Source organism: Xanthomonas sp. NCPPB 4037, assembly GCF_041475695.2.
Taxonomy (GTDB): Bacteria; Pseudomonadota; Gammaproteobacteria; order Xanthomonadales; family Xanthomonadaceae; genus Xanthomonas; species Xanthomonas campestris.
The window spans coordinates 4063741-4121411 of record NZ_CM191261.1; the positions used below are offsets into that span (position 1 = coordinate 4063741).

Sequence of the window (57671 nt, forward strand, 5' to 3'; positions counted from 1 at the left end):
CGTGGTCTGCGTGGGTCTGTTCGCGCGCCGCCCGGCCGACGTGGTGATCGTCGGCGGCGAGCCACCGCGCGTGCTGTAAGCACGCCCGCATACGGCTGCAGCCTGGGCACACCGCAGGCTGCAGCCACAGCCGCGCGATGGCCGGACCGGCTTGACGCACGCTGGCGCTTGGCAGAAGGTGCGCGCTCCCCCTCCAGCGGTGCATCGCCCATGCGTCTTTTCCATCTGTTTGGCCTGGCCCTGTTGTTGGCGCTCAGCGGTTGCGCCAGTGCCGGCAGTTCCTGGGTGGAGCTGGCCGGCACCCGCTACAGCGTGGAGCTGGCGCAAAACGATGCCGACCGCGCGCAAGGGCTGATGTTTCGCGATGCCATGCCGGAAGACCACGGCATGCTGTTCATCCACGACAGCCAGACGCCGCAGGCGTACTGGATGAAGAACACCAAGATCGCGCTGGACATCCTGTATTTCGACAACCAGCGCCGGCTGGTGTCGCAACAGCGCGACGTGCCGCCGTGCTCGGCTGGCGATGCCTGCCCGCCCTACCCCAGCAAGCAACCGGCGCGCTACGTGCTCGAGCTCAACGCCGGCCAAGCCGCCAAGCTCGACCTGCGTGACGGGGCCGAGCTTGTTTTCAGCCCGGATATTCCCAAGCTGAAGTGATTCACAGCGATGTGGTGTCTCCTGTCAGGAAGTGCCGGACTTGAACCCCGCGCCGCTTGCCGACACTCTTGTCGTCATGGTCGACATGCTCCCACTTCCCCATTGGACCGCGCTCGCCAGCCTGGACGACGACGCGGTGCCGTTGATGTCCACCGCGCTGCTGATCGCGCGCGACGAGTATCCGCAGCTGGATGCCGAGCTGTACGACACGCTGGTGCAAAGCCACGTCGAGCACCTGCGCCGCGAGGTAGAGGCGATCGATCTGTGGCCGCTGAAGATGGCCGCGGTGAATCGCTATCTGTTCGACGAGCTAGGGTACTCGGGCAATCACGACGAGTATTACGACCCGCGCAACAGCTACCTCAATCAGGTCTTCGAACGCCGCTTGGGCAACCCGATCTCGCTGGCGATGGTGCAGATCGAAGTCGCGCGCCGGCTGGGCATTCCGTTGGCGGGCGTGTCGTTTCCCGGCCATTTTCTGGTGCGTTTGCCGGTGGACGATGGCGTGCTGGTGATGGACCCGTTCAACGGCGGCCGCCCGCTCGGTGTAGACGAATTACGCGAGCGTGCGCGTCCGCATCTGGGTGGCGAGGTTCCCGACGATCGCGCCCTGGCGCAGATTCTCGACCCGGCGCCGCACCGCGCGATCCTGATCCGCATCCTGCGCAATCTGCACGGCGTGTATGCCGATGCCGAGCACTGGGACCGCGCCGCCCGTAGTGCCGACCGCATTCTCAAGCTGGTGCCGGACCAGCCCGAAGCGCTGCGCGATCGCGGCATGGCGTATCTGCACCTCGGGCACCGCAGCGGCGCCCGCCACGACTTGGCGCGTTACCTGCAGCTGCACCCCAGCGCGCAGGACGCCGCAAGCCTGCATGAGCACCTGGTTGAATTGAACAGCCAGCGCTCACGCGCGCATTAGGTACGCACTGCGCGCTGCTCAGCGCTGCAGGGCACCGCAGACAGCATCAGGCCGGTTGCGCAGACGCCTTGCGGCGCTGCGCATGCAGGCTCAGTCGATCTCCACCATTTCGAAGTCGTCCTTGGTGACGCCGCAGTCCGGGCAGGTCCAGCTGTCGGGCACGTCTTCCCAGCGGGTGCCCGGTGCGATGCCTTCTTCGGGAATGCCGTCGGCCTCGTGGTAGAGAAACCCGCAGACGACGCACATCCAGGTGCGGTAGGTGGTCGTGGATGTCTCGCTCATCGGATAATCGCGGTCACGCAACGGTGGGGCTGCATTGTCCCATCCCACCCACCGCTTTCGGAAGCGCTGCCATGCCGATCCTCCAAAACGCCCGCGGCGTCTACCTGATCACCCCCGACACCCGCGACACCGCGCAGTTGCTTGCGCGCACGTTGCCGCTGCTGCCGCACATCACCTGGTTGCAATACCGCAACAAGCAGGCCGATGCAGCACTGCGTCTGGCCCAGGCCACCGCACTGCGCGCGGCATGCACCGCGCAGGGCGTGCCATTGATCATCAACGACGACGCGGCGCTTGCGCAGCAGGTGGGCGCGGACGGTGTGCACCTGGGTGAAGACGATGGCGAGGTGGTGGCAGCGCGCGCGTTGCTGGGCGCCTCGGCCATCATCGGGGTGTCGTGCTACGACGAGATCGAACGCGCGCGCGCAGCGGCGGCGGCCGGTGCGAACTATGTGGCGTTTGGGGCGTTCTTCCCCACCACCACCAAGGTGACCACGCGCCGTGCCACGCCTGCGTTGCTGCACGAGGCCGCTGTGTTGGGATTGCCACGTGTGGCGATCGGCGGCATCACGCCGTCGCAGGTGCCTGAGCTGATCACCGCGGGCGCCGACTTAATTGCAGTGGTCAGCGGCGTGTATGCGGCGGCGGACCCGGTCGCCGCAGTACAGGCGTATCGCGCAGGGTTTGCGCAGTAGCGCAACGAGTGTGAAGCGCTGAGATTTTTATCTCAGCGGTGTCATCTGTTTCAAGACAGCAGATTTCTTTCGCCGCAGTGCTTGGCTTGAAACGCCAGATGCGTCGCGTGCGCGGTGCCCTCGCCGCTCGCGGGACACACGCCGTGAATCCGTCCATCGAGGCTCCGTAGCGGCATCCATGCCGGCACACAGTCCCGCAATCGGCGAGGACACCGCACCAGGACGTTGGTCGTTAGCCGGATCAAAAAACTGGCTGCCTCGCAAGTTGCGTAGGCTTCGCAGAACACGCTAGCTGACGAACTGAAAGCGCGTCATGCCCTGCTTGCAACCATGCATACCGACCATCTCGACTGGTCCTTGCCCGCCTACCGTCGCGGGACCTTACGCGGCATGGATGCCGCGTAAGAGGCTACATGGACGTACTTGCGCCGTGTCCCGCGATGGTGGGCGGGCAAGGGCCCTGCAGCCAAACCGCAGATCAACCGCTCTGCAAGCGATCTATCCGCATCATCCACCCCACTCGACACAAGCGAATGATCGAGTCGCCGCGTCGGATAGCTGCAAGCAACAGCTCAGTGGGCCGAGGACGCGCTGCCCTCGCCGACCCAGAACGTTGGTCGACCCGGTAAAAAAGTCGCGCAGGTCGCGTGTCTTATTCAGACGATTGAAGCTGGTCAGAGCCCCATAACCCGAAAAAAACAGCGACGCGTGCCATTACGCGTCGCTGCTGGTTTTGCCTCCGTCGCCTAACGCAATTAGAAGTCGTAGCTCAGCGTCACCCGGCCCGAGCGCGGCGCCTGGTAGGCGACGACCTGGTCCCAGAGGGGATTGGTGGTGTTGTCGGGCAACTGCGAGAACGGGTAGATGTTGGTTGCGGTCTGCTCGTTGGTGATGTTGAACACATCAAAGCGCAGCGCCAGCTTGCCGTCGGCGAAGGCCGGCTTGTAGGTCACGCCCATGTCGAGCTGGGCGATCCAGCCCAGGCGGCCCTGCGAGCCCGGAGGCGATGCACTGCCGGTGCCTGTTTCCGGGTTGTAGCAGTAGTGGTACGGGCCGCCGGTAATGGCACTGCCACCGTAACCGGCCGGATCGCGACCGCTGTACTCGGTGCCGTAGTAATTGCCCAGGCAGTTGTGCGGTGCGCCCGAGATCAGGCTGAAGTTGGCCGACGCGCCCCATTGCGGAGTGAACTGATAGAAGCCGAACAGCTTCAACTGGTGGCGGTGATCGTTGGATTGATCGCCGTTGAAGTGCTCCATCAGCGCCGCGTGGTCCCAGCTCTGCGTGGTCGAGACTGAGGCCTGGCCCTGGTAGCTGCCCAACGCGCCGCCGGTACGCCACAGGTCCGAACGCACCTGGCCTTCGGTGGTGCCGTAGCTATGCGACCACACGTAGTTGACCTTGGCGTACCACTTGCCGTCGAACGGGCGCTCCAGGTTGAACTCCACTGCCGAATAGTTGCGCTTGAACTTCGGGAACCCGGCTGCTTCGCGGCTGACCGAGATTTCATGGAACTGGCCATCGGTGCCGATCACGCCCCACTTGTTGGTCTGGCCCGGGTTGATCAGCGAGGCGCCAGCCACCTGCGAGAAGTCGATGGTCACACCCTGTGCGGCGGCGGCATCGATCAGCGCGGTGTTGGAGACGTCGTAGTTCTGGTCGTCGATCCCGGCATTGAGGCGGCGGTGCGTGCCGCGCACGCCGAACACCCAGCCACTGTCGAGCTGCTTGGTCAGGCCCAGGATGAGTTCGTCCTGGTTCTCGCCCTCGATGTCCTTGACCACGGCGGTGCGCACATCGGCGATGCGGCCGAAACGCGAATTGGCCGAGACCGCCGACCCCAGCTGCTGCGCCAGCACCGGCGTGCCATCGGCGTTGATGCCGCTGTAGGTGTAGTAGGTGTCGGTGGTGGTGGCTGGCGTGAACAGGCTTACCGCCGACAACGGCAGACCCAGGTAGTAGCGGCCGATGTTGCCGAACACCTTCAGGCTGGAATCGCCGTTGACGTCCCAGCTGAAACCCAGCCGCGGCGCCCAGGCGTTGTCGACTTCGATATAGGGGTCGCCGAACGGGGTGTAGTTGGTGAACTCGTCCTTGCGCAGGCCCAGGCTCAGCAACAGGTTGTCGGTGACCTGCCACTTGTCTTCGATGTAGTAGGCGCGCTGCTTGGCCTCGTACGAATACAGGCTGGTGTTGATGTTGCGTACCACGTAATAGCCGCTGGAACCGTTGACCGGATCCACCAGGCCGGGGCTGGGCGCGCCGATGCCGCCGGCCTCGTTGGCCGACTGGCTGACCAGGCCGCCAGTCGCCAGGCCGTTCGGATCGTTGGTCTGGCCGTAGGTCCACGCGTAGCCGGGGCCGGACAGCACCGAGCCGACGTCGATGCCTTCGGATTTCTGGTTGTCGATACCGAAGTTGAGCGTGTGGTGGCCAACGCGCCATTCCAGATTCAGGCGCTGGTTGTCTTTTTTGTACTCGCGGTCGGGCGAGCTGACCGAGGTCACCAGCTGGTTGCCGATGCGCGGCGTGCCGCCGGTGTAGGCCGGATTCTGCAGCGCGGCGCTATTGATCACCGGGCCGCCGGCCGGGTCGTAGTTGAAGGCGGTCAGCTCATCGGGCGTGCGCATCTTGCCGTACAGCGCGGTCACGGTGAGGTTGTCGCCGATGTAGCCGGTGTACTTGCCGGTGAACAGCGTCGGGCCGGTTTTCCAGGTGGATTCGTTGGTGAAGTAGCTGCCGCGTTCGCGCGCCAGATAGTCGTACCGGTAGATGGCGCCGTTGGTTTCGGCTTCGTCGCTGGCACCGGTCACCTCGATCAGGTGGTTGTCGGTGATGTTCCAGTCCACCTTGGCGTACCAGCGCTTCTGCTTGTAGTCGTAGTCGGTCAGGCCGCCGGTGCGGCCGTTGTCCGAGTCGCGGTTGGTCGCGGTGCGGGTGCCGTCGGAATCCACCTGCTCGGCGGCCAGGAAAAAGAACAGCTTGTCCTGGATGATCGGGCCACCGACATAGGCGCTGTAGGTGGTCTGGTTGGCTTCGGCTTCGCTGGAGGGCTGGTACAGGCCGTTGGCCGCGCGCGCATAGCGGTATGCGGCATTGTTGACGGTGCTGGCCTGTGCATCCGGGCGCCAATAGATGTCGCGCTGGTTGGTGCGCAGGCCGTTGGGTTCCCAGATCACCGCGGCGCCAAACTTCCACTCGTTGGTGCCGCGCTTGCCGATCTGGTTGATCACGCCGCCGTTGGAACGGCCGAACTGCGCGCCGTAGCCGCCGGTGAAGATTTCCTGCTGGTCGATGGCGCCGTAAGGCAGGGTCAGGCCGCCCAGGTTGTTGCTGATGGCGGTGGTGTTGAAGCCGTTGAGGTAATAGGCGTTCTCGCTGGCGGCCGAGCCACCGAAGCTGGGCAGCGAGCCGCCGAGCGGGCCGTTGTCGAAGCCGCCGCTGTTGACCACCACACCCGGCGCCAGCAGCGCGATGGCTTCGGCGGTGCGCCCCAGCGGCAGCTGCGCCAGCTGTTCGGAGGTGACCACGGTGCGGGTGTCCACGCTGCTGACATCGATGGTGGCCAGGCTGGCGGCGTTGACGGTGACGCTATCCAGCGTCTGCACGCCGCTCCCCGCGGCAGCAAACGACACATCGGTATTGGCGCCCACCGTGATGCCCACGTTCTCGCGCGTTTCCACCACCGCGCCATCGCGCTTGACGGTGACCTTGTAGGTGCCCAGCGGCAGGTTGCCGGCGGCGTAGCGGCCGCGCGCGTCTACCGGCACTTCGCGGCTGAAGCCGCTGTTGTTTTCGACCAGTACGGTGGTGCCGACACCTTCGCCGACACTGCCGACGATGCTGCCGGTGGTGGACTGCGCTTGCGCGGCGCCGAGTGCAACGAGCAGTGCCACTGCCAAGGCACGTCTCTGGATACTACGGTTCATGCTCTCTCCCCGGGGTCTGAAACGGTCGCAAGGCGACCAACGTGGCAACGCCGGACGCGGCGTTGCCAGAAACACTGTGTGAAGACGTGGACCGCTCGCCAATGACCTGCCGCCATCAGCTCATGCCCAAACGTCGCGGCCGCTGTCGCATTCGATAATAGGCAGCGCACCTTCCCGGAAATTTGGCCGCAACGGGTAGGGATGGCCTTGGTGGGTAGGCGGCGGGCGGCCGAAGCCTGACAATGGCCGGCGCGTCGCCCCGCTCCGGGTGCCGACGCCCCCACCGGCACCACTCAAGGATCTGCGCTCATGAACCACTCCCGCTCCCACGCCCTGTTTTCCCAGGCGCAGAACCTGATGCCCGGGGGCGTCAACTCGCCGGTGCGTGCGTTCAAGTCGGTGGGCGGCGAGCCGTTCTTCGTCGCGCGTGCCGACGGTGCGTACCTGTTTGACGTGGATGGCAACCGCTATATCGACTATGTGGGCTCGTGGGGGCCGATGATTGCCGGCCACAACCACCCGGCCGTGCGCGAAGCGGTGGAACGCGCCATCCGCGATGGCCTGTCGTTCGGCGCCCCCTGCGAGGCCGAGGTGACCATGGCCGAAACCATCACCCGGCTGGTGCCGTCCTGCGAAATGGTGCGGATGGTCAATTCCGGCACCGAAGCCACGCTGTCGGCGATCCGCCTGGCGCGCGGCGCCACCGGGCGCAACCGCATCGTCAAGTTCGAGGGCTGCTACCACGGCCACGGCGACTCGTTCCTGGTCAAGGCCGGCAGCGGCATGCTGACCCTGGGTGTGCCCACCTCGCCGGGCGTGCCGGCAGGCCTGAGCGAGCTCACCGCCACGCTCAGCTTCAATGATTTCGAAGGCGCCACCGCGTTGTTCGACGAGATCGGCGCCGAAGTGGCGGCGGTGATCATCGAGCCGGTGGTCGGCAATGCCAACTGCATTCCGCCGCAGGCCGGCTACCTGCAGCACCTGCGCACGCTGTGCACCCGCCACGGCGCGCTGCTGATCTTCGACGAAGTGATGACCGGCTTCCGTGTGGCGCTGGGCGGCGCACAGGCGCACTACGGCGTGACCCCGGACCTGACCACCTTCGGCAAGATCATCGGCGGCGGCATGCCGGTGGGCGCCTACGGCGGCCGCCGCGACCTGATGGAGCAGATCTCCCCGGCCGGCCCGATCTACCAGGCGGGCACCTTGTCAGGCAACCCGGTGGCAATGGCCGCAGGCCTGGCGATGCTGCAACTGGTGCAGGAACCGGGCTTCCACGCCCGCCTCAGCGAGACCACCAGCCTGTTGTGCGAAGGCCTGGAAGACGCCGCCCGCGCCGCCGGGGTAGCGGTGACCACCAACCAGGTGGGCGGCATGTTCGGGCTGTTCTTCACCGACCAGATCGTGGAGAACTACGCCCAGGCCACCGCCTGCGACGTAACCACCTTCAACCGCTTCTTCCACGCGATGCTGCAGCAGGGCGTGTATCTGGCTCCATCGGCCTACGAGGCGGGCTTCGTGTCCAGCGCCCACGACGAGGCTGTCATCGAGGCGACCCTGGCCGCCGCACGCGAGGCCTTTGCCGACGTCATGCGCTGAGCCCATGCGCGCGGCTGTGACCTGGTCCCACCTTTGCTTTTGTCTTGTGGCTGTCATACCTTGCTGACAGGTGCCAAGGGATGGGCATGGGTGGGGACCCACGAAGCAGCGCAGTGCAGCCGATCTCACCGTTCGCGGTGATCCCGGCGCCGGCGCCGCTGCTTCATCGTGTTGCGCGGCGTGTCGGTTGGCACGCGGCCAACGCTTTGCCACGGCCGCCCTCGCCTCATGCTCAAGCCTGTTGCGTTGCTCACCCCGCGCCCGTCACCGTCGCGCGACCTCACCCTTCCCGATTGGCTGCTCGCCAGCAAGCTGGAGCCGCCGTTGCCGCGTGCCGGCGCGGTTGTGCGTGGCGGCCTGCTGGCCGTGCTGGATCAGGCGCAGGCGCGGCCGCTGACCCTGCTGCTGGCACCGCCCGGCTTCGGCAAGAGCACGCTGCTGACGCAGTGGCACGCGCAGCTGCTGGCGCGCGAGCCGGCCGCCGTGGCATGGCTGTCGCTGGATGAAGAAGACGCCGAGCCCGCGCGCTTTCTCGGCCACCTTGCGCTTGCCCTGCAAGGGGCCGGTGCGGACCCTGCCCTGTGTGCGCCAGCCCTGCACGGCCGCGACCATGATCCGCGCGACGCACTCAACTCACTGATCCGCGCCCTGCGCGCGGCACCGCGCCGCATCAGCGTGATCCTGGACGACTACGACCGCCCCGGCGGCAGCGCGATCGACGAGCTGGTGTTGCGGCTGATCGAACACGCCGGTGGCCGCCTGCACCTGCTGTTGTCCACCCGCCGCGTTCCCGGCCTGCCACTGGCGCGGCTGGAATTGCAGGCCCAGCTCACGCGCGTCGGCAGCAGCGAACTGGCGCTGGACGAGGACGAAGCACAGGCGCTTCTGGGTGCGCAGGTGGCGGCCCCGGTGGTGGACGAACTACGCCGCTATACCGAAGGCTGGCCGGTCGCCCTGCATCTGGCCCGGCTGTGGCTGGAAGGCGGCGCGCAACGCCAGCAGGAAGTGGCCACGCGGTTTTCCGGGCGCAATGCGCAGATTGCGGCATATCTGGCCGAACAGGTGGTCAACGACCTGGATGCGGACACGCGCGACCTGCTGCTGCGCACCAGCCCACTGGAGCGCGTCAACGCAGCACTGGCCGATGCGGTGCGCCAGCGCGACGACAGTGGCCGGCTGCTGGCTGGGCTGGAACATTTCCATGGCTTGCTGATCCCGCTGGATGGCGAGCGCGAATGGTTCCGCTACCACCCGTTGTTCGCCGATTTCCTGCAGCAGTTGCTCGATCGCGAACATCCCGCCGGCGCGCTGCAGATTCATCAGCGTGCGGCGCGCTGGTTCGGCGAACACCAGTACCTGTCCGACGCGGTCCGCCACGCCTCGCGCGGCGAATGCGGCGACCTGGCCGCCAGCTACGTGGCACGCGCCGGCACCTGGCAGTTGCTGCTCACCCATGGCACCCATCAGGTGCGTGCGCTGCTGCGCCACTTCGACCACCGCACCATCCGCGACACGCCTGCGCTGAATCTCACCCAGGCGCATCTGCACATGAAGCTGGGCGAGTTCAGTCATGCCCGGCTGCTGCTGGAGCGCTTCCGCGATTTTCCCGCCGCGCTGCGCGAGCCGTTGCAACGCGACTACACCGTGGTGGTGGCAGCACTGCGCGAGCGGCTGGATGAAATCTGCGGCAACCCGCATGGCCTGACCCAGATCGCGGGCCAGGCGGCCGCGCTGGACGAAGACGACCATCTTGGCCGCGGCATGCTGCTGTGCATCTGCGCCACCACCGCACTCGCGCAAGGTGGCTTCGCGCTGGCCGAGCGCTATGCGCATGGCGCGCGCGAGGCCATGGGACGCGGCGGCAGCGAGCTCGGCACCGGTCATGCACTGCTGGTGCTGGGGCAGAGTTTTTTCTATCGCGGCCGGCTGGGCGATGCCGAGGCGTGTTATCAGCAGGCACTGAACGGCTGCCTGCGTGCGCCGCAGCCAGACCGCGTCCTGCAGGCCACCGCACACTGCCTGCTGGCGCAACTGCATTACGAACGCGGGCACCACGACGATGCCGCCGACCTGCTGCATCCGGCGCTGGACATTCTGGAGCAGCACGACGGCAGCACCGACGTGCTGGCCGCCGGCTACGACACCGCGCTGGGGCTGGAGCGCCTGCGCGATCACAGTGGCCGCAGCGCGGCCGCTTTGCTGGAACACGTGGAGCAGATCGCCCACGGGCGCAAGCTCGCACGCCTGTCCGAACTGGCCGCCGCCTGGCGCTTGATGGTGATGCTGGAGCACCCGGGCAACGCCGCCATCGATGTGCTGATTGCACGCACCGGCGGCGAATCCGGGCTGGCGCATACCCTGCGCTCGCCGCACCGCTGGCGCGACCGTGCAGCGATGGGATTCGCGCTCGCGCGCTGGCATCGTTTGGCCGGCCGCAGCAGCGCGGCGCTGACCATCCTCGGCCAGATCGAACAGGCCTGCCTTGCCAGCGACAACCTCTGCCACCTGGCACGCACCCGCGCACGCATCGCCCTGGTGCTGCAACAGCGCGGCGAACTGGCCGCGGCATTGCCGTATCTGTACAGCGCGCTGGATCACGTTGCGCTGACCCGCAGCTGGCAAGCCATTGCAGAGCTGGGGCTGCCGGCAAAAGCGATGCTGCGCTCGCTACGCCAGCACGACCCGCAGACCGTGGGCGGCACCACCCGCGCGCTCACCATCCAGGCCTTGCTGGACAGGCTCAGTGGCGACGACGATCCGGCCAACGATCTGTTTAGCGAACGCGAACTGGAAGTGCTTGCGCAACTGGCGCGCGGCTATTCCAACAAGCAGATCGCACGCTGCCTGCACCTGTCGGAAAACACCGTCAAATTTCACTTGAAGAACGTGTACCGCAAGCTCGATGCACGCAGCCGCGAAGGTGCACTGGCGCAGGCCTTGCAGCGCGGCTTGTTGCGCGAGATGGACCCACCAACAGGGCCAACCACCCCCTGAGTTCAGCCGCGCATCACAGCCGTGGCTGGATGCGCGACAGGCGTAGAGCGATGCAGCGCGTGCACTGCATCACCCGAAGCGCAGCGTGCCCTTCATCATGGCCCAGTGGCCGGGGAACGAGCAGAAAAACGTATACGCGCCGCCCTTGCTCAGCTTGCTGGTCGGGAAGGTCACCGTGGCGGTTTCCCCAGCGCCGATCACCTTGGTGTGCGCGATCACGCGCGCATCGGCCTTGGGCAGGTAGCTGTCGGCGATGGTGGAGCGCACGCCGGCGTTGGCCACGGCCTGGAAGTCATCGCTCTTGGTCAACACCCAGTTGTGCCCCATCACCGTGGCGGCAAGTTTGCCGGAGTGCTTGAGCGTCACGGCGACTTCGGTGCAATCGGGAGCGATCGTGATCGTGCTCTGGTCGAATTTCATCTGGTCGGTTCCGGTGATGGTCACCGCACAGGTCTTCGCCCACGCTGATGGTGCCAATGACACCAGCGCAAGCACGGCAATGGTCGAAAGCAGCTTCAAGGACACACTCCTGCAAAAAGGGTTGCGCGCTGCCCGGCCACGTAGATGCCGGTGCCGGATGCCTGACGCGGCGCGCATGCGTCGGCGCCGTCAGAGTACCGCGAGCAGGCAGGCGGCAGACAACCCCTGCCCGATGTTTTTGTCGCACGCGGCGCCCTGCGCTAGGCGTAGCGGAAGAAGGCGTCCATCGGCGTCTGTACGCTTGCGGTGGCGTCGGGCAGCGGCAACGGGCCACGTTTGCCGGCCATGACCTGCACGAAGGCCTGCTTGAAGCGCGCCATCTCCTCGGGCGTGCCCACCGTGATCCGCGACCAGGTGGGCCACACTGGCCAGCTGCGGCCGATGAATACACCGAAGGTGGCCATGGCGTCCTTGAAGCCGGCCGCGGGCTGTTTTACATCGACCATGAAGCAGTTGCTTTCCGAGGCGGTGCAGGCATAGCCCTGCTTGGTGAGGAAGTCGATGACATCGGTGCGGGTGGCCGCGGTGCGTGCGCGCCGTTGCGGCACCACCGTGGCATCGCGCAGGCTGGCCAGGCCCGCTGCGGCCGCGGTCACAGGCAGGCTGTTGACGCTGTAGAACATCAGCTTGGCCAGCAGGTCCGGGCGTGCTGCCGCATAGCCCAGGCGGATGCCGGCCATGCCGTAGAGCTTGGAGAAGGTGCGCAGTACCACCACGTCTTCTCCGGCGGCCACCATGTCCACTACGCTGCGGGTGCTCTGCGCGAAATGGATGTAGGCCTCGTCCACCACCAAAATGCTGCCCTTGGGCTTGTGCGCCAGCGCGTAGTCCAGATCCTTGCGTGCGGTCACCGAGCCGGTGGGATTGTTGGGGTTGCAGATGTAGATCACGCCAGCGTTGGCATCGGCTGCGCACATCGCCTGCACGTCGTGCGAAAAGTCCTTGCGCAACGGCACCTTGACCAGCTTGGCGCCGTTGCGGGACGCAGCGCGCCAGCCGGATTCGTAGGTGGGGTCGGCGGTGACCAGCGCGGCACTGGGCGAGGTGAAGGCCAGCATCGTGTAGTCCAGCGGTTCGGTAGAACCGGCGTAGGCCATCAGGTGGTTCACCGGCAGCTTGAGCTCAGCGGCCAGGGTGGTCATCAGCTCCATCTGCAGCTCACGCAGATACCGCCCACCCTGCGGCGCAATCTGGGTGATTGCCTTGATCGCCGCGGCACACGGGCCATCGGGAAACTCGTTGGAGCCGATCATCACCGGCGCCAAGGCGCCCGCTGTGGCAGGCGCAATGGCAGCCGAGCGTTCGGCGGCGCCGGCCAGCAGCGGCAGGGCGCTCCCGGCGGCACCGGCGAACAGGGCGGAATCACGCAGAAACCTGCGGCGCGACAGAGCGGTATGCATGGTGAACCTCCAGCAAGGCGACAAAGACGAACTCAAGGACGCACGGCAACCACTTCGATCTCTACCCGGTACAACGGGTTGCCCAGCGCGGCGATCTGAAACGCCGAGCGCGCCGGCAGATTGGGCTGCTCCTTGGTGCCGAAATACTGCCGGTAGCCCTCCATGAATCCGTTGAAATCCATCTTGCCGTCCATGGCCGGATCGCCGACCAGAAACACCTGCATCTTCACCACATCGCCCATCCCCAGGCCCAGCGATTCCAGCTGCTGCTTGATCTGCGCAAGCACGCTGATGGTCTGCGCCTTGGTATCGCCGTAGGCGGCGGCCGAGCCCTTCGGCGCTGTGGTGTCCACCACCGCCGGCACCTTGCCGCTGACATACACGGTGGCCTTGCCGGCCGGTACCTCCACGGCCGCGGCAATCGGGAAATCGCTATTGGGAATCTTGTGGCGGATCACCTCGGCGGCCTGTGCGGCGGCCTGTGCGGCGGCAACACTTCCACACAACAGCACGGCGGCAGTGGCGGCAGTGGCGGCAATAATGGCGGGACGGAACATGGCAACTCCTTGCATGAGGAAACGGTCAGTGGCGCAGCAGTTTGACGTCGTCGACAGTAACCACTTCGGCGTGGTCATTACCGAAATGAGTGCGCACATAGCTCACCACTTCGGCCACCTGGCGGTCGGTGAGCATGTCACCGAAACCCGGCATGCCGGCGTGGCCGTCGAGCACCATCATGGTGACGTACGGCGCGGCGGCGAGTTTGGGGTTGCCGGCCAGCGCCGGATATTCGCCCGCCCCCTGCGCCCCAGTGCCGCTGGGCATGTGACAGCCCTGGCACACGGCCTGGTAGACATGCTGGCCAGACGCGGTGGCAAAGCCTTTCTGCGGATACAGCGCGGTGGCATCGGAACTCTGCGCGCGTGCATCGTGCAGGCCAGGCGGCAGCAGCAATGCACCGATGCACAGCACCGCTGCCGCAGCGAACACACGGGGAAACAGCGTCATGCGCGAGCTCCTTGGGCAAGCACCTTGCGATGCAGGCGGCCGATGACGTCGTGCGCGGACAAGATCGCGCCCTCCTGCCAGGCCGGGATGTAAGACACGTGCTCGCCGGCCAGGGCCAGGCGGCCATCGATCTGGCACAGCGGCGCGTAGTGCTCGGCGCGTGCGGCCTCGCTCCACATGCCAAAGCACCCATGCGTAAACGGCACACGATGCCAGCCCACTGCAATGCCGGTTTCGAATTCGCGTGGATATTGCGGATGCAATTGCGTGCCGTATTCGACCGCCTTGCGCACACGCTGCTCCGGGGACATCGAGGTGAACTGATAGGCGTCCAGACCCCAGACGTAGGCGCCCAGCAACACACCCTTGCCGGGGCTGTGATAGCCGGTACTGGGATAGCTGATCAGCGTGATCGGCAGATCCGTGTAGCTGATGCCGCCGTAGATCGCCTCGTCCTCTTCCCAGAAGCGGCGCTTGAACTGCAGCCCTACCTTCACCGACGCCGCATACGGCACCTTGCCGATCGCCGTGGTCATCGCATCGCTGGCGGTGACCGGGATGCGGCTCAAGACCGAGAGGGGAATCGTGCAGATGCACCAGTCGGCACTGGCCACCTGTTCGGCGCCACCGCGCGCGGCATCCTGCCAGGACACGCGCACGCCGCTGCTGTCCTGATCAATCCTGGTGACCTTGGCGTTATAGGTGATGGCATTGCCGAGCTGGCGGGCAAACGCCTTGCCGATCTGGTCCATGCCGCCCACCGGCTGGAACATGGTGGTCTGCATTTCGTAGTTATTCCCGGCCGCCAGCGTGGTCCACAGCCGTGACCGCAGCACGTCCTGCACACTGAAGGGATCGGAAAACTCCGGCTTGCCGGACAAACCACCGCCGGGGTAGCGCGCAAAGCCGCGGCGCTCGCTGCTGTCCTTGCCCTTGACGTAGCCAAAGCGTTTGTCGAGCGCGCCCCAGGTGCGCAGCGATTCGAGCAGGATCTGCTGATCCTCGGTGCTCACCAGACTGTCCAGTGCGTGTTGCTGGGTGCACTTGGCCAGCAGTTCGGAGACATGGCCCTTGTAGTCCGCATCGATGGCGCGGAAGCGCTGCGGCTTGCCATCGAAGCCGTACTGGCTGTGCAGCAAGGCGTTGTAGTTGACCTGATTGAACGCCTCCAGCGCTACGCCGAACTGCTTGCAGTAACTCAGTACCGCGCGGTGGTGATGCGGGATCCGCCAGGGGCCGGGATTGAGGTAATGGCCCTCATCGAACTGGCAGTGCTGCGCCGCGCCACCGAGTTCGGTGTAACGGTCGCCGCCGCGCAGTGTCCAGTTCCGGCCGCCCGGGCGGTCGTTGTATTCCAGCACCTGTACGCGGTACCCGGCCTTGCGCAATTCGAACGCCGCCGTCATGCCGGCCAGGCCGGCACCGAGAATCAGCACCGATGCCCCCTTGGCGTCACCATCGAGCTGCAGCGGCCCGGTAAAGGTGGATTCGGCCGCCATGCCCAGGCTGCTCATCGCCTGATACATCATCGCGCCGCCCGCGGTCATGCCGATCCGTGCCAGCAGCTGCCGGCGTGTCATTGCCCCAGTGTGTTTGCCTTGCATCAACGCGTGTTCCCCTGCATGTCATGGACCGGACGCGACCAACTACCGTGCGCTGTGCCTGCGGCGACCGCGTGCACCCTGCCGCACCGCTCGCGCTCGCGGCCGGCAACACAGCCGGCCGCGTTGGCACCGTCAAAATTTGTACGAAAGACTCGCAAACACCTGCCGCGGTGCAATCAGCTGATACGAGCCGGAACTTTCATTCGGGAACACCGCGCCGATCGCCTCGTCCTTGTCGAACAGGTTGTAGACCGACAGTTGCAGCCGGCCGCCGGCCAGAAACCCGTCACTGCCGCCCTGATAGCCGACACTGCCATTGACGATGAAGGTGGCATCCACCTGATCGGTATTGAGCGTGTCGCCGTAGCGCTTGCCGGTATATTTGGTATCCAGGTTGGCGAAGAAATTCTCGCCCTCCCAGCCGCCGTTGACGCTGAACATCACCTTCGGCGAATCCGGCACCTCATTGCCTTCCACCTGCACCAGGCTGCCGCTGACCGGGCCGAAATAGTTGTCCTGGAATTCGGATTTGTTCCAGGTCAGCGAGGCGCCCAGCCGCCAGCCCGGCGCCGGCTTCCACATGCCGGAGACTTCTGCGCCATAGGTCTGCACGTCGCCGACGTTGGCATACACCGTGGGCGCCACGACCAACGGGTCCGGGTCGGTCAACGCGATGATGCGGTTTTCGTAATCGATCTTGTAGGCGGCGATGTAACCGCTCCACTGGCTGGATTCGGCGCGAATGCCGATGTCGATGTTGGTGGATTCTTCCGGCGCGATATCCGGATTGAACGCGCCCGAGGTCAGTGCCAGCCGCGGTGCGGAGCTGAAGTTCTCCGCATAGTTGGCGAACACCTGCACGCCATCGGCCAGCTGGAAACTGGCACCCACCTGCGGCTGGAACCAGTCGCTGTTCTTGATGGTGACATCGCGACGCACGCCGACATTGAAATCGTCGAGATTGGCGATGCCGTTGTAGTCGCGTTTGACATCCAGCCCCTTGGCGCCGAGTTCCAGCGTGAGCCGGTCATCGAGCAGGCGCAGCGTGTCCTTGATGTAGAGCTGCTTCACTTCGGTGGAGAAGTGGTTGTCGTAGTAGATGACGATCGGCAAGGCGCTTTTCAGCAATGCGCCGGTGGCCGGGTCCAGGTTGTACAACGGGCGCACCTGATCGAAATCGTAGTTCTCGTACCAGGCACCGACTTCGAGTTTGTTGTGTTCGGTTTCCCACGACACCGCGGTGGTCGCGCCGTAGCGGTCGCCGCCCATGATTTCCTCGCGCCGGGTCATCGCACCAACGCGGGTCACGTTGCCAGCGGCATCCACAATCTGCGGGTCGTTGATGGCGATATCGGTGCGCCCCGGCGTGCCGGCGATGGCGTCGTTGTACAGGCCCGTCGCCGTGCTCGGCGGAGTTCCGCCAACGCCATAGCCGTGCTTGTTCTCGTAATAGCCGGTGAAGGTGAAGCCGATCGCATCGTTGAACAGAAAATCGCCATGCAGGCTGAGCAAGGAATCGCGGCGGCCGTTCTGCCACTCGCTGTAGTGCTCGGCGTCCACCTCGGGGTTGCCGGTGATGCGTTCGTGCAGGTCCCACGACACCGAGCCATCGGAGTTGTACGACTGCACGTCGTAGTCCTTGCGGTTGTTGTAGATCCAGCCCAGCGTCAGGCTGCCCGCGTCCCAGGCCTGGCGGATCTTGGCTTCGAAGTGATCGCTCTTTTGCGTGGCCGGCTCCATGTCCCACACCCCGCCCTGCGTGCGCGAGGCCGAGACGTAGGCACTCGGGCCACCGTCCCACCACTGCGGCGTATCCAGCCGCACGAAGCTGCGCACCAGATCGTCCGAGCCGATGGTCTGGGTAAGGTTGCCGCTCCAGGTATCGCCGCCCTTCGGTGGCAGGCTGGTGTAGCGGATCGCCCCGCCGAGCGCGTGATAGGAGGGCTGTGTGACATCGCCCGAACCGGCAGACACCGTGACATCCAGCAGGTTTTCGCTGGACACATAGCGGGTGATCGGCCCGCCTTCGCGGGTGTCGAAGGTTTCGATCGGAATCCCATCCAGGGTCACGCCGATCTGGTTGGCGGAAAACCCGCGGATGGTCATCGAATCACCGAACTCGTACAGGCCGAACGGGTCGGTGGTCTGCACATTCACACCCGGCAGGCTGGCCAGCAATTGCTGCGGGGCGACACCGGGCACCTGCGCCTGGATTTCCGCCACCGAGATGGAGGCGGTGGTGCGGGTGGAGCCGGTGCCCACCACACTGACGGCATCGAGCGTGCGTGCTTCCTGTGCAATCGCTGGCAGGCTGGAGGCACCCAGCAACAGTGCCATGGAGGCCGCGGCAGGGCGGCGGGTGAGCGTGGTGAGAGCGGCGGCGACCGAGGTCGCCAGATGGTCGGTCTTCAAGCGCTTGCGCATGCAATCCACCCCTGGAGTCGTGTGACGTGCTGGATGACCGGGAGCTCCCCAACCCGGTTGACACCGCGCTGTGCGGTACAGCTCGACCATACCCAGCACCACCGCAACGCATGCCGCGCGCGGAGGGTAGGGGCGGCGCAGGTGGGTAGGCTGCTATCGAATTCAACTAGATGAAGCTGGAATGTGCCTACCCGTATGCGGGGAGGTGCGCTGCGGTGGTAACGACTTGCCAGCGCATGCACGGATCGACGACGCTGCTGCGTTGCACATCGAACACGGCCATGCCCGCCCCGCGTCCCTCCCTGTTATTGCTCGATTTCGATGGCGTGCTCGCCAGCTATGCGCGGCCCAAACGCATGGCGGCGCTGGCTGCGATGGCCAACTGCACGCCGGCGCAGGTGCACGCCGTGTTGTTCGCGCAGGGGCTGGAGCGCAGCTACGACAGCGGCGACATCGATACGCCCACGTACTTGGCCCGTTTGAGCGATGCACTGGGCCAGCGCATCGATCCTGCGGCCTGGGTGGCGGCACGGGTGGCCGCCTGCCGCGCCGATACATCGGTGGTGGCGCAGGTGCTTGCCGTATCTGCACACACCCCGGTCGCCGTGCTCACCAACAACGGCCCGCTGATGGTCGAGGCGATCGAGCAGATCGTGCCAGCGCTGTTCCCGCTGCTGCGCGGCCGGGTGCTGTGCAGCGGTGCACTGGGCGGCCGCAAGCCCGATGCAGGCGTCTATGCGCGCGCACTCGCGCAGCTGGACGCACGCGCCGCACACACGCTGTTTGTGGATGATTTATTCGTCAACGTGCGCGGCGCACGCGCGGCCGGCCTGGAAGCGGACACTGTGCGTGATGCGCGCGGACTGCGCCGGGTCTTGAAGCGGTATGGGCTGGCGTAGGCGCGGTTGGTGTGTCTCTGCGTCAGAGCGCGACCTAGCGCGTCTGAATGTGTCTGCTAGTCCGCGCCGCAACTTCCCCACGACACGCTGCAGCTTTCCCACTCACTGCAACCAGAGCTGATCGCAGCAAACCGATCGGAGCGGCAGCGGCCAGTCATTGCGCCGCGTCGGTTTTGACATCAGTTGCCAGAGACCAGAGGCATGACGAATTGCACGTACGACGCGATGCGATCAACAGGCACCGCCTCAGCTGCTGCTGAGGCTCGCATCTAAGTAATCTCTCGTGCCGCGATAGAACGCGAGCCAGTGCACCACGCTGGCCGGCGCGGTGCCGGCCACGATGGCGCAGAACGCGCAGTCGCTGCTGTCAGTGCTGCGCAACGTACGCGGCGATCGCCAGGCGCAGGCGTGCCAACCCGTCGGCCAGCTCGGCATCAGTGAGATTCAACGCCGGCACAAAGCGCAGCACGTCCGGGCCGGCCTGCAGCAACAGCAGGCCGTGCGCGGCCGCCAGATCCAGGATCGCGCCCGCCTGGCCAGCATGCGCCGGTGCCAGCACCGCGCCCAGCATCAGGCCACGTCCACGGATCTGCGCAAACACGCCAAACTCGGCATTCAGCGCTTCCAGGCCAGCGCGCAAGGCGGCCGACTGACGCTCCACGTTCTCGGCAATCTGCGGCGAAGCCAGCTTGCGCAATGCGACCCGCGCCACCGCCGCCGCCAGCGGGTTGCCGCCGAAGGTGGTGCCGTGCGCGCCGAACTGCATGGTCTCGGCCACTTTCGGCCCGGCCAGCATCGCGCCGATCGGGAACCCGCCGCCCAGCGCCTTGGCCAGGGTGACGATGTCCGGGGTGACCTGCTCCTGCCAATGCGCGAACAGGCTGCCGGTGCGGCCCATGCCGCACTGGATCTCGTCCAGCACCAGCAGTGCGTCGTGCTGGTCGCACAGCGCGCGCACGCGGGCAAGAAAGCCCGGTGCGGCCGGCATCACCCCGCCCTCGCCCTGGATCGGCTCCAGCATCACCGCCGCCACATCGCCGCTGGCCATGGCGCTTTCCAGCGCCGGCACATCGTTGAAATCCACGTAACGAAATCCGCCCGGCAACGGCTCGTAGCCTTCCTGGTATTTGGGCTGTGCGGTGGCGGTGACCGAGGCCAGCGTACGGCCGTGGAAACTGCCGCGGAAGGTGACGATCACCCGCTTGTCGGCCGGCCGGCCCTGGCTGCTGGCCCACTTGCGCACCAGCTTGATCGCCGCCTCGTTGGCCTCGGTGCCGGAGTTGCACAGGAACACCTTCTGCGCAAAGCGCGACGCGGTGACCAGTGCTTCGGCCAGCTTCAGCGGCGGCGCGCTGAAGAACACGTTGCTGGTGTGCCACAGCTTGCCGGCCTGCTCGGTGAGCGCGGCCATCAGGTCCGGATCGTTGTGCCCCAGCCCGCTGACCGCGATGCCGGAGGACAGATCCAGATATTCGCGGCCCTGGTCGTCCCACACGCGACTGCCCTGGCCACGCTCCAGCACCACCTGACGCGGGCGGTACACCGGCAGGTAGTAATGCGCGAGGGACAGGGGCGAATCGGCAGCGGTGCTCATGATGGCGGGGTCGCGGAAGCGGAGGGAGACCGGCATTCTCGCGCATTCGCCGGCCTGCGGCACAATGCACGCATGCGACCGCTTTCCGACCCCCAGCTCAATCCCGCCACCGCCGACGGTTGGCGTCGCCGGTGGTTCGACATCATCTACCGCCACGACACCCGCCCGTCGCGCAATTTCGACCTGCTGCTGGTGGTCACCATCCTCACCAGCGTGGTGGTGATCATGATCGACAGCGTGCCGCGCATCCACGCGCAGTCCGCGCACTGGCTGGTGCCGCTGGAATGGGCGTTTACGGTGGTGTTCACCATCGAATACGCACTGCGCCTGGCGGTGGTGCGGCGCCCGCTGCGCTATGCGCTGAGCATCTGGGGCGTGATCGACCTGCTCTCGATCCTGCCCAGCTACCTGTCGTTCTTCGTGCCCGGCGCGCAGACGCTGCTGGTGGTGCGCGTGCTGCGCATCCTGCGGCTGTTCCGCATCCTCAAGCTCACCCGCTACGTGGAAGAAAGCGGCCAGTTGCTCGATGCGCTGTGGCGCAGCCGGCGCAAGGTGCTGGTGTTCCTGTTCACGGTACTCACCATCACCGTGATCGCCGGCGCCACGATGTATGTGATCGAAGGGCCGCAGCACGGCTTCACCAGCATCCCGACCAGCATGTACTGGGCCATCGTCACCATGGCCACGGTGGGCTTTGGCGACCTCGTTCCGCAGACCACGCTCGGCCGCTTCGTGACCTCGGCGCTGATTTTGATCGGCTACAGCATCATCGCCGTGCCGACCGGCATCTACACCGCCGAACTGGCCAGCAATCTGCGGCGCAAGGACGACGCCCAGCACCACGACGCGCGCGGCTGCCCGGCCTGCGGGCTGGAAGGTCACGAGCCCGACGCACGGTTCTGCCGGCAATGTGCCGGGCCACTCCCTGCTGCGTTCACTCACTGAGGCAAACGCGCACGCGGTGAGGTGTGCCGCCGCAAGCGACGACATCTGCGTGTGCGCGCCTGCTGTACTGGCGGCAGCGTGTGCTGTTACTCCAGCGCAATTGCCGCGCCACTTCATGTGACGATGCGGGGCCACGCCGTCATCCATGACGGCCGCTGCCAGACAAAGTGGACATGCCTGCAACAAAAAGAACGCGCCCATTTCATCAGGCGCGTCCTCGCCCAACTCAGCGCGTCATGCGGTTACTCATGTCGATCAGGTCGTTGTAACTCGCCAGCAGCGCCTGCCGCGTGCCGGCCGGCGGCAGCGAGCTGTTGCTCTCCAGCAACATCTGGTCGCTGCGGCTCAACGGCTCGTTGTTGCGCACGCGTTCGATGCGGCGCGCCGCCACGCTGACCAGCTTGTCGGCGGAGCGTTCCATATGGCCCCACATCGGGTCGCCGTCGCCGATCTTGGCCTTCTGCGCCTCTTCCAGGATGCCCTGGTAAGTGCTCAGCTGCGTTTGCGCGGCGGCCAGGTCCGGCGTGTCGCTATTGAGCGTGGTCACCAGCTGCTTGCCTTCGCCGATGATCTTCAGGTGGTACCAGGCGGCGCTGCGGCCTTCGTCCTTTTCAATCGCATCGAGCTGCTGCTTGCGGCGTTGATCTTCGTTGCGCTCCAGCGCCGCGTCCATGGCCTCGCCAGCCTCAAAGAACGCGCTGTAGGCCTGCATCAGCGGTGCGTGCAGCGACTGCATGCCTTTGGCGTCATCACGCCGATAGTCCTCGCGGTCGTAATAACGCGCGGCCTCTTCGATGCGCTCGTTGAGCGCGGTGAAGCGCTGCTGGTAGGCCTTGGCCGCCGGATCCAGCTGCGCATTAGCCGGTTGCTGCGCCAGCGCGGCGGTCATGGGCGCGCCGCAGGCTTCGACCCGATGCGACAACACCGTGCCCGGGCCGCGGATCTGCGATTCCTTGCCGGTCGGGCCCGCCTCCGGGTCTTTCATCCAGCCGATGTATTGCTGGTAGCTTTCGTGCAGTGGCTGCTCCACCGCGTTGAAACACGCGATGTAGGCATTGATCTTGTCGGCGCCTTCCACGGCAGCGGCGGCGGTGTCGCCCTTGTGGCAACCGGCGAGCAGCGCGGCGCATGCAATTGCCGTGGCGAGTGGCGCAAGGCGGGAGTGCGGGGTCATGAGAGCTCCATGGGGTTGATGTAGGAATGCGCGATGCGATGGCCACAGTGGGCGGACGTAGTGTCCCCACCGATGAGGCCGTGATTGGATGGCGGTGCATGCTTCATGGCGTGCACGCGTTTAGCGCGGGCATGTGGATTGCCGGTGCGGCAGTGCCATGCACGCCCGACCGGTGGGTTGCCGAAAGGGGAGCGCTGAAGATTCGCTGCAGGCCCAGGCTGCCGAGCGCATGCCGATCCACGAGGTCGTCAGGGCCGACGCGGCCACAAGGTAAACGCCAGCGCCCTTGATGGGCCGGCCGCGGCGAGATCTGCCGTGAATGTCTGGGTTCAACAGAGGCATCCGTCCGCGTGCACGTCTCGCGCAGCAGCTCGGTGGGCCGCAGCCTGACCGAAGAACGCACCGGCTGCGTCTGCTACAACCGTGCGCTCGCATGCGCAACGGGGCCGCCGCGTTGGGCTGCCGAACGGAGAGACCATCGGGCTGACAGGCCGCTGCCCTGCCTGCGCCGCAGCCATGACGCCCACGGATACCCCAACGACGGCTCCTTTCCCAAGCACGCACACCGGCACACATCCTTGTTGAAAACGATTTCAGCCGCACACGATAGCAAACGCGGCCGTGAACCCGCCGTGGTCACTCCAGAAACAGATCCGGTAGCAGCGCACGCTGCGGGTCCACGGCGTAGCCGGAAAGATCGGTAATGCCGGCCTGTGCCAGCACTTCGTCATCGATCAGGAACTGGCCATGAAACCCGGCCGCCTCTCGCGTCAGCACCGCATGCGCGGCATCGGCCATGATCTCGGGCCGGCGGCAGGCGGCCGCGTCCACGCCGGGGAGCATGTTAATCGCATCGGTGGCAATCACCGTGCGCGGCCATAGTGCGTTGATGGCCACGCCCTGCGGCCCGAACTCGGCGGCCAGCCCCAGGGTGACCAGGCTCATCCCCATCTTGGCCAGCGTGTAGCCGGTATGCGCGCCCCACCATGCCGGATTCAACGACGGCGGCGGCGCCAGCGTGAGGATGTGCGGGTTGGGTGCCTGCAACAGATGCGGCAGACACGCCTGCGCGCAGACGAAGCTGCCGCGCGCGTTCACCTGTTGCATCAGGTCGAAGCGTTTCATCGGCGTGTCCAGGGTCCCGCGCAACCAAATCGCGCTGGCGTTATTGACCAGGATGTCGATGCCGCCGAAGGTGTCCACGGTTGCGGCCACCGCCGCGCGCACCTGGTCTTCTTCGCGGATGTCGCACTTGAGCGCCAGCCCCTGCCCGCCCGCCGCGTTGACCGCTGCCGCCGCGCTGTGGATGGTGCCCGGCAACTTGGGATTGGCCACCGCCGACTTGGCCGCAATGGCCACGTTCGCGCCATCGCGCGCCGCACGCAACGCAATCGCCAGGCCAATCCCCCGCGAAGCACCGGTGATGAACAGGGTTTTGCCGGATAACGTCATGGGATTAGGGAGTCGAGATTGGGGATTGGCAAAAGCTTACAGCGCACGGCACTACGCCCTGACGAATCCCCAATCCCGAATGCCCAATCGCTGCCCCTCAGGGCTTGGGCCCCTGCCCTTCGTTGTCTTCCCAGTGCAGCACGCGGCGGGTCACGAAGCGATAGACCGGCTTGCCGGTGGCGAACCATAGCTCGCGGATCCAGGAGCGGCGCTTGAGCACACGGCGTTCCACCGGGGTGATGGCCGCCGGGCAGTACATGCGCTTGTGCTTGAGCAGGTGGCGCAGGTCCTCGCGTGCAAGCAGACGCATCCAGCGCGCGCGCGGCGGGCCACGCACCGCCAGCTGGAAATCGATCACCGCCGGGCTGCCATCGTCCTGCACCAGCCAGTTGGCTTCCTTGGCCAGATCGTTGTGGGCCACCCCGCGACGATGCAGTTGCTGCAACAGGTGGCGGGCGGCGCGGAAATACGCCAGGTCGCCACGCGGCGGGCGTTGGTACATCGCATCGCCGGCCAGATAGCTGCGATCCAGTTGGCGGCCGTTCCAGCCCAGCAGCCGTGGCGTGCGCGCCATTCCGTCCAGTTGCCGCAAGGCCAGTGCCTCGCGCCGCGCCAGCCACCAGGCCACGCCGCGCAGCAGCCAGGGCGCAGCGCTCAGATCGCGACGCACGAACATGCGCTCGCCCTCGCGCATCAGCAGGATGCGGCCGAAGGTATCGGACTTGAGTGGCAGCTCGCCGGAAGGGTCTGGATGCATCCCCCATTGTAGGCGGCGCTCGCACCATCACAGCGACGCCCTCGCACCTGCGCGCAGCACGCACGCCTTCACGCGCAGCGTCGCAACCGCAGGTGAAGCGCGCCGGCCGATGTGAGGACCACGCAAGTCAGCCGCCGCCAGGCCCACCTATAATTCGGAGATGAACTCATGGATCGACGCCACGCTGGAGTGGATCGGACACCACCCCACCTTGGCTGGCGTGGTGATCTTTGCGATTGCCTTCTGCGATGCGGTCATCGTGCTGGGCGCCATCGTGCCCGCGTTGCCGCTGTTGTTCGCCATTGGCGTGTTGATCGGGCTTGGCCAGATCAACGGGCCCTATGCGGTGATCTGCGCCACGTTGGGCGCCTTCATCGGTGACGCGCTGAGCTTCTGGGTGGGCCATCGCTGGGGCCATCAGCTGCATACCTATTGGCCGTTCCGCCGCTACCCGCAATTGCTGGAGCGCGGCGAATTGTTGTTCCGGCGCAACGCGTTCAAGAGCATCGTGATCGCGCGCTACGTGGGGGCGGTGCGGCCGTTCGTGCCGGCCATCGCCGGCATGTCGCACATGCCGTTCAAACGCTATCTGATCGCCAGCGGGCTGGCCTGCATCTCGTGGGCGTTGCTGTTCCTTGTGCCCGGTTGGGTGTTGGGCACTGCGTATGACGCGGTGGCCGCAGTGGCCGGCCGGTTGTTCGTGGTGGTGGCGCTGCTGGCAGCGGTGATCGGCCTGGCCTGGGCGGTGGTGCTGTATTCGTACCGCTGGTCGGCCGGCCATCTCGACGCGCTGCTGGCACGGCTGCTGGAGTGGTCGCACCGTCACCCGGTGCTGGGCAACTGGTCGGTGAGCGTGTTCGACCCCCGCCGCCGCGAGTCGGTGCCGCTGGCGATGATGGCGCTGATGCTGCTGTTGCTGGGCTGGGGCTGGTTCGTGCTGTTGATGGTGGTGCTGGCACACGGCGAGCCGCTGCGCGTGGACCTGGCCGTGCACGATCTGATGCTGGCCCTGCGCAACCCGCTGGCCGACTACCCGATGGTGGCGCTGGCCTCGCTGGGCGATTGGCAGGTGCTGCTTCCGGCGATCGCCGCGGCGATGGGCTACCTGGCCTGGCGTGGGCGCTGGATGGCCGTGACCCACTGGGTGATCGCGCTGGCGTTCGGGCTCGCCTTGACCCAGCTGCTGGGCGCCACCGTGCAGGTGGTGCGCCCACCGGCAGCGAGCAGCGGCTTCGGCTTCCCGTCGGTGGCGGTGACCATGGCCACGATCGGCTTCGGCTTCTTCGCGCTGCTGATCGCGCGTGAGCTGCCCGGGCGTCGGCGCGTTTGGCCGTACCTGGTCAGCGGCGCAATCGTCTCGCTGATCGGATTCGCACGGCTGTACCTGGGCGCGCACTGGCTCAGCGACGTGGTCGGCGGCATGTTGTTCGGCATCTTCTGGCTGCTGGTGCTGGGCATTGCCTATCGCCGCCGCGCTACCCGCGCGTTCTGGGTCAAGCCGGTGTCATGGCTGTTCTACGGCGTGTTCCTGGCCTGCGCGATCGCATTCGCGCCGCGCAATCTGGTGGCCAAACTCGCGAAGTTCGAACCGCCACCGCCGCTGTTGATGGAATTGCAGGCCAGCGATTGGTGGAGCGGCCAGTGGCGCCTGCTGCCGGCCCGCCGCAATGAGTTCGACGACGACCAGCGCTGGCCGCTGGATGTGCAACTCGCCGGCCCGCTGGCACCGCTGCAGCGTCAGCTCGAAGCACGTGGCTGGCGGGCGCAACCGCAAGCCGGCTGGGAGCAGGCGCTGCATCTGCTGGATGTGAGCGGGCGCCCGGATGAAGTGCCGATCCTGCCGGCCACCCTGGATACGCAGGTCGAAGCCCTGCTGATGGTGCGCCCGGCCGCACCCGGCCATGTGCATGTGCTGCGGCTCTGGCCGGCCACCGCGCGGCTGTTGCCAGACGCACAACCGCTGTGGGTCGGCAGCACCCAGACGCTGCGTTACAGCCGGCATTTCAGCCTGGTCGGGCTGTGGTACCCGCTGCGCGGTGTGGACCCGGCACTGAGCGCCCTGCGCGATGCACTGGGGCCGCTGCCATATCGGGTGGAACAACGTCGGCGCTCGCAGGTGCCGGTGATGCTGATCGACGCAACACCGCACGGCGGCCCGCGGCGTGAGCCCTCTGCCGCGCACCCCGCCACCGCGGCTCAGTCCGAACAGACTGCTGCACAGCGCGAAGGGTCACCGCGCTGATGCGTGGCTGACGCGTGGGAAGCAGGCGGAGGCGGTGAGCGAGCAGTCGCGTCACGTTGATGGCAGCACCGTAGAGCCACTGTGTGTGGATGTTTCTCGCACACCACTGTGGTAAGAGGTGCGCATTGCACTGCGCAGGTTGAGCGCGGCGACGGAGCGAATGTAGCGCCGGGCTAAAGCATCGGCGTCGCGCTTTTAGTGACATCCGATGTTTGCTGCCGAGCGATCGCGTCTATCTCCGCGAAGCCCTTTGGCAGTGCACGTGTAGTTGGCATCCGCACGCGTGCGGCATGCTCGGCATGCAGGCACCACGCATCCGCTCAGCGATTTGCCGCACCACCAAAGACAACGCACCACCGTACGCAGCGACGTGACCGGTGCCCTCGCCTCACCACAACACTCCATCCACCGGCTGCATCGGCTCCGGTGCTCGCTCACCGATGGCTTGCAACGCATCGATTTCCACCGTGCGGCACATGCTGTCCAATGGTAGGTCGTGGATGGTGTTGGCGAATGGGTCGACTAGCTCGTCGCCGATCTTCAGCACCGCCAGGAACATCAGCCCGGCCACGGTGGAGCCCACCGGTGTGGCGTACTGCAGGGTTTCCACCAGCCCGATCGGCAACAGGATGCAGAACACGCGGGTGAACAGGTTCGGATAGAACCGGTATTGATATGGCAGAGGCGTGTTCTTCAACCGTTCCATGCCGCCCTGCGCATTGGCAATGTCCACCAGGATGCGTTCCACACTGGCCTGCTGGATGCTATCGATCCAGCCATCGCGCCGCGCCTGTTCCACCGCGCGCCCGGTGGTGTCGAGCAATCCGTTGGCTACGTTGGTGCGCGTCACCACGGCAGCCACTTCGTCCGCACCCAGGCGTGGCTCCAGCTCCACGCCCACCGGCAGCCGCCGCAACTGACAGCGCAACGCGTGCACATAGGCCACCTGGCGCAGCGCGATGCTGCGCCCCACTGCGGCGGCGTCTGGCGCGGACAACACGCTCACACACAGGCGCACCAGATTGCGCGAAGCATTGATCATCTGCCCCCACAGCACGCGGCCTTCCCACCAGCGTTGATAGGTGGAATTGGCGCGAAACCCCAGGAATAACGCCAACGCCGAACCGAAGATCGTCAGCGGCAGCGCCGGCGCGCGGAACGGCAGCACGTAATAGATGATCGTGACCAGCACGTCCCACACGAACAGCACCGCCAGCGTTCGCCACACCTGCAGGAAGACATCGGTCACACGCGGTTTTACATCGATGATCACGGCACACCCCGGTCGTTAATCAACCGCGCCAAGCGCATTCCCTGCGGGATGCATACTGGCGCACTCAAGCGTGCGGAGTCTGCCGTTGCAGCGGTGCAAGTGCGGTGAGGAATCACGCGCACACATTACACTCCGCAGCGGTTATGGCATCCAGGCCAGCAGTTGCTCCAGGCGGCGATGCGGGTCGTCCTCCTGCAACAACGACAACCGCTGGCCTTCGCTCAACGGCAGCAGCTCGGCCAGGCGCCAGCCCACCCAAGCAGCTTGATCGAGCAGGCCGGGGCCAGCGGATGCAAATTCGCCGCCCACCTGCTCCAGCATGCGTTCGAGCACGGTGGCGAGCAGAACATGCTCGGGGCGCAGCTCGTCGTCGCTGTCCGGCTCACACCAGCTCACCTCCCCCACCACGAGGCCGTTGTCTCGCACGCGCGAGCGTTGCACGCGGAAGCGCCGGGTGCCACGCAGGCGCAAGACCAGCACGCCATCGGCGCCCACATCGAAATCCTCGATGCGCACCTCGGTGCCGTACGCCGCAGGAACCGCCGGTGCCCCCACATCGCTGCCATCCAGGATCAGGCACACGCCGAAACTGCTGCCGGTCCGCCCGCAATCGCGCACCAGATCCAGATAGCGGCGCTCGAACACGCGCAAGCCGATCGCCGCACCGGGCAGCAACACGCTGTGCAGCGGGAACAGCGGCAACGAAGTGATCTCGGCCGGCATCTTGGGCTGCACGGTCATGCCAGGCCTGCCAGGAAGCGGCGCGGCGCACCATCGAAGCCGCCATTGGACATGAACACCACATGGTCACCCGGCTGCGCGATCTCCCCCAGCATGCGCAACAACGCGTCCACATCCTGCGCGACATGCGCCTGACCACGCACCTGCGCAATGATCGGCGCCGCGTCCCAGGCCAGTTCCGGCCGATGCAGGAACACCACCGCATCGGCATCGTGCAACGACGGCGCCAGAGCCTGCGCATGCGCACCCAGGCGCATCGAATTGCTGCGCGGCTCCATCGCCACCAGCACGCGCGCAGTGCCGACCTTGGCGCGCAGCCCCTGCAGCGTGGTGGCGATCGCGGTGGGGTGATGGGCGAAATCGTCATAGACGGTGATGCCCTGCGCCTGCCCCAGAACTTCCAGCCGCCGCTTCACACTCTGAAAGCGCGCCAGCGCAGGCATCACCGTTGCCGGGTCCACGCCCACCGCCTGCACCGCGGCCAGCGCCGCCAACCCGTTGAGCACGTTGTGGCGCCCCAGCAATGGCCACTGCACCTGGCCGATTTCCTCACCCCGGTGCAGCACGGCGAAGCGGCTGCCATCGTCGGCCAGCAGTTGCGCACTCCAGTCCAGCGCCGGATCGAATCCAAAGCGCTCCACCGGCGTCCAGCAGCCCATCGACAGCACCTCGGCCAGCCGCGCATCCTCGCCGTTGACGATCAGCCGCCCGCGCGCCGGCACCGTCCGCACCAGGTGATGGAATTGGCGCTGGATCGCGGCCACGTCCGGAAAGATGTCGGCGTGGTCGTACTCAAGATTGTTGAGGATCGCCACCAACGGGCGGTAGTGCACGAACTTGCTGCGCTTGTCGAAGAACGCGGTGTCGTACTCGTCCGCTTCCACCACAAATTCCCGGCCCCGCCCGAGCCGCGCCGAGACGCCAAAGTCCTCGGCCACGCCACCGATCAGAAAGCCCGGCGCCCGCCCGGCGGCCTCCAGCAGATAACTGAGGATGGTGGTGGTGGTGGTCTTGCCGTGCGTGCCGGCCACGGCCAGGGTGTCGCGCCCGGGCAACACCTGCTCGGACAGCCATTGCGCGCCCGAACTATAGCGGCGGCCCGCATCGAGCACTGCTTCCACCGCCGCATTGCCGCGCGAAAGCGCATTGCCAATGACCACGTCGTGCGCATCGGCGGAGATGTTGGCGGGCAGATAGCCCTGCGCCAGCCGAATGCCCAGGGTTTCCAGCTGCGTGGACATCGGCGGGTAGATGGCCTGGTCGCTGCCTTCCACCTGCCAACCCAGTTCGCGCGCCAGCGCGGCAACGCCGCCCATGAAGGTCCCGGCGATGCCGAGGATGTGGAGTTTGCTCATGGCCTCATTGTCGCCGATCGCCGGAGTTGCGGGATATTCGAATCCGCACCGCACCCAAACGTCAGGAAACCCCTACCGGGCTGTCGGGAACTTCCCGATACACGCGGGTAGCTGCATCCGTCACTATGCTGAACGCCAGTCGCAGCACCCCTTTGGTCCTACTCCCCAAGAGGCCAAATCCCCAGGGAGCTCATGCTGTGGGGCTTTGAGCAAGCTCATTACTGGCGCCATTACTGCCCCGGTCGTCATGTACGACCGGGGTTTTTCTTTTGCACGGTTTGGTACCGATCACGTGCCCCGCCAGCGACTGTTCCACTGGCAGGAAGGACCGGGCGCTGCCGCCCGGCCCGACGGCTCAGCGGCCCAGGGCCTGGCCGATACGCTCGAGCACTTCGTCCAGCGAACCGACGCCATCCACGCGCGCCAACTTGCCACGCTGCTCGTAGAAGCCGATCACCGGTGCGGTGGAATCGGTATAGACCTGCAGACGCTTGCGCACCGATTCCGGATTGTCGTCTTCGCGGCCCTCGGCCTTGGCGCGCCCAGCGATCCGCTCAACCAGCAATTCGCTGGCGACATCCAGCTGCACCACCGCATCCAGCGGCTGGCCGATCTTGCTGAGCAAGCTGTCCAGTGCATTGGCTTGGGCCACATTGCGCGGGTAACCATCCAGGATGAAGCCGTTGGCCACATCGGCCTGGCCCAACCGCGCTTCCAGCATGCCGAGCAGGATCTCGTCGGACACCAGATCGCCACGTGCCATCACTTCCTTGGCCTTCAGACCAAGCGGTGAACCGGCGGCCACTTCGGCACGCAGCAGGTCGCCGGTGGAAATGTGCGGGATCTGAAACGTGTCTTTGAGCCGTGCCGCCTGGGTGCCCTTGCCCGAACCGGGCGGTCCCAACAGAACCAATCGCATCAGTGGACTCCACTTTCGAATAAAAACGCGTTGCGGTGGGCGGCGTTAGACTCAAGCCTTCGCCAGCGCTGACCGTATGGTCGTGCAGCTTACCGCATCCGGGGAATGTCCCCGCAATGTCCCCCGCGCCATGTCGCCATCTGAGGAGTGTGTCCCCCTATGACCAACGGCAACCTGTTGTATGCCCAGTCCGGCGGTGTCACTGCCGTCATCAACGCCACCGCTGCCGGGGTGATCGGCGAAGCGCGCGCACGCAAGATCAAGGTGCTGGCTGCACGCAACGGCATCTTGGGCGCGCTGCGCGAGGAATTGATCGACACCTCCAAGGAATCGGCCGCGGCGATCGCCGCGCTGGCGCAGACCCCCGGCGGCGCGTTCGGCTCGTGTCGCTACAAGCTCAAGTCGCTGGAGCAGGACCGCGCCAAGTACGAGCGCCTGCTGGAGGTGCTGCGCGCGCACGACGTGCGCTGGTTCCTCTACAACGGCGGCAACGACTCGGCCGATACCGCACTGAAGGTCTCGCAGCTGGCCAAGGCGTTCGGCTACCCGCTGCACTGCATCGGCGTGCCCAAGACCATTGACAACGACCTGGCGGTAACCGACACCTGCCCCGGCTTCGGCTCGGCGGCCAAATACACCGCGGTCTCGGTGCGCGAAGCGGCGCTGGACGTGGCCGCCATGGCCGACACCTCCACCAAGGTCTTCATCTACGAAGCGATGGGCCGCCACGCCGGCTGGCTGGCCGCCGCCGCAGGCCTGGCCGGCCAAGGCCCGGACGACGCGCCGCAGATCATCCTGCTGCCCGAGCGCGCCTTTGATCAGGCCGCGTTTCTGGCCAAGGTGCGTAAGGTGGTGGAACGGGTCGGCTGGTGCGTGGTCGTGGCCAGCGAGGGCATCCAGGACGCACAGGGGAAATTCGTCGCCGATGCCGGCGGCGCGGCCGATTCGTTCGGGCACGCGCAACTCGGTGGCGTAGCCGCCTTCCTCGCAGCGCAGGTCAAACAGGAACTCGGCTACAAGGTGCACTGGACGCTGCCCGATTACCTGCAGCGTTCCGCACGCCACCTCGCCTCCAAGACCGACTGGGAACAAGCCCAGGCTGTGGGCAAGGCCGCCGTGCAGTACGCACTCAAGGGCATGAACGCGGTGATCCCGGTGATCGAGCGCGTCAGCGACGCGCCCTATCGCTGGAAGATCGTGCCCGCCCCACTGCACAAGGTGGCTAACCACGAAAAGAAGATGCCCCCCAGTTTCCTGCGCAAGGACGGCTTCGGCATCACCGAACGCGCCCGCCGCTACTTCGCCCCACTGATCAAGGGCGAGGCCCCGTTGGCCTACGGCGGCGATGGACTTCCCAAGTACGTGAGCCTGAAGAACGCTGCTGTGACCAAGAAGTTGCCGGCCTGGGAGGGGTAAGCCCCCACCAGTGCGGGCGCCCTCCGTAGCGCATCCATGCCAGGACGCCCACGCTAGCCGACGCTGGGATTTCTGCGGAATCTCCGACTGCGGTGCTCTGTAAAGCAGGCAACTGCCATCAGGAAGCGGTTGCCTGCTGGACCACCCGATATAGGGAACCTCCCGATTGCCGGCCTGCGGGCCCGCTGACATAATCCGCCGCGCAAGGATGCGGGGGAACGCACTGCGCGCCTCTAACGTCCGCTTTCAGCGGGCGACAGCCTTTGCAGCTGCCCATCTCCGATCAAGGATGTTACCCATGAAATCTCGCCACCTCGGCGCCGCCCTGCTGCTTGCAGCCTCGGCACCCGTCTTTGCTGCAACCTGCGAAGACAGCTTCCAGAAGAAGGGCAACCCCTTCGTCGGCACCCAGTTTTCTGTCTCGGTCAGCCACCCAGGCCTGACCGTGCGCAGCGCCATCGGCCAGATGCGTGTGATCGCCAAGCAGGCCAAGATGGATGTACTGAGCGAAGATGCTGACGCAGGCTCAATGTTGATCGAAGAGCCAGAGACCATGTCGCACAAGCCGCTCCCGATGATCGTCTCGGCAAGCGCAGTCGATGGCGTCGGCACGGTCAATTTGCTCCTCAAGGTCAACAAGGGAGCCATCGCATCTACTGACAGCGCCCGTACCGAGATGTGCAAACTGCTGAACCAGGTCAAGCCCGGCGCGGCGGGCGAACAGTTTGCAAAGAAGACCCTGGACACTGCACCGGTGGAAATCACCGCCGAGAAGTTCGGCTTCCAGCTACGCAATCAGCACAAGGACAATCCGGCTGCCATCGAGGCACGCTACGCCGACAAGGTCTACCGCATCACGGGCAAGATCAATCAAGGTGGCGTACTCAAAGACAGCGGCCGCTATAACATCGGCTTCGACGTGCTTCAGGGCGACAATCAGTTCGATACCGTTGCCATTACTTGCTCGTTTGCTGCAAACCAGGCTGCCTATGCATTGTCGCTGCGCCCGAAGGAGAAGGTGACGTTGACGGGTGTTGTGGATCACTACGACCAGATTCTGAAAGTGCTCTGGCTACGCGACTGCCGCGGCAACTGATTCAGTACGCTCCCAGCTGACCAAAACAAACCCCGGCCTGGCCGGGGTTTGTTTTTTGCCCAGGCATCACCGCAGCCAAAGCCCTACCGTACTTCGTCGGACGATACTGGCCGGCCCTGACATTACCGCAGCGCAGTTCCGCAGCCGCATGCGCGCGCCTGACGCTCGGCGCCTCATCACGGCAACATTGCAAGGTTGATCCCGACCGTGATCCACCCACGCGGTGCAGTTGCGCGATCAGATCCAACCACGAGATCGATGCTGGAGGCCTTGCCTACCAGTCTGCGCAGTCCAAGTTGCGCACCGTGACCGTCGCGATCGTCTCCTGATGCTTCGGCCAGGACCGTCCAGGCGGGGGTGAGCACGTGCTCCAGGCCAACACCTGCAGTCGTGGTGTCCGGGCCAGCGTGCGTGACGAGCGCGCCGAAATTGACGTGGATCAGCGTGTTCGCTTCCGTTCCCAGCGACCACGTCAGCGGCACGGTGATGTAGCTGGCGCGTTGCTGAGGCTCCTGCCAGGCGCGTTGCAGGCCTACTGACACCGCCAGCCCCCATGTGTGTTGCTCCGGATCACGCAGCATACGTTTTGCGCCGATGTCGAGCACAGCCGATCCGTGCCGGACGTCAGCCATTCCCAACGCGAATTCGGTGCCCCAGATGTTACAGGCAGGTACTGCCGTGGCCGATGCACCGCCGGGCGTTGCACGCCACCACGCTTCGAGCTGGCACTGGCCGCGTGGCGTCACGCCGGCATCGTCGACCACCATGCTGGCTGCTGCACGTGCGGGCACCGGGTGCCATAACGCGAACACGGCCAGCAGTCCCGGGGAGTGACGCAATACCTTCATAGGCTTCTCAAGAAAAACTCCAGCGCCGTTGGCGTTGAACACCACTAGGACGGAGAACGCTGCATGGCAAGCAGGCGGCAAACCACGCTGCGCCGCGTTAGCGCCGTGCGTCGAAGATGCAGCGCATGCTCCGATGCGATTGATGTGGCTGACGCGACTTCGTTGGCACGACTTGTTCTCAGCAAAGCGTCGGTATCAAGCCCAATCGACCTTTGAACGGCGGCGCACTGGTGAACGACGCGCCACTACATGACCTGTCGCTCCTGCATGCTACGCAACACGGAAGCAGGCATTGATGATTGACCCACTGCACCACCGGCGCCGCGCGCGTTACATGCATGCATGTAGCGCCACAAAGTTAGGCACGCAGACCGAACTGACACCCTAGGCACGCGCGGCCGCATTAGCCGCTCTTACTGGCAGGCCTTGCCTTCCATCGTCTGCTGCGCGGTAAACATGGGGACCTGCGGGATTTTGCCGGCAGCGGCCTGCTGCTTGGCCTCCTCCAGATAGATACGCGACTGCCCTTGTCCATCCAGCTGCGGCTTGGCCGCAACCGGCTTGCGCCATACGCGCACGACCGCCTGCTGTGACGGGCAGGCCGCGCTCGGTACGCGGATCACATCATTAAAGATCCAACCGGAGGCCACGCTGGGTGCAGCTTTGGCGTAGTCGACGAAGCGAGCGCGCGGCTGACAGGTAGGACTGCTGCGCGTCACCGAAAATGTGTACGGCTGCGCCGCATTACCGGTGAAAACGCCTTCCAGACGGGCACAGGCTTCGGGAATCTGGCGCAAGGTGTGCGCTGCACCAATCGCCTGCGCCGTGCCAGGCGCACGCTGCATTTCCGGTGCGGGCTCGGCGGCAAACACAGGAGCGCTCAGCAGCAGGCCGGTCATCATCAAGGCGGATTTCAACATACATAGGCTCCTGGATCGGGTCGATCACGGTGGCGGCAGGCTGTCATGCCATCACTGAACGCGGCGCCAAAGCGTGGTGCTGGCAGGCATGCAGGACGCGGCGCATACTCGGCCGCAATCCGGCCACATGAACATCGCGACGCGCAGCAGGCCTAGTCAGGCCGTCGAGTCCGTCTTCGCCGTTCCACTCGTCGCGCACCGCCCTTCGTTCGTCCCGACCGGACGACATCCATTCTTTTGGGAGGGGTCATGCTGGAACACTACGGATTGATGCTCGCGCTGGGTTGTGCGGTCCTGGCAATTGTCTATGGCATGTTGTCGGCGCGCTGGGTGGTCGCGCAGCCGAGCGGCAATGCACGCATGCAGGAAATCGCCGCTGCCATCCAGGAGGGCGCACGCGCCTACCTCAACCGGCAATACCTGACCATTTCCATCGCCGGCGTGGTGTTGTTCGTGCTGGTTGGGCTGTTTCTGAGTTGGTACACCGCGATCGGGTTTGCGATTGGTGCGGTGCTGTCGGGGTTGGCCGGCTACATCGGCATGAACGTGTCGGTACGCGCCAACGTGCGCACCGCAGAAGCAGCCCGTCACGGAATCAGCAAGGCCATGGACGTTGCCTTTCGCGGCGGCGCCATCACCGGCATGCTGGTGGTCGGCCTGGGCTTGCTAGGTGTTGCCGGCTACTACGCCGTCCTGCAAGCCATCGGCCTGCCGCTTGAGCAGAACCTGCATGCCTTGGTCGGCCTGGCGTTCGGTTCGTCGCTGATTTCGATCTTTGCGCGCCTGGGTGGCGGCATTTTCACCAAAGGTGCCGACGTGGGCGCCGACCTGGTGGGCAAGGTCGAGGCCGGCATCCCCGAAGACGACCCGCGCAATCCGGCCGTGATTGCAGACAACGTCGGTGACAACGTCGGCGACTGTGCAGGCATGGCAGCGGACCTGTTCGAAACCTATGCGGTCACCGTCATTGCCACAATGCTGCTCGGCAGCCTGACCCTGGCCGAAACCGGACCGCATGCGGTGTTGTATCCACTGGTGCTGGGCGGCGTGTCCATTGTCGCGTCGATCATTGGCGCAGCATTCGTCAAGGTGAAGCCGGGCGGTTCGATCATGGGCGCGCTCTATAAAGGCGTGATCGTGTCCGGTGTGTTGGCGGCGATTGCGTACTGGCCGATCACGCAGGCATTGATGCGCGACAACGCGCATGGTGCGATGTCGTTGTATGCCTGCGCATTGATCGGCCTGGTCCTGACCGGGCTGATCGTGTGGATCACCGAGTACTACACCGGCACGCAATATGGGCCGGTGCAACACGTGGCTGCCGCAAGCACGACCGGTCATGGCACCAACATCATTGCCGGCCTGGGGATCTCGATGAAATCCACCGCGCTACCGGTCATTGCAGTGTGCGCGGCAATCTGGGGCGCGTTCCATTTTGGCGGCCTGTACGGGATTGCGATCGCGGCCACGGCGATGCTGTCGATGGCCGGCATGATCGTGGCACTGGACGCCTATGGCCCCATCACGGACAACGCCGGCGGCATTGCCGAAATGGCCGAATTGCCGCCAGAAGTACGCAATGTCACCGACCCGCTGGATGCAGTTGGCAATACCACCAAGGCGGTGACCAAGGGCTATGCGATCGGCTCGGCGGCACTGGCCGCGCTGGTGCTGTTTGCCGACTACACCCACAACCTGCAGGCTGCCAATCCGAACGAGGTATTCGCGTTCGATCTGTCTGACCACACGGTGATCATTGGCTTGCTGATTGGCGGACTGATTCCCTACCTGTTCGGCGCAATGGCGATGGAAGCCGTGGGGCGCGCGGCCGGTGCGGTGGTCGAAGAAGTACGCCGCCAGTTTCGCGAAATCCCCGGCATCATGGCTGGCACCGCCAAGCCGCAATACGACCGCGCGGTGGACATGCTCACGCGCTCGGCAATCCGCGAAATGATCGTGCCCTCGTTGTTGCCGGTGGTGGTCCCGGTCATCGTCGGGTTACTGCTCGGGCCGCGCGCGCTGGGCGGATTGTTGATCGGCACCATCGTGACCGGACTCTTCGTTGCGATTTCGATGACGACCGGGGGAGGTGCCTGGGACAACGCCAAGAAGTACATCGAAGATGGTCATTTCGGCGGCAAGGGCAGCGAAGCACATAAGGCTGCGATCACCGGCGACACCGTGGGCGACCCCTACAAGGACACCGCAGGGCCTGCCATCAACCCGCTGATCAAGATCATCAATATCGTCGCGTTGCTGTTGGTGCCGCTGCTTTAAGCGCTGTGCTTGAGGCGATCTGCGGACCTCGTGGGCCAGAGCGATGCGTGGCTCCAGGCCCGGGCCTTTGTCGGCGGGTGACGGCGCCTAGCCTCTGAGGCTCATGAGGCTGCAAGCATGGCAATGCGTGCTGCTACAAAGACGACTGCGGAGGCCTGAAAGACGCCACTGGCCCGTTTGATCACTACGGGCCAGTGGCGCAGCGCATCTCCGCGTGCAGCATCTCCGCATGCAACAAGTCAGCAATGATCACGCTACAAGCCATCAGGTTGCGTAGGTTGCTCGTTACTTGGCGCATCAAGACACATATCGGAGGCAAGCCGCGTAAGCACCAAAGACGCTGCACCAGAATCTGCTAGGTCGTCATGGATGATCGCTCGACCAACAGCATGAGCAAGACGCCGTCAGCGCCTTACAGACAGCCGATCAACCCGTCATAGATCGGCGGCGCACCACCGGGCAGCGGCTCGAACAGCGGATTGGTGACTGCAAGCACGCGATACATCTCGTCCAGGCGCGTTCCGGCCTTCAGAGGCGCGGTGCAGCGCCAGACCCGGCTGTCCGAGCGCAAATGACCACTGCGCGGATCCACACTCACCTCGCTCGCGCCAAAGGTCCAGATGCAGCTGCGCACCACCCCGCTCACCCGATTGACCGAGCAGCGGAACCGCAGCGGCTGGTAGTCGCTGAACTCGCCGCCACAGAACGTATCGCCACAGATATTGTCGAAATCACGGTCCAGCCGTTGTTCCAGATCGACAAAGGCCTCCCAACCTTCGCCGTTGGCCGGCCAGTCCACCGCATCCACGAACGCTGGCGGCGGATCCGCAGCCAGCGCCGCCGGGGCGAGGATGGATGACATCAAGAGAACGATGACGCGAAGGTACCTGGACATGGGGCCAACTCCGTGGCTGTGGATGAGCCTGCAGCGTGACGCCCGGGCATGCTTAGCAGCATCGGGAAGCGGCCCGTGATGAACGCGGACTATGCCGCGCGCCGCTGTCAGACAGAGGCCTATTCAGTGTCGCTGCACCGCAACAGCCGAACGCGTAGAATCGGCCTCCACACACAGCTGAAGCCTCGGAGCTACGCGCATGGGCCTGGAACTGGTCACCTCCGGCAAGAACCTGCCGGAAGAAATCAACGTCGTCATCGAGATCCCCAAGGACTCGGAGCCGGTCAAGTACGAAGTGGACAAGGCCAGCGGCGCGATCTTCGTCGACCGCATCCTGTCGACCCCGATGCGCTACCCCTGCAACTACGGCTACGTGCCCAACACCCTGTGCGGCGACGGCGACCCGGCCGACGTGCTGGTGGTGCTGCCGTTGCCGCTGGTGCCCGGTTCGGTAGTGCGTTGCCGCCCGGTCGGCGTGCTGCGCATGAGCGATGAGGCCGGCAGCGACGAGAAGATCCTGGCAGTGCCGATCGAGAAGATCTTCTCCGGCTACGCCCATATCGAAGATATCGATCAGGTCTCCAGCCACTGGATGGAGCGCATCGGCCATTTCTTCGAGCATTACAAGGACTTGGAGAAAGGCAAGTGGGTCAAGCTGGACGGCTGGGGCGGCGCGGCGGAAGCCAAGCGCATCCTGGTGGAGTCGGTGGAACGCTATAATTCCGACGCGCCCTGAGCCGTCGACCGTGACGCTGCCCCGCACGCGCGGGGCGATCGGCATCACGCTTTTGGCGTGATGCCGGTGACCGCTGTCGGCAGATTGGGTACATTGCCGACAGCGTTTGGCCGGCGCCTATCGCCGGTGACTCTTGGGGAAGTGCCTTGCGTATTTTGTTTGTTGGGGACGAAGCCAGTCTTCCGTCCGACCTTGTCGACTACATTGCCGAACTCGGCGACAACTGGCAGGCGCAGCAGGTCCCGGACGGGAACTCTGCCATCGAAGCCGCCGCGCTGTCGCCCTTCGATGCCGTCATCGTTGCCCCGGTCCTGCCGGACTTGACCGCCGCGACCTTGCTCGGGCAAATCCGCACCCTGCGGCCCGACACCATCCGCATTGCCCTGATCGATGCCCAGGACGGGCAGCGCACGCCACCGGCGCGCATCATCGGGGTGGCGCACCGTTTCCTGCCGATGCCGCTGGCACCGGAAGTGCTGCTGGAAGCGGTCACCAGCCTGGAAGAGTTGCGCGACCTGCTCAGCAATCCGCGCCTGCGCGCGGCCATTGGGCGGATCGAGAAGCTGCCCTCCCCGCCCCACCTGTATTTAAGCCTGATGCATGCGCTGGAAGAGGACGATGGCGCCGACGCGGCCGACATCGCCAAGCTGATCGCCGGCGACCCGGCGATCGCGGCCAAGGTGCTGCAGCTGTGCAACTCGGCGTTCTTCTCCGGCGGACGCAGCATCACCGACCTGCGCACTGCGGTAACGCGCCTGGGCGTGGCCACGCTGCGTGACCTGGTGCTGGCCAGCGAAGTGTTCTCGGTGCAGACCCTGACCCCGGCCGAGCGCGCCGCAATGCAGCGCCGCGCGCTGCTGTCCTCGCGCCTGGCTGCCAAGGTGTTGCCACCGACCAGCGCCGAACTGGGCTCCACCGCCGCACTGCTGGCCGACATCGGCCTGTTGCTGCCCGGCGTGCGTGATGAACGCGAACCGGCCGTAGAAGGTGACGAGCGTCTAGGCCACACCGAGGCGGGCGCCTACCTGCTGGGCCTGTGGGGCCTGCCGATGCCGATCATCGAAGCGGTCGCCTTCCATCGCCACCCGCAACGCTCCAGCCTGCGCAGCTTCTGGGTGACCGGCGCCGTGCACGTGGCGACTGCATTGGCCAGCGGCGAGACCGTGGACGAGGAATACCTGACCAAGGTTGGCGTCATCAATCGCCTGCCAAATTGGCGCGAGCAGGCCGATACGTTGATGGGGCTTGCTGAGGCGTAAGTCTCTGCACGTGCAGTGATGCAGGCTGAAGGGCGCGACGTAAGTTGCGCCCTTTTTCTTGCATACGATGCGCGCACAGATCTTCGTTTCAAAAGCTACGCCATTGCGCTGGCCCGTCGCGGCCCAGCAAGCGACGTCACGCACTCTTCCACTTGCCATATCAGACGGCATGGACCGACGCATTTGTCGCATTGGATTGCAGCGATTGCTGCTTATTGATAGCAGATAGCGATGCAGCCTGGAGGCTTGGCTTGACCGCTTTGCAAGCCGTCAGAGTATGCATACCGAGTAGAAACACGCTTGGATCATTGCTTCAGAGGATGCATTCGCGGCTCACAAGGCATTGCGTTGCCAACGATATTCAGCCATTTGGACCAGTGAAACGCAGCGTTAGCAACACATGCGTCTCCGCGTAAGACGACGCCAATGGAGCGCCACAGCGAGGTTGAATCACGCTCCGGCAGCAAGTCTGTAAACCAAACGCCATGCCTGCCATTTCGGGGGCCGCACTTTGCCGGCAAAAAGCGCTAACCACACAGATAACGCCTAGACATACCAATCTACGTGCTAATGCAAACAAAAAAAGCGGGCCTTTCGGCCCGCTTTTTCGTAACACGTTCTACAACGTTTCGGTGATCAGAAGCGCTGGTTGTACTGCACGAACAGGAAGCGGTCGTAGTCGAGCATCGGGTCGATCGCCGCGGTGCTGCTGTTGGTGATCGAGTAGGTGACCGGCGGCTGCTTGTTCCAGATGTTGCGGGCACCCACGGTCACGCTGCCATCCCACGGAGCCTGCCAAGTGACAGAGACGTCCTGATAGGAGATCGAGCCCTTCTTATTGGAACCGGTGCCGCCACCCCAGCCCGGATTCGGGGTCTGGTAGTTCGGGTTGTTGCACTCGATGCCTGCCGCTGCATCCCAGCAGTAATCGCGGAAACCGCCGTAGTAACGCAGGTTCCAGTTGGCCGACAACGCGCCCAGCGACCAGTCCAGACCCAAGGTGGCACGCACGCGCGGGAAGTTCCAGTAGCCGGCAGCATTTGCCCACTCGGCACCAGCTTCTGCCTGCGACTTATAGGTCGCCAGGTAGTTGGTGTCCAGGTTGACAGCGAACTTGCCGTACGCAGTTTCCGGCATGCGATAACGCACACCGAAGTTGTAGCCTTCGGTTTCCAGGCGACCCAGGTTGACGTTGCCGCGGCTCAGCGTGGTGACCTGCCCGGTGACCGCGTCGCGACCGTAGTCGGCGCAGTAGCTGGCCAGGCTGTTGAGGTAGCAGTTGTTCAGCACATCATTGGCCGTCAGTGACGTGATGATGTTGGAGATCGAAATGCGGTACCAATCCAGCGAGAAGTCCAGGCCCTGCACCCAATGCGGGCTGTACACCATGCCCACGGTGCGGGTGATGCTGTATTCCGGCTCAAGTTCGGCATTACCCACGCCCGAATTAAACGGTGCATTGCCCTGCACGTCGCGACGCGTTACCGCGTTGCCTGCAGTATCGGTCTGACGGAAACCAGCCGGCAGGCCTTCGCCAGCGCAGCGTGCTGCCACACCCGCATTGCCCAGCGAACCGAAGGTCGCATCGCAGGGATCGGTGAAGGTATCGAACGTCTGCGAGCCGCCACCGAAGGTGTCCGACAGCGTCGGCGCACGGAAACCGGTGCCGTAGGTACCACGCACCAGCAGGTCGTCGATCGGCTTCCAGGTGAAGCTGAACTTGCTGTTGGTGGTGTCGCCGAAGCGGCTGTAGTTGCTGTAACGCGCGGCCACGTCGAACGACAGTTCCTTGGCGCCCGGCAGGTCCTTCAGCACCGGAATCAACAGCTCCAGATAGGCTTCGTTGGTCTGGTAGCGACCTTCGGTGGCCTGTGCGGCCAGGTCGGTGGTGTAACCGGCGCTGGACAGCTGGTCTGGATAGTCGTAACCGCTGATTTCGCGGTGTTCGACGCCTGCGGCCAAGCCCAGCTCACCGGCCGGCAAATCGAACAGGCCACCGGTGATGTTGGCAGTCCACTGCTTGCTCAGGCTCTGCTGCGTGGCCTGACCCAGCGCATTGATGTATTGCAGCGCGTTCGGCGTGGAAGCCGACGGGCCACCCAGGATGTTGAACGGGGTGCACTGGCCCAGCGCATTGCTGGTGCCCAGCGGCAGCGGGCTGGCTGCGGTGCCGCACTGGACCTGACCCTGTGCATTGAGGAACGACGGGCCCAGCGCCTTCTGCAGCGCCAGCAAGTTGATGTTGCCGCGCGACACCTGCGTCACATCGTACTTGTTGTAGTTGAAGCCCACGTCCCAGTTCCAGCCGTGGCTGCCGACGTCGAACACGCCTTCCAGCGCTGCATCGAAATGCAGGGTCTTGACGTTGCTTTCGGTGGTGCGCGGCAATTCAACTGTGCGACGGAACCAGCTGTTGATGTCCTGGCCGACCGGGTTGTAGTAGCTGGTACCGCTAATCGCCACCGGGAACTGCGGCTGCGACGAGGCCTGCAGCGGGTAACCGGCGATCTGACGGTTCGAGTCGCGCTCGGAGTACATCGCGGTCGACTTGAAGGTCAGGCTGTCGGTCAGGTTGTAGCTGCCGGTGGTGAAGATCGACTTGTTACGGCTGGACTGCTGCAACATCATCTGATCGACGGAGTTGTAGTAGTCGTCGGTGGTGATGTCGTTGTGGTAGTTGGCGATGTTGCGCGAATCGGCGCCCACGCCACGGCCGTCGAACGAACCGGTATGGTTGAGGATGTAGGTCTGGTCGTTAGAAGTGAAGCGGCCCCACGGGCCGGTCGCGCTCAGACTGTCTTCGATATGGTTCGGGCCGGCCGAATAACGGGTCAGCGCGCGATCCTTCGCCCACACCGGATCTTCGTTGGTGTAGTTGGCGCCAAACACCAGCGAGGAGCGGTCGGTGGTGGTGCCGGCGGTGAAGGAATACTGCTCCTTGGAACCGTCGCCACGACCATTCTGGCCGAAGTACGCCGAGGCTTCTGCACCGTCGTAGTTCTGGCGCAGGATGATGTTCACCACACCGGCCACGGCGTCGGAGCCGTAGATCGCCGAGGCACCGTCCTTCAGGACTTCGATGCGCTCGATCAGCGAGCTCGGGATGGTGGACATGTCGGTCAGACCAGACAAGCTGCTGGTCCAACGCTTGCCGTTCACGAGCACCAGGGTACGGTTCTCACCCAGGTTGTACAGGTTGACGTACTGGCCACCCTGCTCCGGATCGGAGGTCAGCACCGCAGCCTTGCTGTAGGTCTGCGTACCGGCGATCGACAGGTTCTGGAGGATGTCACCAACGCTGACCAGGCCCGACTTCTGAATGTCTTGCTGCGTCACGGTGAAAACCGGCTGTGCGGTTTCCACATCGACCGAGCGGATGCGCGAGCCGGTAATTTCGATGCGGTCCAGCGTCGTGGTCGACGGGGCGGACTGCTCTTGTGCATTGGCGGCAAATGCCGGCGTCAACGCGATCGCAATACCGGCGGGCAACAGGCCCAGCCGCACTGCGGAGGTGCGAAGGTTCATCAATCTCTCCAGGGTTCGTTAGTGGCGCGTTAAGCGCCCCTGTGCAAATTACGTTTGCGTGAACGCCGTCGCTTTGCGCGTCACGTTCCGTGGCTTTGCCGAATCTGGCGGATTTGCTGCTTGGTCGCGGTAATGCGAAGCGGAAACGCCGAATCGCGCACGAAATGCACGCGCGAAGCTGCAGCAGTTGTCGAAGCCGCTGGCGGCCGCAACCTCACCGATCATCATCGAGGTATCGCGCAGCAGGTCCGAGGCGCGTTCCAGACGCAAGCGTGCCGACAGCGCCTGCGGACTTTCCTCATACAGGCTCTGGAAGGTCTTGGAGACATACCAACTGGAGAAGTTGGTCAGTTGCGCCAGTTCGCTGATGCGCACCACGCGGTCGCTGTTGCCTTCCAGATACAGACGCGCCCGCTGCATCCGCCCGAACACCTGACGGCGACGGCTACGCGAGCGGCCCGGGCAGCGCTGTTCCTGTTCGACGAATTCGCGCTGCATCCCGGCCAGATGCAGCAGCAGCGGCCGGGCCGAAGCGCTACCGCTCTGCGCGGCGGCATTGCGCCACAGCCGCAATGCAATGCGCAGGTCGCTGCGCGCAAGGTGGCTGCGGCCGGGATACAACGTGGCATCGGTCAGCTCGGCCAACGACTGCAGGCTGTGGCCATCCAGGCTGACGCCGACGCAGACGGCACTGCGGTCCGCCTGCACCGTGGGATGGGAATCCTTGTCGAAGGCGATCCAGTCACCTGCATGCAGGCGGAAACGGCCCTCCTTGGCTTCCACCCAGGAACGGCCGCGCAGCTGCACCCACAACGTAAAGGTCGCCGCCACCGTGCGCAGGCTGCCGAGCCGCGCAACTGCCAGACAAGTGGTCGGCGTGTGCTCGCCAGCACCGTCGATGGAGAGTGCAACGCCACGATCGGCAGTGATGACCTGTTGCATGCTGGCAGCCCGCTGTACAAAAGAGCGCACAGTGTTTTGCCGAATCTGGCGGCAGTCAGGATGTTTTGCCGAAGGTGTCCCGAAATCGCCACGAAGAGATTCCGAAGAATTTACGAAGCCTATTTGTTCAATTTGAACAACAGGTTGGAGACGATGCCGAGCGAGGTGGCGGGTGTTGCGGGTAGCGGCATGAAGGCAATGGCGCTGCCATCTTCCTCAGCCAGCGACACATACATCGCGCCACTGCGCTGATCGATGCTGAAGCCGTTGATGGCGGTGTACTTGGCAACATCCATGCACTGGCCCTGCTGCCCACTGCGCAGTTCACTGTCATGCGTGAAGCACGCGTCTGTGGAAGACAGGTAATGCACCTGCGCATGCGCACCCGGCGCCCAACTGCGGTAACGCCAGCGCGAGGGTTGCATGCGATCGATCGGCTGCAAGGTGTCGGCGGCCAGCGACGGCGCGATGCGCCACAGTCCGCCGGTGGACAAACGCGTGAACAACACCTCGCCTGAGGCGCGGTCCAGACGCAGCTGCGAGACATCAGGCAAGACGCTCAGCGCGCGCCACGGTTGCGCGCGGCGGTCATAGACGGTGGCGAACGTTCGCCCGTCGTCGGAAGCCGCAACCACCAGCAATTGATTAGGGTCTGGCAGGTAGATCGCCTGCAAAGGCCGCGTCTGCGGCACTGCCAGTCCCGTGACCTTGCCACTGCCAGGCGTGACTTCGTAGATGCCACGGTGGCCGGTGGCGTCGGTGCCGGTCACCAGCGCGTGCTGCGAATCGGCCGACCAGTCCGCGGCCTGCCGGCTGTCCGGGCGCAATCCTTCAAGCAGACGTACCGAGCCGGGCTTGGTGACATTGCCCCACCACAGGCCATAGGCGCCGGAACGATTGGAGGTGAACAGCAGTTGCTGGCCATCCGGCGCAATCATCGGTTGATCATCACGCCCATTGGACGGAAACAGACGACGTCGCAGGTAACCGCCGTTCATGGGATCGCGAACCACCTGATACAGACCGAACTGTGGCTTGCGCTGCACGAACACCGCATGCGTGCCGGCCACATCCGGTGCCTGTGCGTCGTCCACGCCGAGATCGTGCAGGCTACGGTGGTGCAACTCCAGCCGGTACAGCCGCGCTTCGCTGTCCACGCGCCGTCCGAAGATCACCCCACTGCTGTCGGGCAGCCAGCTCCAGCCGCGGATCTCGGCAATGTCGTCGGTCAACCGTTCCGGCGTCCCACCTTGCGCAGGCATGCGCCACAGGTCGCCCATCTGTGGGTTACGCATGAACACTATCCACGCACCGTCGGGTGAATACCGCGGCATGTAATCGAAGTCGTCCGGGTGCGCGCTGTACGCCAGCGTCTGCCATTGCCCGGTTTCAAGCTCCAGGCGACGAATGCGCCGCGCGCCATTGGCACCGGTCATGGTGCCGAACAACAAAGCGCGCCCGTCCGGCGACCAGCTGAAACTCAGCATGTCCGCGCCATCGCACCGCACAACCTCGTGGGCCGCGGCCTGGCCGTTGGCGGCGGCAATCATGATGCGGCAGCTGCCATCTGCGCCATCGCGCTCGAATGCGATCGCACGGCCATCCGGCGACCACGCCGGAAGCCGGTCGGCCGCCCCGCGGCCCGGAGTGTCGAGCACGCGCGGATACGCGTTATTGGTGGTCTTGACCAGGATCGAAGTCCCGGGGCGGTCGTTGACCAGGGACGCGTACGCCACCATGGCGCCGTCCGGCGACAGACTGGGCGTCAGGTCGAAGCCGCCACCAGCGGTGATCACCTGATACGGGCGCTTGGGACTGCCCACCACCGTGCCGGCCGACACTGCGCCCGTGCTGGATGCATGCTGCCACAAGGTTCTTGCCGCCAACCCCAACACCACCAGCAGGGCGACGCAGGCCAAGGCCAGCGCCACGCCACGGCGCCGGGCACGTGGTAACTGAGCGCTCGCAGCGGGCTGTGCAGGGCTCGCATCAATAGCGCTACCGATCAGCACGTGCGCGCTGGCGCGGTCTTCCCTCTGCGCGTTGCCGTTCGCACTTGCCTGTGACTGCGCAGGGTCCGGGGGCGCCGCGTTTGTACCAGCACTGTCAACGGCCTCCGGCGTCTCCCACGTCACCGGCGCCAGCAAGCGGTACCCGGTCTTTGCGATGGTTTCGATATGCGCGGAACGTTCGCTGCCATCGCTGGCAAGCGCCTTGCGCACCTGGGTAATGGCCTGCGTCACCACATCGTTGGTCGGCAGCGTGTCCGGCCAGACCTCGGCCAGCAGTTGCTCGCGCGTCACCACCTGCCCCGGCTGCCGGGCAAGCGCCAGCAACACTGCCAACGCCTTGGGCGCCAGTCGCGGGGTGCGCTTTGCACCGGGAACATGCACTTCGCGCGAGGCTACATCGACCGTGCAGACACCGACGCGCAGCCGGCCCATGGACGATGAAGGGATGGAGGAAGAACTCATGGGCAACAAAGACACACACGCCGGCAAGGACAACAAGACCAATCACGCACACTGCGCGAGACGCCAAATTCAGCAAAGCACGACAACCAACTGTGTCATGCATCTAATTGGTGCAAATTTTACGCTATGCACCGTTGCTTCCTATGACAGGCGGCGACGTCAGGCTCTCTCTCTCGCCGAAGAATTCAAACAATTACGACGTACCCTTCGCGCCTCTGGCGCGATTTTTTTATCTGCGATTCAGCTAGACGCGCCGAATTTGCTTGGATTTCGTGCCTCGACGCGGAAATTTTTCCGACGGCACTTGCGATGCAAGCGCCAATCTGCACCATTCAAAACTGAACTTTTCTTAAGCGGCCACAGCGATCCGCTGCAGCCGCGTGCCGCCCGGCAGCTACGACGCCCGATACACCTGTGCGCCCTGCGCCACAAATTCTCCAGACTTCTCCTGCATGCCCGCCTCCAGCGCATGGTCCTCGCTGATGCCGTGCTCAGCCGCGTAGTCGCGCACATCCTGGGTGATCTTCATCGAACAGAAGTGCGGGCCGCACATCGAGCAGAAATGCGCCAGTTTGTGCGCGTCCTTGGGCAGGGTCTCGTCGTGGAACTCCTTGGCTTTCTCCGGATCCAGGCCGAGATGGAATTGGTCGTCCCAGCGGAACTCGAAGCGCGCCTTGCTCAAGGCGTTATCGCGCACCTGCGCACCGGGATGGCCCTTGGCAAGGTCGGCCGCATGCGCGGCGATCTTGTAGGCCATGATCCCGTCGCGCACATCCTGGCGGTTGGGCAGGCCCAGGTGTTCCTTGGGGGTGACATAGCAGAGCATGGCAGTGCCGAACCAACCGATCATCGCCGCACCGATGGCGCTGGTGATGTGATCGTAGCCAGGTGCGATATCGGTGGTGAGCGGGCCCAGCGTATAGAACGGCGCCTCGCCGCACTCGCGCAGCTGCTTGTCCATGTTCTCCTTGATCAGTTGCATCGGCACATGGCCTGGCCCTTCGATCATGGTCTGCACATCATGCTTCCAGGCGAGCTTGGTCAACTCGCCAAGCGTCTCCAGTTCACCGAACTGGGCCGCGTCGTTGGCATCGGCAATACAGCCGGGGCGCAAGCCGTCGCCCAGCGAAAACGCCACGTCGTAGGCCTTCATGATTTCGCAGATGTCTTCGAAGTGCGTGTAGAGAAAGTTTTCCTTGTGGTGTGCCAGACACCACTTCGCCAGGATCGAACCGCCACGCGACACGATGCCGGTGACGCGCCGGGCGGTGAGCGGCACGTAACGCAGCAGCACGCCCGCGTGGATGGTGAAGTAGTCCACGCCCTGCTCGGCCTGCTCGATCAAGGTGTCGCGAAAGATCTCCCAGGTGAGCTCTTCCGCACGGCCGTCGACCTTTTCCAGTGCCTGGTAGATCGGCACGGTGCCGATCGGTACCGGCGAATTGCGAACGATCCACTCGCGCGTCTCATGGATGTGCTTGCCGGTCGACAGGTCCATTACCGTGTCGCCCCCCCAACGGATCGACCACACCAGTTTTTCCACCTCTTCGGCGATGCCCGATGACACCGCGCTGTTGCCGATGTTGGCGTTGATCTTGGTCAGGAAGTTGCGGCCGATGATCATCGGCTCGCTTTCCGGATGGTTAATGTTATTGGGCAAAATTGCGCGGCCGCGCGCGATCTCCTCGCGTACGAACTCCGGGGTGATGCGCTGCTGGATTGCCGCACCGAAGGCTTCGCCGGGGTGCTGCTTGCGCAACACCGCATCGGTGACCGCTTCCAGTCGCTGGTTTTCGCGAATGGCAACGAACTCCATCTCCGGGGTGATGATGCCGCGGCGCGCGTAATGCATCTGCGTCACATTGGCACCGCTGCGCGCCACACGCGGCAAACGTCGCGACGGGAAGCGCACCGCATCCAGCCGCGCATCATGTTCGCGACCACGACCGAAGCTGGAACTCAGTGCGTCCAGTGGCAGCGTGTCGCCACGTTCGGCAATCCAGTCGGCACGCAACGGCGCAAGGCCGGCAGCAAGATCGATCGCCGCCTGCGGATCGGTGTAGGGGCCGGAGGTGTCGTAGACACTCAGCGGCGGGTTGTCTTGCCCGCCGAACAGCGTCGGCGTGCGGGTCAGCACGATCTCGCGCATCGGCACCTGCAGGTCTGCACGCGGGCCTTGCACGAAGATCTTGCGGGAACCGGGAATCGGCTGGGTCACAGCCGCCGAGAGCGTCTGGGTCTGTTGCAGCAAAACGGTGGGCGCGGCATTCATTGGCGTTCGTCCTGTGTGCTGAGAAGCCAGCACCAAGGGTGCTGGCGCTGCGAGGGGTCGCAGTGCGGACGAAGCGGCGGCGCTCAATGGCACGTACCCGTGCAGGCACGGAGCAGCGCATCTAACGAAGCTTCCCTACGCCGGTATGAGCCGGATCAGGTTCGAAGGGACTATCTCAACCGCAGCAGTGCTGTGGTACCCCCACTTCGGCGGCGATTAAACCACATCGCCGCGCGGGCGACATGTGTCTGCGGCGGTCTCAGGCGTCGTGGTGAGTCTGGATTAGACCAGCAACTATCGTCGTGTTGCCTACATCACCTTCAACGCCATACGGGCACTGCCATTTCCGTGGAACGCCACTGTCCATGTAGGCGTCAACCACGTGTTCGGGCGCGCCCCGCCGTCGTGGTCAGCACTCTGCCAAAAGGGTTCGACTGGGCGTCCGCCCTCCCGGCCGTTAAAGCTGCCTGCACCACACCTAGCGGTCTGATCGAACGGCCGCATGACGCAGCTGGAACGCAGCGTGTCTTTCGCAAAGCCGCCGCGTTCATGCCACGGCCGACAAGCAACGCGCATCCTGCCATGCAACACGCAATCGTCGGCATCCACCGGCATTTGCACGGCACGCCACAGCGCTAGCCTGCCCGCATTACAACAAGAAACCAGCTCTCTCTCCCCTGCCGCCGATCTTCGGCGGCTTTTTTTTGTGCCCCCACTTGTCATCACCCGGCTCGCTTAGCTATCGTTCAGCAAACAGGGGATGGATGACGCAAATGCAGGGAACGCAGAGGTGTGTCTGGGCGGCAGCAATGCTGTTGATGTGGATGGGCGGTCAGGCGTGTGCCCAGCCCGCGCCGCCGGCGGAGGCCTTCGTCGAATCCGGCCCGATTTCCTCGCCATCGATGTCGCCGGATGGGAAACATCTGGCGGTGAGCGCCGATCTCGGCGAAGGCAGCTACGCCTTGGTGGTCTACCGGATTGCGGACATGCAATCCACCACCATGCTGCGCCTGCCGCGTTATGAGCTGCCGGTGCGGATTGCCTGGGTCAGTGACCGGCGGCTGGTCATCGGCAAGGGCCGCAAGCTCGGCTCGCTGGAAGAACCCCTGCCCATGGGCGAAATCATTGCCACCGATCTGGATGGCAGCAACCAGCGCTATGTCTACGGCTACCTGCAGAGCACCCGCAATGCCGGCCTGGAGCGTGGTTTCGGCTATATCGAAGGGTTACCGGCCCATCCCAACGGCCACTTCTACATGCGTCGCCTGTCGCTGGATTCGCGCCACTCGATGCTCTACGACGTCGACACCACGACCACCACGCATCGGCTGATGGCCGACATCGACGTGCCCGACCTGCGCTTCGTGCTCGACAATGCCGGTGTCGCGCAGTACGCCTACGGCACCGATGACAACGACAATTCACTGTTGTATCGCCGTAACGGCAACGGTTGGGCAGCCCTGCAACAGGTGCAGGCAAACTGGCGCCCGTTTGCATTCGCCAGCCAACCGGGCCGCGTGTACGGCTGGTACAACGACGCCGGCGGGCCTGCAGCGCTGGTGTCCAGCACGCCCGAGGGCCAGCAACGCAGCGTGCTTGCAGCGGACCCGTTCTACACCGTGGACGACCTGCAGTGGGGGCCTATGCCGCAACCGCCGTTTGCGGCCAGGCTCGGGCCGGGAAAGCCGAAACTGCAGTACCTCGACGACAGCGCCGAAGCCAGGCTGCACCGCAGCCTGAGTGAAACGCTGGCCGGCCAGTACGTGGATTTCATCAATTTCACCGAAGACGGCAACGGCCTCTTGCTGCACGCCTACAGCGATCGCAACGCCGGAGACTGGTACATCTTCAACCGCACGAGCAATACCCTCAAATTGGTCGTCAAGGCGCGCAACGCGCTGCAGCCGGCGCAGATGAGCGAACGGCGCATGGTGACCTTCCAGGCACGCGATGGTTTGACCCTGGACGGTGTGCTGACCGTGCCGAACAACGCCGCCAAGGGCACGCGGTTGCCGATGATCCTGCTGCCGCACGGCGGCCCGCATGCCGACGGCGATGGCTGGGCGTTCGATACCGACGCGGAGTTCCTGGCCAGCCGCGGCTATCTGGTGTTGCAGGTCAACTACCGTGGCGGCCACGGCCGCGGCCACAACTTCGAGCGCGCCGGCTACCGGCAGTGGGGCGAACGCATCCAGGACGATCTGGTCGACGGCGTGCGCTGGGCGGTTGCGCAAGGGCTGGCCGATCAGTCACGCATCTGCAGCTATGGCGCCAGCTTTGGTGCGTATGCAGCAATGATGGTGCAGGTCAAGGCGCCGGAGTTGTTCCGCTGCGCAGTTGGCCTGGCCGGCATCTACGATTTGCAGATGATGTACAGCAAGGGCGACATCAACCGCAGCGACTACGGCATCAATTATCTGGAACGCGCCATCGGCCGTGACGCCGCCGATCTTGCGGCGCATTCGCCGGTGAGCCTGGCCGAACGGATCAAGGTCCCGGTGTTGCTGGTACACGGCGAAGAAGACGAGCGTGCGCCATTCGCGCAGGCCAAGAGCTTGCGTGCGGCATTGACGCGCAGTGGCAATGCACCGCAGTGGATGGCCGTCCCAAAAGAAGGGCACGGTTTCTACAAGGACGCCAATCAGATTGCGTTCTATCGCACGCTGGAACGTTTCCTTGCCGAGCAGCTGGGCAACGCCGTGCCCGCATCACCCGCCAGCACGGCCTCTGCCGCGCCGCAGTAAGCGCGGTTGCGGTTATTCCAGCGTATAGCCCACGCGCAGGCCGCCCCAGTGCTTGCGGCCGACGAAGATCGGCGCGGACAGATCGAACATGATCTGCCCGGTGTCGCGGCGATAGACCTGCAGGCGGTACGGGTCGGTATGCGCGCCGACGCTGCGGCCGACACGGTCGGTGAACTTGCGCTTGGTGCGGTTGCCGACCAGGTCGCGCTTGGCATCGCCGGTCAGCGGCTGGGTGAAGCGCAGGTTGTGGGTGGGCACATAGCCGTCGGGATTGGCGCAGATCGCAAAGACGATCCACGCGTGCGCATCCAGTAACGGTTCCTGCAAGGCAGGCAGAATCTGATCACAGACGCCATCAAACGCCGTACTGAACTTGGCCGGCTCCACGCCGGGAATAGGCGTGTATGTACGCGCAAACAAGGCTGCTTCGTCGATCTGGCCGCGCGCAATGGCCTGCGCCAACGCGGTGCCGATGCGCCCGGCGGTGGCCACCGCCAATTCCTTGACCCGCGCATGCCGTGGCACCTGCAATGGATCGGCCGGCAGCCGGAATAGGCCCACGCAGTCGCGCAGCGTTTCGGTGCCTCGCTCCAGCGCTTCGCTGCGTTCTGCCACATGCGCGGCATGCTGCAGATTGCTGCGCCCCAGCGCCACCACGCCATCCACGGCGCTTTCGATGCCACGGATCTCGCCGTCCTGCGCCTGGATGCGACCGGCCACTGCGGTCATCGCGCCACTGGCACGCCCAAGCAGGCCGGTGATGCCGTCGAGCACGGCTTCGGTGCCGCGCGCGGAAGCGGCGCCTTCGCCGATGGCTGCGCTGGTCTCGGCCAGGATTGCGCGCACATCGCGCGCAGCCGCCGCAGCGCGTTCGGCCAGGCGGCGGATTTCGGTGGCGACCACCGCAAAGCCGCGTCCGGCGTCGCCGGCGTGTGCGGCTTCGATGCTCGCGTTGATGGAAAGGATGTTGGTCTGGAAGGCGACCGAGTCGATGACTTCGATGACCTCGCCTGCGCGTGCGGCGCGCCGTTCCACTTCCTGCATCGCCTGGCCGAGCGCTCGCGCCGCGGCCATGCCCTGGCGCGCGCTTTCATCCGCGCTACCGGCCAGCGTGATCACCTGTGCCAGCTCGGCGTTGACGTCATGCAGGTTAGTCGCCAGCCGTTCCACTGCGATGCGCGCACCATCGAGCGCTTCGGTCTGCGCCTGCGACTGGCGCACCATTTCGTCGTTCTCGGCCACGAGCGGCGGCACTTCGGCGGCGATCTGTACCGACAAGGCCACCGCCTGGCGGATCGCTTCGGCCAGATTGCCAAAACCCGCCTGTAGCCGGCGGCCCATCTCGGTCTCGGCCAGGCCAGCAGGAAGCAACAGTTCCAGCTCGCAGCCGGCCAGCGCCTGCGCGGTGCGTTCGAGCACCGTGCGGTCCTCGTGCTCGGCCTGCAGGCGGGCCACCAGCGGTTGCAGCAGTGGCGAGATCGGCACTGGGCGGCTGTCTTCAGCCAGACGTGTGGCCTCGCGCAGCAAGGTGGCGGTTTCCACGTGCGGTAAGGACAGCAGCCAGCCGCCATGCACGCGGTCGCGCGTGTAGCGCACGCGGCGCGCTGGGTCATCGCCCGGAGCAGCCCACACGCCTTCTTCGCCGACCAGATCGGCTGCGTTCAAGCCCCAGAGCAGCGTGGCGGGCGCGCCCTGCAGCTCGGCGGCGGTGATGCCCAGCACATCGAGCCCGGCGCGATTGCAGGCCACCAGGCACGCCTCGGCCGAAAGCCGCAACAAGGCGACCGGTGCATCGGGAAGCAGTGCTGCCGGCGCATGCGCCGGCAGATCGGACTGTTGCATCGAATTCATGGGATTCCTCCGAATCCATCGAACACGTTAGCGGCGCGCGCGGCGTGGAATTGAGCGTGCATTATCGCGTGCAGCCGCTCAGTAACCGGCGGCCTGCCCGTCCTTGCGGCTCTCCGAGGCGCCGTAATAGACGCCGCTGGCCGGGTCGCGCGCAATCGCCTGGTAGCCGCCATAAGGTCCGTCGGCAAAGATCACCCGGTGACCTTTGCGCATCAGCCCGCGGATGGTGTCGTAGGAAAAGCCAGTCTCCAGATTGACTTCGCCGCCATCGCTCATCGCCGTGGCCTGGCCGGTGGGCTCGGTGGAGCCTTCATGCTGGATGCGCGGTGCATCGCCGGCTTCCTGCAGATTAATATGGAAGTCCACCAGGTTCATGACGATCTGCACATGGCCCTGCGGCTGCATCGCGCCGCCCATCACCCCAAAGCTCAGCCATGGCTTACCGTCTTTGGTGACGAACGCCGGGATGATGGTCTGGAACGGGCGCTTGCCCGGGGCGTAGCCGTTGGGGTGGTCCTTCTTCAGCACGAACATCTCGCCGCGATCCTGCAGGATGAAGCCCAGACCCGGCGGCGCCATACCGCTGCCCATGCCACGGTAATTGGACTGGATCAGCGAAACCATCATCCCGTCGGCATCGGCCACGGTCATGTAGATGGTGTCGCCCTCCTCCAGCTGCTTGGGGGTGCCCGGCTGCACTTCCTTCAAGGCCTTGTCCATCGAGATCAGCGCGCGGCGCTGCGCGGCATAGTCTTTGGAAATCAGCTTGGCCAGCGGCGCCGGCTGAAAGGCCGGGTCGGCATAGAAGCGTGCGCGGTCGGCAAAGGCCAGCTTCTTGGCCTCGGTGAACAGGTGCACATGCTCGGTCGAGCCGAAGCCAATCTTGGAGAAGTCGTAGCCTTCCAGGATATTGAGCATCTGCAACGCGGCGATGCCCTGGCTGTTGGGCGGCAGTTCCCACACGTCATAGCCGCGGTAATTGGTGCTGACCGGCTCGACCCATTCGCCCTGGTGGCTGGCAAGGTCTTCGTAGCTTAGAAAGCCGCCATTGGCCTTGAAGTAGGCACCGATGGCGCGCGCGATCTCGCCCTTACAGAACGCGTCGCGCCCGCCATCGGCGATCTGCTGCAAGGTATTGGCCAGGTTCGGGTTCTTCCACAGTTCGCCCTTGCGCGGGGCATGCCCGTCGATGGTGAACTGCTCCTTGAAGCCGGGGTACTGCGACAACCGCGGCACGGAGCGGTCCCAGTAATAGGCGATCGTCTCGGCAACCGGGTGCCCCTCACGCGCGTAGCGGATCGCCGGCGCCAGGTCCTGCGCCATCGGCTTGCGGCCGAAACGCCCGTGCAACGCTAACCAGCCGTCCACCGCGCCCGGCACCGACACCGGCAGCGGCCCGGTCGGCGGAATGTCCTTCAACCCCCGGCGCTGGAACTCGGCCAGGGTGAGCGACTTCGGCGAGCGGCCCGATCCGTTGTAGCCGTAGAGCTTGTTGGTCTTGGGGTCCCACACGATCGCAAACAGATCCCCGCCCACCCCGTTACCGGTCGGCTCCATCAGGCCCAGTGCGGCATTGGCAGCGATCGCCGCATCCACCGCCGAGCCGCCGTCCTTCATCACATCCAATGCGATCTGCGTTGCAAGCGGCTGCGAGGTCGCGGCCATGGCATGCGGGGCGATCACTTCCGAGCGGGTGGCGAAAGGTTGCCCGGTGATGCGGTCGGCCGCACCAGACGGTGGCGCGAGCAGCACCAGAGCAGACACCAACAAGGCAGGTACGCGACGCATGGCAAGAGCCCCCAGGAGCACATCAATGATGAGTTGCCAACGATACCAGTGCACCAGCGCGCAACGTCCAGACCGCAGGAACCCGGCGCAAAAGCCGCGCAATTGGTGACGCCGGTTGCAGCCACGTGCCGCGCGTCGCTGCGGTTTCAGCGGTAACCATGCTGCTGTGGCGCGGCTTTGCGCGCGCCACTTCGTACGATGACCGAAGTTTCAGCCGCAAGGGTTGACACCCCCGCAGCGGCGGTGGTTATCTCAGACCCATGCCGCAACGCACCGCCACCTTGAACGCTTCACTGCCCGCGCCCATCGGCGCGCCGGCGTCGCTTCTCGTGCTCGTACTTATTACCTCGCCAACCGGTGCGGGACGCGGCTTCGTGTAGGCAACAGACACACAAGGCTTCGATCAGACCCCGCACCGGCAACGGCGCGGGGTTTCGCGTTTCAGGGACCACCAAAAGTTTCGAATGACATGAACAACGCCATCTCCACCACCGCAGAGTACTTGAGCAACGCCGCAACACGCGGCGCGGTGCATCCCTGCATGGACGACGCCGTTGTGATTCCCCGCTTTGTTCGGCCAGTACGTATCTCCACTGCCGGCTGATTCCTTTCCCACTGCCCACACCGCAAGGATTTTCAATGAGCAACGACACCCAACCGACCATCGCGATCATCGGCTACGGCAGCCAGGGCCGCGCGCATGCGCTGAACCTGCGCGATTCCGGCTTCGACGTCACCGTTGGCCTGCGCCCCGGTGGCCCGACCGAAGCCAAGGCCCAGGCCGATGGCTTCACCGTCGTTGCGCCGGCCGAAGCGGTAAAGACCGCTGATCTGGTCGCGGTGCTGACCCCGGACATGGTGCAGAAGAAGCTCTATGAAGAGGTCATTGCGCCGAACATGAAGCAGGGCGCCTGTCTGCTGTTCGCGCACGGGTTGAACGTGCATTTCGACATGATCAAGCCGCGCGCGGATCTGGACGTGGTGCTGGTCGCGCCGAAGGGCCCGGGCGCACTGGTGCGTCGCGAATATGAAATTGGCCGCGGCGTGCCGTGCATCTATGCGGTCTATCAGGACACCAGTGGCAAGGCCGAGCAGTTCGCGCTCACCTACGCTGGCGGCCTGGGCGGCGCGCGCGCCAACATCATCAAGACCACCTTCAAGGAGGAGACCGAAACCGATCTGTTCGGTGAGCAGGCGGTGCTGTGCGGTGGTGCGTCCTCGCTGGTGCAGGCCGGCTTCGAAGTGCTGGTGGAAGCCGGCTATCAGCCGGAAATCGCTTA

At 65.0% G+C, this 57671-nt stretch carries 41 protein-coding genes and 1 riboswitch (2 of these 42 only partly in view); of the genes, 16 read left to right on the forward strand and 25 right to left on the reverse strand.

Annotated features, from left to right (window positions below):
* The 3 genes from rpiA to ACCQ01_RS18000 all read left to right on the forward strand — a co-directional run.
* A protein-coding gene (gene rpiA / locus ACCQ01_RS17990) for a ribose-5-phosphate isomerase RpiA (protein ID WP_076053946.1) crosses the window boundary here: on the forward strand, positions 1-79 show its 3' portion. The gene continues 569 nt to the left of window position 1, outside the view; the window shows 79 of its 648 coding nt (coding positions 570-648); the start codon falls outside the window, past its left edge; its stop codon occupies positions 77-79.
* Between the two features lie 131 nt (positions 80-210).
* Complete coding sequence (locus tag ACCQ01_RS17995) at positions 211-660, forward strand: DUF192 domain-containing protein (protein WP_076037121.1); 450 nt, start codon at positions 211-213, stop codon at positions 658-660.
* Positions 661-700: 40 nt separating this feature from the next.
* Positions 701-1582: a SirB1 family protein gene (locus ACCQ01_RS18000; RefSeq protein ID WP_228431167.1), complete on the forward strand. Its 882-nt coding sequence runs from the start codon at positions 701-703 to the stop codon at positions 1580-1582.
* Between the two features lie 90 nt (positions 1583-1672).
* Here ACCQ01_RS18000 and ACCQ01_RS18005 read toward each other — a convergent pair whose 3' ends face one another.
* Positions 1673-1912, reverse strand: a complete 240-nt coding sequence (locus ACCQ01_RS18005) for a rubredoxin (protein WP_029216955.1) — start codon at positions 1910-1912, stop codon at positions 1673-1675.
* Positions 1913-1935: 23 nt separating this feature from the next.
* Here ACCQ01_RS18005 and thiE point away from each other — a divergent pair, with 23 nt between their 5' ends.
* Positions 1936-2559 carry a thiamine phosphate synthase gene (thiE, locus tag ACCQ01_RS18010; protein WP_228431169.1) on the forward strand — a complete coding sequence of 208 codons (624 nt, stop codon included), beginning with the start codon at positions 1936-1938 and terminating at the stop codon, positions 2557-2559.
* A gap of 755 nt (positions 2560-3314) precedes the next feature.
* Here the strand turns inward: thiE and ACCQ01_RS18015 are convergent.
* Entirely contained in the window at positions 3315-6488 is a 3174-nt protein-coding gene (locus tag ACCQ01_RS18015; protein WP_228431171.1) for a TonB-dependent receptor domain-containing protein, read from the reverse strand.
* 309 nt (positions 6489-6797) lie between these two features.
* On the opposite strand from ACCQ01_RS18015, the gene hemL reads away from it, so the two are divergent.
* Positions 6798-8087, forward strand: coding sequence for a glutamate-1-semialdehyde 2,1-aminomutase (gene hemL / locus ACCQ01_RS18020; RefSeq protein WP_014508850.1), 1290 nt, complete (start codon positions 6798-6800; stop codon positions 8085-8087).
* Between the two features lie 228 nt (positions 8088-8315).
* Positions 8316-11081, forward strand: coding sequence for a winged helix-turn-helix domain-containing protein (locus ACCQ01_RS18025; RefSeq protein WP_228431172.1), 2766 nt, complete (start codon positions 8316-8318; stop codon positions 11079-11081).
* Positions 11082-11150: 69 nt separating this feature from the next.
* Here the strand turns inward: ACCQ01_RS18025 and azu are convergent, their stop codons facing one another.
* The 6 genes from azu to ACCQ01_RS18055 form a co-directional block, all read right to left on the reverse strand.
* Positions 11151-11600 carry an azurin gene (gene azu, locus ACCQ01_RS18030; RefSeq protein ID WP_228431175.1) on the reverse strand — a complete coding sequence of 150 codons (450 nt, stop codon included), beginning with the start codon at positions 11598-11600 and terminating at the stop codon, positions 11151-11153.
* A gap of 161 nt (positions 11601-11761) precedes the next feature.
* Positions 11762-12961: a pyridoxal phosphate-dependent aminotransferase gene (locus tag ACCQ01_RS18035; RefSeq protein WP_228431177.1), complete on the reverse strand. Its 1200-nt coding sequence runs from the start codon at positions 12959-12961 to the stop codon at positions 11762-11764.
* A 32-nt stretch (positions 12962-12993) separates the two neighbouring features.
* Complete coding sequence (locus tag ACCQ01_RS18040; RefSeq protein ID WP_228431179.1) at positions 12994-13518, reverse strand: RidA family protein; 525 nt, start codon at positions 13516-13518, stop codon at positions 12994-12996.
* Positions 13519-13543: 25 nt separating this feature from the next.
* On the reverse strand, positions 13544-13969 hold the full coding sequence (locus ACCQ01_RS18045) for a c-type cytochrome (RefSeq protein ID WP_076038404.1): 426 nt from the start codon (positions 13967-13969) through the stop codon (positions 13544-13546).
* A complete protein-coding gene (locus ACCQ01_RS18050; protein WP_228431181.1) occupies positions 13966-15573 on the reverse strand; it encodes an NAD(P)/FAD-dependent oxidoreductase in 1608 nt (535 codons plus the stop codon). The genes ACCQ01_RS18045 and ACCQ01_RS18050 overlap by 4 nt, the downstream gene beginning before the upstream one ends.
* Before the next feature lie 132 nt (positions 15574-15705).
* Complete coding sequence (locus ACCQ01_RS18055) at positions 15706-17985, reverse strand: TonB-dependent receptor (protein ID WP_228431420.1); 2280 nt, start codon at positions 17983-17985, stop codon at positions 15706-15708.
* Positions 17986-18278: 293 nt separating this feature from the next.
* Between ACCQ01_RS18055 and ACCQ01_RS18060 the strand changes: the two genes are divergently transcribed.
* The gene (locus ACCQ01_RS18060; RefSeq protein WP_228431183.1) at positions 18279-18896 is read left to right on the forward strand and encodes an HAD-IA family hydrolase; all 618 of its coding nucleotides are present in this window, start codon (positions 18279-18281) and stop codon (positions 18894-18896) included.
* A gap of 367 nt (positions 18897-19263) precedes the next feature.
* On the opposite strand, the gene ACCQ01_RS18065 is transcribed toward ACCQ01_RS18060, so the two are convergent.
* Positions 19264-20490, reverse strand: coding sequence for an acetylornithine transaminase (locus ACCQ01_RS18065; protein WP_228431421.1), 1227 nt, complete (start codon positions 20488-20490; stop codon positions 19264-19266).
* 72 nt (positions 20491-20562) lie between these two features.
* Between ACCQ01_RS18065 and ACCQ01_RS18070 the strand changes: the two genes are divergently transcribed.
* Positions 20563-21435 (forward strand): ion transporter, encoded by an 873-nt coding sequence (locus ACCQ01_RS18070; RefSeq protein ID WP_223646524.1) that lies wholly within the window; start codon positions 20563-20565, stop codon positions 21433-21435.
* 226 nt (positions 21436-21661) lie between these two features.
* Here the strand turns inward: ACCQ01_RS18070 and ACCQ01_RS18075 are convergent, their stop codons facing one another.
* From ACCQ01_RS18075 to ACCQ01_RS18085, 3 genes are all read right to left on the reverse strand, one after another.
* The gene (locus ACCQ01_RS18075; RefSeq protein ID WP_228431185.1) at positions 21662-22609 is read right to left on the reverse strand and encodes a YiiG family protein; all 948 of its coding nucleotides are present in this window, start codon (positions 22607-22609) and stop codon (positions 21662-21664) included.
* Between the two features lie 636 nt (positions 22610-23245).
* Entirely contained in the window at positions 23246-24061 is an 816-nt protein-coding gene (locus ACCQ01_RS18080; protein WP_011038387.1) for an SDR family oxidoreductase, read from the reverse strand.
* 97 nt (positions 24062-24158) lie between these two features.
* Positions 24159-24818 (reverse strand): serine/threonine-protein kinase, encoded by a 660-nt coding sequence (locus tag ACCQ01_RS18085; protein WP_228431187.1) that lies wholly within the window; start codon positions 24816-24818, stop codon positions 24159-24161.
* A gap of 160 nt (positions 24819-24978) precedes the next feature.
* Here ACCQ01_RS18085 and ACCQ01_RS18090 point away from each other — a divergent pair, with 160 nt between their 5' ends.
* On the forward strand, positions 24979-27060 hold the full coding sequence (locus tag ACCQ01_RS18090; protein ID WP_228431189.1) for a bifunctional DedA family/phosphatase PAP2 family protein: 2082 nt from the start codon (positions 24979-24981) through the stop codon (positions 27058-27060).
* Positions 27061-27448: 388 nt separating this feature from the next.
* On the opposite strand, the gene ACCQ01_RS18095 is transcribed toward ACCQ01_RS18090, so the two are convergent.
* The 4 genes from ACCQ01_RS18095 to ACCQ01_RS18110 all read right to left on the reverse strand — a co-directional run bounded on the left by ACCQ01_RS18095 (position 27449) and on the right by ACCQ01_RS18110 (position 31348).
* Positions 27449-28333 (reverse strand): bestrophin family protein, encoded by an 885-nt coding sequence (locus ACCQ01_RS18095; protein ID WP_228431191.1) that lies wholly within the window; start codon positions 28331-28333, stop codon positions 27449-27451.
* Between the two features lie 141 nt (positions 28334-28474).
* A complete protein-coding gene (locus ACCQ01_RS18100; protein WP_372358818.1) occupies positions 28475-29074 on the reverse strand; it encodes an LON peptidase substrate-binding domain-containing protein in 600 nt (199 codons plus the stop codon).
* The gene (gene mpl, locus ACCQ01_RS18105; RefSeq protein ID WP_228431193.1) at positions 29071-30429 is read right to left on the reverse strand and encodes a UDP-N-acetylmuramate:L-alanyl-gamma-D-glutamyl-meso-diaminopimelate ligase; all 1359 of its coding nucleotides are present in this window, start codon (positions 30427-30429) and stop codon (positions 29071-29073) included. The genes ACCQ01_RS18100 and mpl overlap by 4 nt, the downstream gene beginning before the upstream one ends.
* A gap of 355 nt (positions 30430-30784) precedes the next feature.
* Positions 30785-31348 (reverse strand): adenylate kinase, encoded by a 564-nt coding sequence (locus ACCQ01_RS18110; protein WP_011038393.1) that lies wholly within the window; start codon positions 31346-31348, stop codon positions 30785-30787.
* Positions 31349-31507: 159 nt separating this feature from the next.
* On the opposite strand from ACCQ01_RS18110, the gene ACCQ01_RS18115 reads away from it, so the two are divergent.
* Positions 31508-32764 (forward strand): 6-phosphofructokinase, encoded by a 1257-nt coding sequence (locus tag ACCQ01_RS18115; protein WP_228431195.1) that lies wholly within the window; start codon positions 31508-31510, stop codon positions 32762-32764.
* 298 nt (positions 32765-33062) lie between these two features.
* Positions 33063-33860, forward strand: a complete 798-nt coding sequence (locus ACCQ01_RS18120; protein ID WP_042596925.1) for a hypothetical protein — start codon at positions 33063-33065, stop codon at positions 33858-33860.
* 176 nt (positions 33861-34036) lie between these two features.
* Here the strand turns inward: ACCQ01_RS18120 and ACCQ01_RS18125 are convergent, their stop codons facing one another.
* The gene (locus tag ACCQ01_RS18125; RefSeq protein ID WP_228431197.1) at positions 34037-34708 is read right to left on the reverse strand and encodes a PA4824 family protein; all 672 of its coding nucleotides are present in this window, start codon (positions 34706-34708) and stop codon (positions 34037-34039) included.
* A 413-nt stretch (positions 34709-35121) separates the two neighbouring features.
* The gene (locus ACCQ01_RS18130) at positions 35122-35610 is read right to left on the reverse strand and encodes a hypothetical protein (protein WP_070694290.1); all 489 of its coding nucleotides are present in this window, start codon (positions 35608-35610) and stop codon (positions 35122-35124) included.
* A 267-nt stretch (positions 35611-35877) separates the two neighbouring features.
* Here ACCQ01_RS18130 and ACCQ01_RS18135 point away from each other — a divergent pair, with 267 nt between their 5' ends.
* A complete protein-coding gene (locus tag ACCQ01_RS18135) occupies positions 35878-37905 on the forward strand; it encodes a sodium-translocating pyrophosphatase (RefSeq protein ID WP_076053912.1) in 2028 nt (675 codons plus the stop codon).
* 412 nt (positions 37906-38317) lie between these two features.
* Here the strand turns inward: ACCQ01_RS18135 and ACCQ01_RS18140 are convergent, their stop codons facing one another.
* Positions 38318-38800, reverse strand: coding sequence for a hypothetical protein (locus ACCQ01_RS18140; protein ID WP_050911282.1), 483 nt, complete (start codon positions 38798-38800; stop codon positions 38318-38320).
* A 199-nt stretch (positions 38801-38999) separates the two neighbouring features.
* Between ACCQ01_RS18140 and ppa the strand changes: the two genes are divergently transcribed.
* Positions 39000-39536, forward strand: a complete 537-nt coding sequence (ppa, locus tag ACCQ01_RS18145; RefSeq protein ID WP_002804918.1) for an inorganic diphosphatase — start codon at positions 39000-39002, stop codon at positions 39534-39536.
* Between the two features lie 146 nt (positions 39537-39682).
* Positions 39683-40795, forward strand: a complete 1113-nt coding sequence (locus ACCQ01_RS18150; protein ID WP_012437451.1) for an HDOD domain-containing protein — start codon at positions 39683-39685, stop codon at positions 40793-40795.
* A gap of 636 nt (positions 40796-41431) precedes the next feature.
* On the opposite strand, the gene ACCQ01_RS18155 is transcribed toward ACCQ01_RS18150, so the two are convergent.
* From ACCQ01_RS18155 to thiC, 4 genes are all read right to left on the reverse strand, one after another.
* The gene (locus tag ACCQ01_RS18155) at positions 41432-44320 is read right to left on the reverse strand and encodes a TonB-dependent receptor plug domain-containing protein (RefSeq protein WP_225042431.1); all 2889 of its coding nucleotides are present in this window, start codon (positions 44318-44320) and stop codon (positions 41432-41434) included.
* A 48-nt stretch (positions 44321-44368) separates the two neighbouring features.
* The gene (locus ACCQ01_RS18160; protein ID WP_228431199.1) at positions 44369-45262 is read right to left on the reverse strand and encodes a helix-turn-helix domain-containing protein; all 894 of its coding nucleotides are present in this window, start codon (positions 45260-45262) and stop codon (positions 44369-44371) included.
* Positions 45263-45381: 119 nt separating this feature from the next.
* Complete coding sequence (locus tag ACCQ01_RS18165) at positions 45382-47736, reverse strand: winged helix-turn-helix domain-containing protein (RefSeq protein WP_228431201.1); 2355 nt, start codon at positions 47734-47736, stop codon at positions 45382-45384.
* A gap of 394 nt (positions 47737-48130) precedes the next feature.
* Positions 48131-50008: a phosphomethylpyrimidine synthase ThiC gene (thiC, locus tag ACCQ01_RS18170; protein WP_228431203.1), complete on the reverse strand. Its 1878-nt coding sequence runs from the start codon at positions 50006-50008 to the stop codon at positions 48131-48133.
* A gap of 114 nt (positions 50009-50122) precedes the next feature.
* Positions 50123-50221: riboswitch (TPP riboswitch) on the reverse strand.
* A 596-nt stretch (positions 50222-50817) separates the two neighbouring features.
* Here thiC and ACCQ01_RS18175 point away from each other — a divergent pair.
* On the forward strand, positions 50818-52752 hold the full coding sequence (locus tag ACCQ01_RS18175; protein WP_228431205.1) for a S9 family peptidase: 1935 nt from the start codon (positions 50818-50820) through the stop codon (positions 52750-52752).
* A gap of 12 nt (positions 52753-52764) precedes the next feature.
* Here ACCQ01_RS18175 and ACCQ01_RS18180 read toward each other — a convergent pair whose 3' ends face one another.
* Positions 52765-54603 carry a methyl-accepting chemotaxis protein gene (locus tag ACCQ01_RS18180; protein ID WP_228431207.1) on the reverse strand — a complete coding sequence of 613 codons (1839 nt, stop codon included), beginning with the start codon at positions 54601-54603 and terminating at the stop codon, positions 52765-52767.
* A 78-nt stretch (positions 54604-54681) separates the two neighbouring features.
* On the reverse strand, positions 54682-56391 hold the full coding sequence (gene ggt, locus ACCQ01_RS18185) for a gamma-glutamyltransferase (protein WP_228431209.1): 1710 nt from the start codon (positions 56389-56391) through the stop codon (positions 54682-54684).
* Positions 56392-57030: 639 nt separating this feature from the next.
* Here ggt and ilvC point away from each other — a divergent pair.
* Positions 57031-57671, forward strand: the 5' portion of a protein-coding gene (gene ilvC, locus ACCQ01_RS18190) for a ketol-acid reductoisomerase (RefSeq protein ID WP_115001840.1). 358 nt of this gene lie beyond the right edge of the window; only the first 641 of its 999 coding nucleotides appear in the window; it begins with the start codon at positions 57031-57033; its stop codon lies beyond the right edge, outside the window.

Coding starts and splice junctions, on each gene's coding strand:
- ACCQ01_RS18015 (WP_228431171.1), bottom strand. CDS start 6,488: ATGAACCGTAGTATCCAGAGACGTGCCTTGGCAGTGGCACTGCTCGTT.
- ACCQ01_RS18065 (WP_228431421.1), bottom strand. CDS start 20,490: ATGAGCACCGCTGCCGATTCGCCCCTGTCCCTCGCGCATTACTACCTG.
- ACCQ01_RS18060 (WP_228431183.1), top strand. CDS start 18,279: ATGCCCGCCCCGCGTCCCTCCCTGTTATTGCTCGATTTCGATGGCGTG.
- ggt (WP_228431209.1), bottom strand. CDS start 56,391: ATGCGTCGCGTACCTGCCTTGTTGGTGTCTGCTCTGGTGCTGCTCGCG.
- ACCQ01_RS18125 (WP_228431197.1), bottom strand. CDS start 34,708: ATGAAGGTATTGCGTCACTCCCCGGGACTGCTGGCCGTGTTCGCGTTA.
- ACCQ01_RS18035 (WP_228431177.1), bottom strand. CDS start 12,961: ATGCATACCGCTCTGTCGCGCCGCAGGTTTCTGCGTGATTCCGCCCTG.
- ACCQ01_RS18175 (WP_228431205.1), top strand. CDS start 50,818: ATGCTGTTGATGTGGATGGGCGGTCAGGCGTGTGCCCAGCCCGCGCCG.
- ACCQ01_RS18165 (WP_228431201.1), bottom strand. CDS start 47,736: ATGAGTTCTTCCTCCATCCCTTCATCGTCCATGGGCCGGCTGCGCGTC.
- ACCQ01_RS18075 (WP_228431185.1), bottom strand. CDS start 22,609: ATGACCCCGCACTCCCGCCTTGCGCCACTCGCCACGGCAATTGCATGC.
- ACCQ01_RS18160 (WP_228431199.1), bottom strand. CDS start 45,262: ATGCAACAGGTCATCACTGCCGATCGTGGCGTTGCACTCTCCATCGAC.
- ACCQ01_RS18040 (WP_228431179.1), bottom strand. CDS start 13,518: ATGTTCCGTCCCGCCATTATTGCCGCCACTGCCGCCACTGCCGCCGTG.
- ACCQ01_RS18025 (WP_228431172.1), top strand. CDS start 8,316: ATGCTCAAGCCTGTTGCGTTGCTCACCCCGCGCCCGTCACCGTCGCGC.
- ACCQ01_RS18110 (WP_011038393.1), bottom strand. CDS start 31,348: ATGCGATTGGTTCTGTTGGGACCGCCCGGTTCGGGCAAGGGCACCCAG.
- ACCQ01_RS18080 (WP_011038387.1), bottom strand. CDS start 24,061: ATGACGTTATCCGGCAAAACCCTGTTCATCACCGGTGCTTCGCGGGGG.
- thiC (WP_228431203.1), bottom strand. CDS start 50,008: ATGAATGCCGCGCCCACCGTTTTGCTGCAACAGACCCAGACGCTCTCG.
- ppa (WP_002804918.1), top strand. CDS start 39,000: ATGGGCCTGGAACTGGTCACCTCCGGCAAGAACCTGCCGGAAGAAATC.
- ACCQ01_RS18130 (WP_070694290.1), bottom strand. CDS start 35,610: ATGATGACCGGCCTGCTGCTGAGCGCTCCTGTGTTTGCCGCCGAGCCC.
- ACCQ01_RS18100 (WP_372358818.1), bottom strand. CDS start 29,074: ATGACCGTGCAGCCCAAGATGCCGGCCGAGATCACTTCGTTGCCGCTG.
- hemL (WP_014508850.1), top strand. CDS start 6,798: ATGAACCACTCCCGCTCCCACGCCCTGTTTTCCCAGGCGCAGAACCTG.
- ACCQ01_RS18115 (WP_228431195.1), top strand. CDS start 31,508: ATGACCAACGGCAACCTGTTGTATGCCCAGTCCGGCGGTGTCACTGCC.
- ACCQ01_RS17995 (WP_076037121.1), top strand. CDS start 211: ATGCGTCTTTTCCATCTGTTTGGCCTGGCCCTGTTGTTGGCGCTCAGC.
- ACCQ01_RS18155 (WP_225042431.1), bottom strand. CDS start 44,320: ATGAACCTTCGCACCTCCGCAGTGCGGCTGGGCCTGTTGCCCGCCGGT.
- ACCQ01_RS18050 (WP_228431181.1), bottom strand. CDS start 15,573: ATGCAAGGCAAACACACTGGGGCAATGACACGCCGGCAGCTGCTGGCA.
- ACCQ01_RS18085 (WP_228431187.1), bottom strand. CDS start 24,818: ATGCATCCAGACCCTTCCGGCGAGCTGCCACTCAAGTCCGATACCTTC.
- ACCQ01_RS18045 (WP_076038404.1), bottom strand. CDS start 13,969: ATGACGCTGTTTCCCCGTGTGTTCGCTGCGGCAGCGGTGCTGTGCATC.
- ACCQ01_RS18180 (WP_228431207.1), bottom strand. CDS start 54,603: ATGAATTCGATGCAACAGTCCGATCTGCCGGCGCATGCGCCGGCAGCA.
- ACCQ01_RS18120 (WP_042596925.1), top strand. CDS start 33,063: ATGAAATCTCGCCACCTCGGCGCCGCCCTGCTGCTTGCAGCCTCGGCA.
- ACCQ01_RS18090 (WP_228431189.1), top strand. CDS start 24,979: ATGAACTCATGGATCGACGCCACGCTGGAGTGGATCGGACACCACCCC.
- ACCQ01_RS18070 (WP_223646524.1), top strand. CDS start 20,563: ATGCGACCGCTTTCCGACCCCCAGCTCAATCCCGCCACCGCCGACGGT.
- ACCQ01_RS18140 (WP_050911282.1), bottom strand. CDS start 38,800: ATGTCCAGGTACCTTCGCGTCATCGTTCTCTTGATGTCATCCATCCTC.
- ACCQ01_RS18135 (WP_076053912.1), top strand. CDS start 35,878: ATGCTGGAACACTACGGATTGATGCTCGCGCTGGGTTGTGCGGTCCTG.
- mpl (WP_228431193.1), bottom strand. CDS start 30,429: ATGAGCAAACTCCACATCCTCGGCATCGCCGGGACCTTCATGGGCGGC.
- thiE (WP_228431169.1), top strand. CDS start 1,936: ATGCCGATCCTCCAAAACGCCCGCGGCGTCTACCTGATCACCCCCGAC.